Annotated in this window: 54 protein-coding genes and 1 riboswitch (2 of these 55 running past the window's edge); of the genes, 22 read left to right on the top strand and 32 right to left on the bottom strand. The window is 75.2% G+C overall.

The genetic code is table 11. The features are described from left to right. Positions 1-714: the 5' portion of an HAD family hydrolase gene (locus tag NBH00_RS09840; RefSeq protein WP_437126610.1), read on the bottom strand. The gene continues 159 nt to the left of window position 1, outside the view; only the first 714 of its 873 coding nucleotides appear in the window; it begins with the start codon at positions 712-714; the stop codon falls past the left edge of the window. Between the two features lie 44 nt (positions 715-758). After that, positions 759-1,934: an acetyl-CoA C-acetyltransferase gene (locus NBH00_RS09835; RefSeq protein WP_254573164.1), complete on the bottom strand. Its 1,176-nt coding sequence runs from the start codon at positions 1,932-1,934 to the stop codon at positions 759-761. Between the two features lie 134 nt (positions 1,935-2,068). On the opposite strand from NBH00_RS09835, the gene NBH00_RS09830 reads away from it, so the two are divergent. The 4 genes from NBH00_RS09830 to NBH00_RS09815 all read left to right on the top strand — a co-directional run bounded on the left by NBH00_RS09830 (position 2,069) and on the right by NBH00_RS09815 (position 5,871). Then, positions 2,069-3,523 (top strand): leucyl aminopeptidase family protein, encoded by a 1,455-nt coding sequence (locus NBH00_RS09830; protein WP_254573163.1) that lies wholly within the window; start codon positions 2,069-2,071, stop codon positions 3,521-3,523. A gap of 7 nt (positions 3,524-3,530) precedes the next feature. Further along, a complete protein-coding gene (gene crcB, locus NBH00_RS09825; protein WP_254573162.1) occupies positions 3,531-3,980 on the top strand; it encodes a fluoride efflux transporter CrcB in 450 nt (149 codons plus the stop codon). Then, on the top strand, positions 3,977-4,333 hold the full coding sequence (locus tag NBH00_RS09820; RefSeq protein ID WP_254573161.1) for a fluoride efflux transporter FluC: 357 nt from the start codon (positions 3,977-3,979) through the stop codon (positions 4,331-4,333). The genes crcB and NBH00_RS09820 overlap by 4 nt, the downstream gene beginning before the upstream one ends. A 260-nt stretch (positions 4,334-4,593) precedes the next feature. Then, positions 4,594-5,871, top strand: a complete 1,278-nt coding sequence (locus NBH00_RS09815) for a hypothetical protein (RefSeq protein ID WP_254573160.1) — start codon at positions 4,594-4,596, stop codon at positions 5,869-5,871. Positions 5,872-5,895: 24 nt separating this feature from the next. On the opposite strand, the gene NBH00_RS09810 is transcribed toward NBH00_RS09815, so the two are convergent. Then, the gene (locus NBH00_RS09810) at positions 5,896-7,818 is read right to left on the bottom strand and encodes an acyl-CoA dehydrogenase family protein (RefSeq protein ID WP_254573159.1); all 1,923 of its coding nucleotides are present in this window, start codon (positions 7,816-7,818) and stop codon (positions 5,896-5,898) included. Positions 7,819-7,866: 48 nt separating this feature from the next. After that, complete coding sequence (meaB, locus tag NBH00_RS09805) at positions 7,867-8,856, bottom strand: methylmalonyl Co-A mutase-associated GTPase MeaB (protein WP_254573158.1); 990 nt, start codon at positions 8,854-8,856, stop codon at positions 7,867-7,869. Between the two features lie 48 nt (positions 8,857-8,904). On the opposite strand from meaB, the gene NBH00_RS09800 reads away from it, so the two are divergent. Together NBH00_RS09800 and NBH00_RS09795 are read left to right on the top strand one after the other, a co-directional pair. Beyond that, positions 8,905-9,606: an acyltransferase gene (locus NBH00_RS09800; protein ID WP_254573157.1), complete on the top strand. Its 702-nt coding sequence runs from the start codon at positions 8,905-8,907 to the stop codon at positions 9,604-9,606. 6 nt (positions 9,607-9,612) lie between these two features. Next, complete coding sequence (locus NBH00_RS09795; protein ID WP_254573156.1) at positions 9,613-9,870, top strand: DUF3253 domain-containing protein; 258 nt, start codon at positions 9,613-9,615, stop codon at positions 9,868-9,870. Here NBH00_RS09795 and NBH00_RS09790 read toward each other — a convergent pair whose 3' ends face one another. The 4 genes from NBH00_RS09790 to NBH00_RS09775 form a co-directional block, all read right to left on the bottom strand. After that, the gene (locus tag NBH00_RS09790) at positions 9,871-10,158 is read right to left on the bottom strand and encodes a hypothetical protein (RefSeq protein ID WP_254573155.1); all 288 of its coding nucleotides are present in this window, start codon (positions 10,156-10,158) and stop codon (positions 9,871-9,873) included. It abuts the gene before it with no gap. After that, positions 10,152-11,360 (bottom strand): endo-1,4-beta-xylanase, encoded by a 1,209-nt coding sequence (locus NBH00_RS09785; protein WP_254573154.1) that lies wholly within the window; start codon positions 11,358-11,360, stop codon positions 10,152-10,154. Before NBH00_RS09785 ends, NBH00_RS09790 begins: the two co-directional genes overlap by 7 nt. A 66-nt stretch (positions 11,361-11,426) precedes the next feature. After that, positions 11,427-12,854 (bottom strand): 1,4-alpha-glucan branching protein domain-containing protein, encoded by a 1,428-nt coding sequence (locus NBH00_RS09780; protein WP_254573153.1) that lies wholly within the window; start codon positions 12,852-12,854, stop codon positions 11,427-11,429. Further along, positions 12,854-13,642, bottom strand: coding sequence for a class I SAM-dependent methyltransferase (locus NBH00_RS09775; protein ID WP_254573152.1), 789 nt, complete (start codon positions 13,640-13,642; stop codon positions 12,854-12,856). The genes NBH00_RS09780 and NBH00_RS09775 overlap by 1 nt, the downstream gene beginning before the upstream one ends. 94 nt (positions 13,643-13,736) lie before the next feature. Between NBH00_RS09775 and NBH00_RS09770 the strand changes: the two genes are divergently transcribed. Beyond that, positions 13,737-14,645: a class I SAM-dependent methyltransferase gene (locus NBH00_RS09770; RefSeq protein ID WP_254573151.1), complete on the top strand. Its 909-nt coding sequence runs from the start codon at positions 13,737-13,739 to the stop codon at positions 14,643-14,645. 57 nt (positions 14,646-14,702) lie between these two features. Here NBH00_RS09770 and NBH00_RS09765 read toward each other — a convergent pair whose 3' ends face one another. The 3 genes from NBH00_RS09765 to NBH00_RS09755 form a co-directional block, all read right to left on the bottom strand. Next, positions 14,703-15,611, bottom strand: a complete 909-nt coding sequence (locus NBH00_RS09765; RefSeq protein WP_254573150.1) for an alpha/beta fold hydrolase — start codon at positions 15,609-15,611, stop codon at positions 14,703-14,705. 9 nt (positions 15,612-15,620) lie between these two features. Beyond that, positions 15,621-17,147: a cryptochrome/photolyase family protein gene (locus tag NBH00_RS09760; RefSeq protein WP_254573149.1), complete on the bottom strand. Its 1,527-nt coding sequence runs from the start codon at positions 17,145-17,147 to the stop codon at positions 15,621-15,623. A 352-nt stretch (positions 17,148-17,499) separates the two neighbouring features. After that, entirely contained in the window at positions 17,500-18,921 is a 1,422-nt protein-coding gene (locus NBH00_RS09755) for a cryptochrome/photolyase family protein (protein ID WP_254573148.1), read from the bottom strand. Between the two features lie 98 nt (positions 18,922-19,019). On the opposite strand from NBH00_RS09755, the gene NBH00_RS09750 reads away from it, so the two are divergent. Further along, positions 19,020-19,646: an LON peptidase substrate-binding domain-containing protein gene (locus tag NBH00_RS09750; RefSeq protein ID WP_254573147.1), complete on the top strand. Its 627-nt coding sequence runs from the start codon at positions 19,020-19,022 to the stop codon at positions 19,644-19,646. Here the strand turns inward: NBH00_RS09750 and NBH00_RS09745 are convergent. Further along, a complete protein-coding gene (locus NBH00_RS09745) occupies positions 19,591-20,517 on the bottom strand; it encodes a DMT family transporter (RefSeq protein WP_254573146.1) in 927 nt (308 codons plus the stop codon). The two genes, NBH00_RS09750 and NBH00_RS09745, sit on opposite strands and share 56 nt — an antisense overlap. Positions 20,518-20,651: 134 nt before the next feature. Here NBH00_RS09745 and NBH00_RS09740 point away from each other — a divergent pair, with 134 nt between their 5' ends. Next, entirely contained in the window at positions 20,652-22,028 is a 1,377-nt protein-coding gene (locus NBH00_RS09740) for a hypothetical protein (RefSeq protein ID WP_254573145.1), read from the top strand. A 12-nt stretch (positions 22,029-22,040) separates the two neighbouring features. Here NBH00_RS09740 and NBH00_RS09735 read toward each other — a convergent pair whose 3' ends face one another. The 4 genes from NBH00_RS09735 to NBH00_RS09720 all read right to left on the bottom strand — a co-directional run bounded on the left by NBH00_RS09735 (position 22,041) and on the right by NBH00_RS09720 (position 26,329). Then, on the bottom strand, positions 22,041-22,511 hold the full coding sequence (locus NBH00_RS09735) for a hypothetical protein (RefSeq protein WP_254573144.1): 471 nt from the start codon (positions 22,509-22,511) through the stop codon (positions 22,041-22,043). Positions 22,512-22,553: 42 nt separating this feature from the next. Beyond that, positions 22,554-24,074, bottom strand: a complete 1,521-nt coding sequence (locus NBH00_RS09730; RefSeq protein ID WP_254573143.1) for a gamma-glutamyltransferase — start codon at positions 24,072-24,074, stop codon at positions 22,554-22,556. Between the two features lie 4 nt (positions 24,075-24,078). After that, the gene (gene ftsZ / locus NBH00_RS09725; protein WP_367401314.1) at positions 24,079-25,182 is read right to left on the bottom strand and encodes a cell division protein FtsZ; all 1,104 of its coding nucleotides are present in this window, start codon (positions 25,180-25,182) and stop codon (positions 24,079-24,081) included. A 373-nt stretch (positions 25,183-25,555) separates the two neighbouring features. After that, positions 25,556-26,329 (bottom strand): ParA family protein, encoded by a 774-nt coding sequence (locus tag NBH00_RS09720; RefSeq protein ID WP_254573141.1) that lies wholly within the window; start codon positions 26,327-26,329, stop codon positions 25,556-25,558. A gap of 108 nt (positions 26,330-26,437) precedes the next feature. Between NBH00_RS09720 and NBH00_RS09715 the strand changes: the two genes are divergently transcribed. From NBH00_RS09715 to NBH00_RS09705, 3 genes are read left to right on the top strand one after another with little or no spacing between them, the layout of a single operon-like run. Further along, a complete protein-coding gene (locus NBH00_RS09715) occupies positions 26,438-27,382 on the top strand; it encodes a cupin domain-containing protein (RefSeq protein WP_254573140.1) in 945 nt (314 codons plus the stop codon). Next, complete coding sequence (locus NBH00_RS09710; RefSeq protein WP_254573139.1) at positions 27,379-28,359, top strand: ArsA family ATPase; 981 nt, start codon at positions 27,379-27,381, stop codon at positions 28,357-28,359. The genes NBH00_RS09715 and NBH00_RS09710 overlap by 4 nt, the downstream gene beginning before the upstream one ends. After that, positions 28,356-29,528 carry an ArsA family ATPase gene (locus NBH00_RS09705; protein WP_254573138.1) on the top strand — a complete coding sequence of 391 codons (1,173 nt, stop codon included), beginning with the start codon at positions 28,356-28,358 and terminating at the stop codon, positions 29,526-29,528. The genes NBH00_RS09710 and NBH00_RS09705 overlap by 4 nt, the downstream gene beginning before the upstream one ends. 346 nt (positions 29,529-29,874) lie before the next feature. Here the strand turns inward: NBH00_RS09705 and NBH00_RS09700 are convergent, their stop codons facing one another. Continuing rightward, positions 29,875-31,143, bottom strand: a complete 1,269-nt coding sequence (locus NBH00_RS09700) for a hypothetical protein (protein WP_254573137.1) — start codon at positions 31,141-31,143, stop codon at positions 29,875-29,877. Between the two features lie 170 nt (positions 31,144-31,313). Between NBH00_RS09700 and NBH00_RS09695 the strand changes: the two genes are divergently transcribed. The 5 genes from NBH00_RS09695 (at position 31,314) to NBH00_RS09675 (ending at position 34,512) form a co-directional block, all read left to right on the top strand. Beyond that, positions 31,314-32,186, top strand: coding sequence for a peptidoglycan-binding domain-containing protein (locus NBH00_RS09695; protein ID WP_254573136.1), 873 nt, complete (start codon positions 31,314-31,316; stop codon positions 32,184-32,186). An 87-nt stretch (positions 32,187-32,273) separates the two neighbouring features. Further along, on the top strand, positions 32,274-32,660 hold the full coding sequence (locus NBH00_RS09690) for a VOC family protein (protein WP_254573135.1): 387 nt from the start codon (positions 32,274-32,276) through the stop codon (positions 32,658-32,660). Between the two features lie 251 nt (positions 32,661-32,911). Beyond that, positions 32,912-33,325, top strand: a complete 414-nt coding sequence (locus NBH00_RS09685) for a hypothetical protein (RefSeq protein WP_254573134.1) — start codon at positions 32,912-32,914, stop codon at positions 33,323-33,325. Positions 33,326-33,340: 15 nt separating this feature from the next. After that, positions 33,341-34,027 carry a hypothetical protein gene (locus NBH00_RS09680; protein WP_254573133.1) on the top strand — a complete coding sequence of 229 codons (687 nt, stop codon included), beginning with the start codon at positions 33,341-33,343 and terminating at the stop codon, positions 34,025-34,027. A gap of 11 nt (positions 34,028-34,038) precedes the next feature. Further along, on the top strand, positions 34,039-34,512 hold the full coding sequence (locus NBH00_RS09675; protein WP_254573132.1) for a Fur family transcriptional regulator: 474 nt from the start codon (positions 34,039-34,041) through the stop codon (positions 34,510-34,512). Here the strand turns inward: NBH00_RS09675 and NBH00_RS09670 are convergent. The 9 genes from NBH00_RS09670 to NBH00_RS09630 form a co-directional block, all read right to left on the bottom strand. Beyond that, the gene (locus tag NBH00_RS09670) at positions 34,509-35,558 is read right to left on the bottom strand and encodes an AbrB family transcriptional regulator (protein WP_254573131.1); all 1,050 of its coding nucleotides are present in this window, start codon (positions 35,556-35,558) and stop codon (positions 34,509-34,511) included. The two genes, NBH00_RS09675 and NBH00_RS09670, sit on opposite strands and share 4 nt — an antisense overlap. Before the next feature lies 1 nt (position 35,559). After that, positions 35,560-36,444, bottom strand: a complete 885-nt coding sequence (locus NBH00_RS09665) for a metal ABC transporter permease (RefSeq protein WP_254573130.1) — start codon at positions 36,442-36,444, stop codon at positions 35,560-35,562. Between the two features lie 12 nt (positions 36,445-36,456). Continuing rightward, positions 36,457-37,257 (bottom strand): metal ABC transporter ATP-binding protein, encoded by an 801-nt coding sequence (locus NBH00_RS09660; protein ID WP_254573129.1) that lies wholly within the window; start codon positions 37,255-37,257, stop codon positions 36,457-36,459. After that, positions 37,236-38,987, bottom strand: a complete 1,752-nt coding sequence (locus NBH00_RS09655) for a metal ABC transporter solute-binding protein, Zn/Mn family (RefSeq protein ID WP_254573128.1) — start codon at positions 38,985-38,987, stop codon at positions 37,236-37,238. Before NBH00_RS09655 ends, NBH00_RS09660 begins: the two co-directional genes overlap by 22 nt. A gap of 746 nt (positions 38,988-39,733) precedes the next feature. Then, positions 39,734-41,470 (bottom strand): peptidoglycan recognition protein family protein, encoded by a 1,737-nt coding sequence (locus tag NBH00_RS09650; RefSeq protein ID WP_254573127.1) that lies wholly within the window; start codon positions 41,468-41,470, stop codon positions 39,734-39,736. A 114-nt stretch (positions 41,471-41,584) separates the two neighbouring features. Continuing rightward, the gene (locus tag NBH00_RS09645) at positions 41,585-41,953 is read right to left on the bottom strand and encodes a winged helix-turn-helix transcriptional regulator (protein ID WP_254573126.1); all 369 of its coding nucleotides are present in this window, start codon (positions 41,951-41,953) and stop codon (positions 41,585-41,587) included. Positions 41,954-41,994: 41 nt separating this feature from the next. After that, the gene (locus tag NBH00_RS09640) at positions 41,995-42,645 is read right to left on the bottom strand and encodes a cation efflux transmembrane domain-containing protein (RefSeq protein WP_254573125.1); all 651 of its coding nucleotides are present in this window, start codon (positions 42,643-42,645) and stop codon (positions 41,995-41,997) included. 76 nt (positions 42,646-42,721) lie between these two features. Beyond that, positions 42,722-43,879, bottom strand: coding sequence for a type IV pilus twitching motility protein PilT (locus NBH00_RS09635; RefSeq protein ID WP_254573124.1), 1,158 nt, complete (start codon positions 43,877-43,879; stop codon positions 42,722-42,724). Positions 43,880-44,189: 310 nt separating this feature from the next. Next, positions 44,190-45,293, bottom strand: a complete 1,104-nt coding sequence (locus tag NBH00_RS09630; RefSeq protein WP_254573123.1) for a sigma-70 family RNA polymerase sigma factor — start codon at positions 45,291-45,293, stop codon at positions 44,190-44,192. Between the two features lie 286 nt (positions 45,294-45,579). On the opposite strand from NBH00_RS09630, the gene NBH00_RS09625 reads away from it, so the two are divergent. Continuing rightward, the gene (locus tag NBH00_RS09625; RefSeq protein ID WP_254573122.1) at positions 45,580-46,224 is read left to right on the top strand and encodes a hypothetical protein; all 645 of its coding nucleotides are present in this window, start codon (positions 45,580-45,582) and stop codon (positions 46,222-46,224) included. Positions 46,225-46,281: 57 nt separating this feature from the next. Next, positions 46,282-46,443: riboswitch (cyclic di-AMP (ydaO/yuaA leader) on the top strand. A gap of 13 nt (positions 46,444-46,456) precedes the next feature. Beyond that, positions 46,457-47,206, top strand: a complete 750-nt coding sequence (locus NBH00_RS09620) for a septal ring lytic transglycosylase RlpA family protein (RefSeq protein WP_254573121.1) — start codon at positions 46,457-46,459, stop codon at positions 47,204-47,206. Here the strand turns inward: NBH00_RS09620 and NBH00_RS09615 are convergent. Next, complete coding sequence (locus tag NBH00_RS09615) at positions 47,203-48,204, bottom strand: nucleotidyl cyclase domain-containing protein (protein WP_254573120.1); 1,002 nt, start codon at positions 48,202-48,204, stop codon at positions 47,203-47,205. The two genes, NBH00_RS09620 and NBH00_RS09615, sit on opposite strands and share 4 nt — an antisense overlap. A gap of 50 nt (positions 48,205-48,254) precedes the next feature. On the opposite strand from NBH00_RS09615, the gene NBH00_RS09610 reads away from it, so the two are divergent. Next, the gene (locus NBH00_RS09610; protein WP_254573119.1) at positions 48,255-49,448 is read left to right on the top strand and encodes a molybdopterin molybdotransferase MoeA; all 1,194 of its coding nucleotides are present in this window, start codon (positions 48,255-48,257) and stop codon (positions 49,446-49,448) included. Positions 49,449-49,460: 12 nt separating this feature from the next. On the opposite strand, the gene NBH00_RS09605 is transcribed toward NBH00_RS09610, so the two are convergent. Beyond that, a complete protein-coding gene (locus tag NBH00_RS09605) occupies positions 49,461-50,315 on the bottom strand; it encodes a DICT sensory domain-containing protein (protein ID WP_254573118.1) in 855 nt (284 codons plus the stop codon). A gap of 111 nt (positions 50,316-50,426) precedes the next feature. Here NBH00_RS09605 and NBH00_RS09600 point away from each other — a divergent pair, with 111 nt between their 5' ends. Together NBH00_RS09600 and NBH00_RS09595 are read left to right on the top strand one after the other, a co-directional pair. Beyond that, entirely contained in the window at positions 50,427-51,353 is a 927-nt protein-coding gene (locus NBH00_RS09600; protein ID WP_254573117.1) for an NmrA family NAD(P)-binding protein, read from the top strand. A 19-nt stretch (positions 51,354-51,372) separates the two neighbouring features. After that, on the top strand, positions 51,373-52,113 hold the full coding sequence (locus NBH00_RS09595; protein ID WP_254573116.1) for a hypothetical protein: 741 nt from the start codon (positions 51,373-51,375) through the stop codon (positions 52,111-52,113). Positions 52,114-52,209: 96 nt separating this feature from the next. On the opposite strand, the gene glpX is transcribed toward NBH00_RS09595, so the two are convergent. The 4 genes in view from glpX to NBH00_RS09575 are tightly spaced (at most 54 nt apart) and all read right to left on the bottom strand, a layout consistent with a single transcriptional unit that may run on beyond the window. Beyond that, positions 52,210-53,229 carry a class II fructose-bisphosphatase gene (gene glpX, locus NBH00_RS09590; RefSeq protein WP_254573115.1) on the bottom strand — a complete coding sequence of 340 codons (1,020 nt, stop codon included), beginning with the start codon at positions 53,227-53,229 and terminating at the stop codon, positions 52,210-52,212. A gap of 54 nt (positions 53,230-53,283) precedes the next feature. Continuing rightward, positions 53,284-53,742, bottom strand: coding sequence for a hypothetical protein (locus NBH00_RS09585; protein WP_254573114.1), 459 nt, complete (start codon positions 53,740-53,742; stop codon positions 53,284-53,286). Positions 53,743-53,765: 23 nt separating this feature from the next. Next, positions 53,766-55,406 carry a hypothetical protein gene (locus NBH00_RS09580; protein WP_254573113.1) on the bottom strand — a complete coding sequence of 547 codons (1,641 nt, stop codon included), beginning with the start codon at positions 55,404-55,406 and terminating at the stop codon, positions 53,766-53,768. 21 nt (positions 55,407-55,427) lie between these two features. Further along, positions 55,428-55,661 carry the 3' portion of a hypothetical protein gene (locus NBH00_RS09575; protein ID WP_254573112.1) on the bottom strand. The gene runs 168 nt beyond the window's last position, so 234 of the gene's 402 nt are visible here — the last part of the coding sequence; its start codon lies beyond the right edge, outside the window — the gene reads right to left on this strand; it ends in the stop codon at positions 55,428-55,430.

Genomic DNA, 55,661 nt, shown 5'->3' with positions numbered 1-55,661 from the left:
CAGGCGGCGGCCGAGCTGCTCGAAGCGCATGACCTCCCACCCCTCCTCGCGGGCGACGCGCGCGAGCTCCGGGTCGGGGTTGACGACGACCGGGTGGCCGACGGCGCGGAGCATCGGCAGGTCGCTCTCGCTGTCGGAGTACGCCCAACTCGACCCGAGGTCGATGCCCTCGGCCTCGGCGAGCTCGCGCATCGCGAGCGGCTTGCCGTCCCGGTAGGTGAAGATGCCGGCGTCCCGGCCCGTGTAGACGCCGTCGACGACCTCGTAGCGCGCGCCGAGCGCGCCGTCGAAGCCGACGATCCGGGCGATGATCGAGGCGAGGTCCTGCGAGGCGGCGGTGACGATGAAGACGCGGCGCCCCTCGTCCTGGTGGGCGTAGGCGACGTCGAGCATCTGCGGGTACAGCCGCGGGAGGACGCCGGCGAGGACCTTCGGCGCGAGGCGCTGCAGGTCCCGGACGCGGACGCCCTCGAGCATCCGCGCGACCTCGGCGCGGACGGCGTCCGTCTCCTCGTCCGTCGAGCCCCGCAGGCGGAACTTCACGTTCCGCCACGCGTAGTGGGCCATCTTGCGGCGCGAGACGAGCCCGCTGGACCGCGCCGCCCGCGCCCAGTGCAGGCCGGACGAGCCGGCCATGAGCGTGCGGTCGAGGTCGAAGAATGCGGCGGAACCTCGCGCTTCGCGCTCGGTTCCGCTTGGCGGTTCCTCGCCCAAGGGCTCGGAACGCGCCGGCTGCCTGTCGTCCGCGGTCGCTTCGGTCACACCTTCACGATAATCGCGTCGCCCTGGCCGCCACCCGAGCAGATCGCCGCGCAGCCGTAGCCGCCGCCGCGCCGCTTCAGCTCGTGGACCATCGAGGCGATGATGCGGGCGCCGGACGCGCCGATCGGGTGCCCGAGGGCGACGGCGCCGCCGTTGACGTTCACCTTCTCCTCGTCGATCCCGAGCATGCGGATCGAGTTGAGCGTCACCGACGCGAACGCCTCGTTGATCTCCCAGACGTCGATCTGGTCGGCGGTGAGGCCGGCCTTCTCGAGGGCCTTCTTCGCGGCCGAGCCGGGGGTCGTGTGGAGCGTCGCGAAGTCGTTCGCGGACTGGGCGTGCGCGACGATCTCGCCGAGCACCTCCTTGCCGTTCGCCGCCGCCCACTCGTCGGAGGCGAGGACGATCGCGCCGCCGCCGTCGTTGACGCCCGGCGAGTTGCCGGCGGTGTGGGAGCCGTCCTTGCCGACGAGGCCGGGGAGCTTCGCGAGCGCCTCGAGCGTGGAGCCGCGGCGCGGGCCCTCGTCGACCTCGACGGTCGTGTCGCCCTTGCGGCCCTTGACGGTCACGGGGACGATCTCCTCGGAGAGGCGGCCCTCGTCGATCGCGGCGAGCGCGAGCTCGTGCGAGCGCAGCGCCCAGCGGTCCAGGTCGGGGCGGGAGATCTCCAGGCGGTCGCCCGTCTCGGTCGCCTCGTCGAACATCTGGCGGCCGGAGAACGGGTTCGTGAGGCCGTCGTGGACCATCGCGTCGAGCGCCTTCGCGTCGCCCATGCGGTAGCCGAAGCGCGCCTGCGGGAGGACGTACGGCGCGTTGGACATCGACTCCATGCCGCCGCCGACGCCGACCTCGACGTCGCCCGCGCGGATCGCCTGGTCGAGGATGACCACGGCGCGCACGCCCGAGGCGCAGACCTTGTTGACCGTCTCGGAGGAGACCTCCTGCGGGATGCCGCCCGCGATCTGCGCCTGACGCGACGGGATCTGGCCCTGGCCGGCCTGGAGGACCGTGCCCATGACGACGTGGTCGACCTGCTCCGGCGCCACGCCTGAGCGCTCCAGGGCCGCCTTGATGGCGATGCCGCCGAGCTCGGTCGCCTTGAGGGAGGACAGGCCGCCGCCGAGCTTGCCGATCGGGGTGCGGGCGCTGCCGAGGATCACGGTCTTGGGCATGAGGGGGACGAGCTCCGGAAGTCGGGAAAGAGACGGGGTCCTGCGAGGCCGTGGATGGTAGTAGCTCGCTGCTACCGACCCGCATCCGCCCGCGCGGGGCGGGCGCGGCCCGTGCGGTCGATAGCCTGCAGCCCATGCTCGTACGCGCCACCGTGGAAGCCCCTGTCGACACGCGGGCGGACACCGTCGCGATCGGGATCTTCGACGGCAAGCGGGTCGCCCATGACGTCGACGGCGGGGTGCTCCAGGCGCTGCTCGACGCCGGCGAGGCGAAGAGCGCGTTCAAGCACCTCGCCCACACCCATGCGGCCGGCAAGCGCTGGATCCTCGTCGGGCTCGGCGACCGCGACACCTTCGACGCCGAGCGCGCCCGCGTCGCCGCGGCCACCGTCCTGGGGCGCTGCGGCGAGCTCGGCACGAAGGTCCTGTGCTGGGAGCTCCCCCACCGCCTCGACGACGACCAGGCCGGCGGGTTCGTCGAGGGGACGGTCCTCTCGAGCTACCGCTTCGACTGGTTCAAGAGCGCCGCGAAGGACGAGGAGGACGCGCCGGGCGTCACCGAGCTCATCGTCTCCGACCACGAGTCGCGCGTCGTCACCGTCGACCGGGCCGCGGTCGTCGCCCGCGCGCAGAACGCGACCCGCGAGCTGCAGGACCGGCCCGCGAACGACCTCACCCCCACCGCGCTCGGCGAGTTCGCGCTGACGCTCGCCGACGCGCACGCGCACATCACCGCGTCCGTCGAGGGCCGGGCCGAGATCACCGCCCGCGGCATGGGCGCCTTCGCGTCGGTCGCCCAGGGCACCGACGTCGAGCCCGCGCTCATCACCGTCCGCTACGACCCGCCGGAGGCGACCGGCCCCGTGCTCGGGTTCGTCGGCAAGGCGGTGACGCACGACACGGGCGGGCTCTCGATCAAGCCCGCCGGCGGCATGCACCGCATGAAGTACGACATGAGCGGCGGCGGCGCCGTCCTCGGGGCGATGCAGGCGATCGCGGCGCTCGCGCTGCCGATCCGGATCATCGCGGTCGTCGGCGCGACGGAGAACACCATCAACGGCTCGGCGACAAAGCCGGGCGACATCGTGAAGGCCATGACGGGCCTGACGATCGAGGTCGACAACACCGACGCCGAGGGCCGCCTCGTCCTCGCCGACTGCCTCGCCCACGCCGTCGCGCTCGGCGCCGAGCGGCTCGTCGACCTCGCGACGCTCACGGGGGGCGTCGTCACCGCCCTCGGCTCGACCTTCGCCGGCCTCTTCGCGAACGAGGAGGCGTGGTGCGCCGCGGTGACCGCGGCCGGCGCCCGCAGCGGCGAGCGGCTCTGGCAGCTCCCCCTGGACCCCGAGTACGCCGAGCGCGTGAAGGGCCGGTTCGCGGACCTGACGAACTCGCCCGAGGACCGGAAGGCGCACCCGATCTCCGGCGCGGAGTTCCTGCACCGCTTCGTCGGCGACGTGCCGTGGGCGCACCTGGACATCGCCGGGGTCGGCTGGGACCTCGGCAAGCCGTGGGCGGCCAAGGGCGGCAGCGGCTTCGGCGTCCGGCTGCTCGTCGCGCTCGCCCAGGCGCAGGCCGGCGGGGCCTGACCGGACCGTGGCCCCGCCGCCCGCCGCGGCGCCGCCGCGGACCCACCGGCAGGCGCCGCCGCCGGACGCGATCGAGGTCGGCGCGGTCTTCGCGGGCGGCGTCGCCGGCGCTCTCGCCCGCGCGGCGCTCGCGCACACCTGGACCCACGACACGGCGCAGTGGCCGTGGGCGACGCTGCTCGTGAACGTCGTGGGCGCCTTCCTCCTCGGCGCGGTCGCCGCGGCGTTCCGCCGCGGGCCCGGCCGGGCGGGCGTCCCGCGCGCCCTGCTCGGGACCGGCGTCTGCGGCGCGCTGACGACCTTCTCGACGCTCCAGGTCGAGCTCGTCCTCATGCTCCGGGACGGGCACGCGGGCCTCGCCGCCGGCTACGGCGGGGCGTCGCTCGTCCTCGGCCTCACCGCCGTGTGGGCGGGCGACCACGTCGTCCGGGCCCGCCTCGGGGAGCGCGCGGCGTGACGGCGGGGACCTGGGTCGCCGTCGGGGCGGTCGGCGGCGCCGGCTCGGTCGCCCGCATGCTCGGGACCCTGTGCCTCGGCCGGGGCGTCCCCTTCCGCGGGACGCTGCTCGTCAACCTCCTCGGCGCCTTCGCGCTGGGCGTGCTGAGCGGCGCGGACGTGAGCCCGGACGCGCTGCTCGTCGCCGGCACCGGCCTGCTCGGCGCCTTCACGACGTTCTCGACGTGGATGCACGAGTGCGTCGGGCTGTGGCAGGACGGGCGCCGGCGGACGGCGGCGGGCCTGCTCGGCGTCGCGCTCGCCGGCGGGCTCGCGGCGGCGGCGCTCGGGCGGGCCGCGGGCCTCGCCCTCTGACCGCCGGCGCACCCCGTCCATTTCCCCCCAGCAGAGTCGGGGGAAATGGACGGCCTCCGTCGCGCGCGGGGACCGCCGCGCGCACCCCGTCCATTCCCCCGAGCAGAGTCGGGGGAAACCGCAAGAGCACCGCGGCCCTGATGTCGGCCGCAGCCCTCGCCGCCGTCGCGGTGGCCGTCAACGGCTCGTTCCGCGTCGGCGACGCGGCGCGGGTGCTGCTCGCCCGCTAGCGCGGGGAGCGGACTGGCAGACTGGGCGCCGTGGGCCGTCCGCTGGCGCTCTTCCTGACGCTGCTCGCCGCCTACGCGGCGACGCTCGGCCTGCGCGCGGCGCCCGGCGAGCGCTACGCACCGGCCGAGGCGCACCGGCTGCTCACCGCCGCGTCGATCGCCCAGGACGGGGACATCGACCTGCGCAACCAGTACGCGGGCCGGGCCTGGCGGGCCTGGCACGGCGCGCCGCTGCGCCCGACCGCGCGCGTCACCGAGGGGCGGCTGGCCGAGCCGCAGGGCATCGGCTTCCCCCTGCTCGTCGCGCCCGCCTACGCGATCGGCGGGGCGACCGGCGTCGAGGCCGAGTGCGCGCTGCTCATGGCGCTCGCGTTCGTCCTCGCCGCGGCGCTGGCGCGGCGCGTCGTGCCCGAGCCGTGGGCGACCCGCAGCGCGCTCGCCGTCGGCCTCTCCCCACCCGTCCTCGCCGCGTCGACGACGGTCGCGCCGACCGCCGCGGGCGCGCTGCTCGTCGCCGGTGCCGTCCTGCAGGTGCTGCGCATCCGCGAGGAGCCGCGGACGGCGTGGGCCTTCGGCTGTGCCGCCCTCATCGCGCTCACCGCGTGGGTCGACGTGCACCTCGCGCTGCCGGGGGCCGTCGTCGCGCTCGCACTGTGGCGCTGGCTCCGGCGCCGTCAGCGGGCGCTCGCGGGCTTCGTCGCGCTCGAGGTCGTGCTCACGTCCGCGGTCCTCTTCGTGACGATCAACGACCGGCTCTTCGGCGGGCTGACGCCGGCCTCCGCACGCCTGGCGGGCGGCTCGGCGACCGGTGCGTCCGGGGTCGGCGGCCAGCTCGCGCGACTGCCCCGGGTCGCGGGCGCGCTCGTCGACCGGGACGCCGGCGCGCTGCGCTGGGCGCCGGTCCTCGCGCTGCCGCTCGCGGCGCTGTGGCTGCTGTGGCGCTCGTGGCGTGGTCGCCTGTCCGCCGTGATCCCGGGGCAGGTGGACGTCGAGGTCACCGGGCTGCTGCTCGCGCTCGTCGGGGCGGCGGGGCTGGCGGGCGCCGTCTTCGGGCGCCCGTCGCTCGTCGGGCCGTGGCTCGCGCCGCCCGACCTCGTCGTCGTGCTGCCGTGCGCGGCGGCGCTCGCCGCGCTCGCGCTGCGGCGCTGGCCGCGGGCGGGCGCGGCGCTCGTCGCGGTGACGCTGGCGGGCTCGGTCTGGTTCCTCGTCGCCGCGCGCGTCAGCGGCGACGCAGGGGTCGCCCCCGCGCACGGGCCGCTCCCGTGGGGCGGCGCCGAGCGCGTGCTGCCGCGGGCGGGCCGAGGCTGAGCCGGCCGCCCGCGGGGGGTGCCGTCACTGCACCGGCGCCGGCTCGCTCGGGGCATCGTCCGCCGCCCGCTCGTGGACGGCCGGCGGCATCATCGGGCCGTCGCCCGCCGGGTCCAGCACGTCATCGGTGAGCCAGTCGTAGCGCCCGTCGAGCAGCCGCTGCGCCGCCGCGTACGACGGCGCGTCGTCGTTGGAGAAGAGCTGCTTGAACAGGTGGTCGGCGCGGCGGCGGGCCTGCGAGCAGAAGAGGTCCGCGAGCTCGCGGGCCTGATCGGCGCGCGCGGGCTCCTCGCGGGCGATGGTCTCGGCGTACGTGCAGGCGGCGGCGATCGCGAACAGCTCGGCGCCGATGTCGACCACGCGCCCGAGGAGCGCGCCCTTCTGCTCGAGCGACGCCTGGTGGCGGCCCATGAGCCCGAAGGTCGAGCGCGCGAGCTTGCGCGAGTGGCGCTCGACGTAGCGCACGTGCTTCGCCAGCGGGCCGAACTCCTCGAAGGCGGTCGGCTTCTGCCCCTCGCCGGTGACGAGCGTCGGCAGCCAGCCCGCGTAGAACCTCCCGGCGGCCACGGCGGCCTTCGCCTTGTCCTTCAGCTCGGTCTTCGGGTCGAGGATGTCGCCGGCGACGGAGAGGTGCTGGTCGACCGCCTCGCGGGCGATGAGCAGGTGCATGATCTCCGAGGAGCCCTCGAAGATCCGGTTGATGCGCATGTCGCGCAGGAGCTGCTCGGCGGGCACGGCCTTCTCGCCGCGGGCCGCCAGCGAGTCCGCCGTCTCGTACGCCCGGCCACCGCGGATCTGGACCATCGTGTCGACGGCGGTCCAGCCGAGCTCGGAGGCGTAGAGCTTCGCGAGCGCCGCCTCGATGCGCACGTCGCTGGAGCCGTCGTCCGCGATGCGGCTCGAGACGTCGACGACCGCCTCGAGGCCGAACGTCGTCCCGGCGAGGAACGCGAGGTGCTGGGCGACCTCGTCGTGCTTGCCGACGGCCTGGCCCCACTGCTTGCGCTCGGCCGACCACTCGCGGGCGATCTTCAGCGCGTACTTCGTCGAGGCGGCGGCGATCGCGGGCAGCGAGAGCCGGCCGACGTTGAGCGTCGCGAGCGCGATCCGCAGGCCCTTGCCCTCGCCGGCGATGACCGCCTCGTTCGGGACGAAGACGTCCTTGAACTCCGTCAGCGAGTTCTCGATGCCGCGCAGGCCCATGAAGGCGTTGCGGTGCTTGATCGTGATGCCCTCCGCGTCGGTCGGGCAGATGAACGCGGTGATGCCGCCCTTGTGCCCGTCGGACTTCGGGACGACGGCCATGATCACGACGACGTCGGCGATCGTCCCGTTCGTCGCCCAGAGCTTCGTGCCGGTGATGCGGTAGCCGGTGCCATCGTCGGTGGGGACCGCCTCGCAGGCCATCCGCGCGGGGTCGGAGCCGACGTCGGGCTCGGTGAGGAGGAAGGCGGACACGTGGTCCTTGGCGACCTTGGGGAGCCACTCGCGCTTCTGCTCCTCGTTGCCGAACGACTTCAGCGGCTCGGGCAGGCCGATCGACTGGTGCGCGCTGAGGAGCGCGCCGATGGCCGCGCTCCACGTGCCGGCCAGCGCGAGCGCCTTGTTGTAGTAGACCTGCGAGAGGCCGAGCCCGCCGTACTCCTCGGGGATCTTCATGCCGAGCGCGCCGAGCTGCTTGAGCCCGTCGAGGACGTCGTCGGGGATCTTCGCGTCGCGCTCGATCTGCGCGGGGTCCACGCGCTCGGCCAGGAACGCGCGCAGGCGCTCGAGGAACCGCTCGCCCTTCTCGACCGACGCCGCCGGGAGGGCGGGCTGCGGGTGGATGAGGTCGAGACGGAGGTTCCCGAGGAACAGCTCGCGGCCGAAGCTCGGCGCGGTCCAGCCGGCCTCCCGGCTGTCCTCGGCGACCTGCTTGGACTGCTCGTACGACGGGCTTGAGCTCATGCCGGGCGTGGTACCCGGGAGACGCGCGCGGTATGCGCGCGCCGGTGCTCAGGCGACCGAGCCTGGCCCGCGGGCGGCGACGTCGGCGCCCTCGATCTCGGCGAGGATCGTCGTCGCGGCGCTCGCCGGGTCGAGCTCGCGCTTGACGACCCGCTCGAGGAGCGCCTGGTAGGACGCGTCCTCCTTCAAGCGCGCCTCGAGGTCGCGGCGCAGGCGCGCGGTGCAGATGGCGAGGACCTCGTTCTGGAGGTTGCGCTTGCGCCGCTCCGAGAGCGTCCCCTCCTCCTGGATGAACGCGCGGTGCTCGTCGAGCTTCTCGACGAGCTCCTCGATGCCCTTGCCGCGGACCGCCTCGGTCTTGACGATCGGCACCCGCCAGCCGCGCTGCGGGGCGAGGGAGAGGACGCCGCGGATCTCCCGGACCATCGTGTCGGTCAGCGGGTGGTCGGCCTTGTTGACCACGATGATGTCCGGGATCTCCATGATGCCGGCCTTCAGCGCCTGGATCGAGTCGCCGCTGCCGGGCATGAGCACGAGGACGACGGTGTCGGCGTGGTCGATGATGTCGATCTCGGCCTGGCCGACGCCGACGGTCTCGAGGAAGACGTCCTGCTTGCCGGCCGCGTCCATGAGCAGCGCGCCCTGGAGCGCCGCCTCGCTCAGGCCGCCGAGCGCGCCGCGGTTCGCCATCGAGCGGATGAACACGCCGGGGTCGAGGAAGTGCTCGGTGAGCCGGATGCGGTCGCCGAGGAGCGCGCCCTTGGTGAACGGCGAGGACGGGTCGATGGAGAGGACCGCGACCTCGCGGTCGAGCGCGCGCCGGTTCTTCACGAGCGCGCCGATGAGCGTCGACTTGCCCGCGCCGGGCGCGCCGGTGAAGCCGAGGATCGCGGCCTTGCCGGTGTGCGGGTAGACCTCGCGGACGAGATCCCAGCCGGCGGGGTCATCGGACTCCACGAGCGTGATCGCGCGGGCGAGCGCGCGCTTGTCCCCGGCGAGCAGGCGCTGCGCGAGGCTGTCTGAGGCGGCGGCGGTCATGCGGGGGCGGATGATGCCAGGACAGCCTCTGTGGCAGCATGTCGCGCCGTGGAGCCCGTCCTCTCCCCCCAGGCCGCAGGCGCCACCGAGGCGCCGCCCGTGGACGACGCCGGCAACGTCCGCCGCGGCCCCGCTCCGCTCGCCGGCGGCCCCCTCGCGTTCTGGCGGTTCGCCCGCGCGCACGGGATGGTCAACCGCTACTACGTCGTCCTCATCGCCCGCCTCTTCTGGCTGAAGCTGCGGTTCCGCGGCCGGCTGAAGACCGACGGCCTCGCGTTCATCTGCCCGGGCGTGCACTTCGAGATCGGGCCGGACGCGACCGTCCACCTCGGGCGCTGGTCGTGGCTCGGGCACGGGACGAAGGTCCGCTGCCACGAGGGCGAGGTCGCGATCGGCGCGAAGTCCGTGCTCGGACAGGAGTGCACGATCAGCTGCTACCAGCACGTGTCGATCGGGCGCGAGTGCATCATCGCCGACCGCGCGATGTTCATCGACTTCGACCACGGCGTCGTCGATGAGGAGCGGGCGATCCGCGAGCAGGGCATCTACATGCGCGACGTCCGTGTCGGGCACAACGTCTGGATCGGGTACGGCGCCTCATTCCTGCGCGGCGTGACCGTCGGGGACAACGCCGTCGTCGGGACGAACGCCGTCGTCACCCGCGACGTGCCGGCGAACGCGGTGAGCGCCGGCGCCCCCGCACGCGTCGTGCGCATGCGGGACGAGCCCGCGACGCTCCGCTGGGTGTAGCGGCCGGTGGCGACGGACGCGGACATCCGCGCGACGATCGACCGGCTGCTCGACGCGCGCGGCGAGGGGAAGACGATCTGCCCGTCCGACGCGGCGCGGGCGATCGCGCCGGACGACGAGGAGCGCTGGCGCGGCCTCATGGACGACGTGCGCCGGGTCGCCTTCGCGCTCGCGGATGACGGTGCGATCGAGGTGACCCAGCGCGGCGAGGTCGTCGACGGGCGCCGGGCCCGCGGGCCGATACGGCTCCGGCGCCCCGGCTGATCACCGGCAGCCGGCGCCGCTCCGGCCGTCGCCGACGATCCGCACCGGCCGCCGCACCGCCGCGCCGCCGCCGACGGACCCCCGCAGGACCGCGGCGCGGCTCCGCGGTGTCCGGCAGAGCGACGCGACCCCGCTCGGCAGGAGCTTCAGCCGCAGCGTGTGGCTCTCGGTGAGGATCGTCGCGCGCCGCTTGGCGATCGTCCGCGTCCCGATGCGCAGCGCGAGCGTCACCGTGCAGGGCGGCGTCCCCGGGCACCCGACGAGCGCGCGGATGCCGCTCCTCACCACCGTCGCGCGGAGCTGCCGGGCGCGGGTGTCGACGACGGGGACGAGCGCGACCTCGCGGCGGCCGCCCGGCCCGGTGATCTGCGGGGCGCGCGGCCCGGCTCCGGCGAGCAGCGCCTGCACCGCGGCGAGCGCGGGCTTCGCCGCGTAGTCCCGGTCGAGCAGCAGCGGCGCGGCAACGATCCCCCCCACGAGAGCGGGTCGGCGACCCCCCAGACCGTCAGGCCGGTGCACGCCGGGATCGCCGCGCAGTCCCCGGCGACCTCCTGGTAGACCGCCTGCTGGCGCTCGGCCGTCAGCGCGCCGAACGGCGGGACGAGGCCGACGTCCATCTCGGTCACCGCGACCCGCAGGCCGAGGTCCGCGTAGGAGCGCATCGTCCGGGCGATGTCCCCCGGCGCCGGCAGCGGCCGCGCCATCCCGAGGTGCATCTGCAGGCCGATGCCGTCGAGCGGGACGCCGCGCGCGACGAAGTCCTTCGCCATGCGCAGGATCGCGCTCGCCCGCGGGCCGGGCTGGTCGGCGTCGTAGTCGTTGTAGAAGAGCAGCGCGTCGGGGTCGGCCTCGTGGGCGAAGCGGAAGGCCTGCTCGACGTAGTCGGGGCCGATGACCCGGGAGAGGAGGTTGCCGTCGTAGCCCCCGTCGGAGTCGAACGCCTCGTTCACGACGTCCCACTCGCGGACGACGCCGGGATAGGCGCGGGCCGCGTGCTGCATGACGGTCTTGATGTGGTCCTTCAGGACGGCGAGCAGCGAGTCGCGCGTCCACTTCTCCTGGCGCAGCGGGCTCGTCATCCAGTCGGGCAGGCCCTTGCCGTAGACGAGGACGTGGCCGCGGACGCCGAAGCCGTGGTCGCGCGCGTAGGCGAGGATGCGGTCGACGACGGTGAAGTCGTAGTGCCCCTGGCTCGGCTGCGTCCAGGCCATCTTCAGCTCGTTCTCGGGGACGATGACGTCGAAGGGACGGTGCGCCGCGGCGAGCTGCTCGGGGTAGCGCGGGGTGTACGCCCGCGGGCAGCCGAGGCCGGCGGGGGTGGGTGGGGACTGGGTCCCGGCCTGCATGCAGGCCCACCAGACGGAGGTGCCGAGCGGGACCTCCGGCGGCGGCGAGGCGCCGGCGGGCGGCGCCCCGGCGGCGAGGACGACGGCGAGCGACAGGGACGCGAGCGTCGCGCGCAGCCGCGTCACCACCTCCGTGCGTGCCACACCTCCCCCAGCCATCGGAGCGCAGCCTGACAGGACCGCGCCGCCCGTGCGCCGTTTCCCGGTGCTTCAGGGTTCGAGGAGCGCGGCCGGGTGCGCCTGCGGCGCGAGCGAGCGGACCGCCGGATCGGTCGTCCCGGGGGCGGCGAGCGCCTCGCGCAGGGCGGCGTGATGGCCCGCGGCGCGCTCGACCGGGTACTCGCCGGCGAGGTCCCGCGTGACCATGAACGTCCAGTCGCTGCTCTGGAGCGCGAGCAGCTCGCGGACCGCGCGCGGGTCGGCGGCGGGGCCGGCGGCGACGACGTCGAGCTCGGCCGCGCGGGCCTGCCAGGCGAGGTCGGCCACCCGCGGCGCGTCCCAGGTCGAGAGGTCGCGCGGGGTCCCCCACGTCGTCGTCCCCGGGTCGATCGGCGCGGCCGGCGTCGCCGCGCGGACCGCCTCGTCGAGGTGGACGATGCGCAGCCCCTGGACCCGCGCCTCCTCGAGGACGGCGGCGAGCCAGTCGACGCCCTCGTACCACCAATGGCCGAGCAGCTCGGTGTCCAGCGCGCAGACCGAGAGGCCGCCGCCGGCGACGCGCGCCCGCACGTCGCGGACGAACGCGGCGGCGTGCTCGCGGGCGCGTCCCCGGGCCCGCTCGCGGTCGTACACCGAGCCGTCGACCGACCACGGGTGGTGGTCGTGGGTCGTGCGGTGGTGGTAGTCGCGGTAGGTGCCGTCGGCCGGGTACCCGCCGTCGGACCAGACGAGCTCCATGACCTGCCGGTCGATGGGCACGAGCAGCGGGCCCGCCTCGGTCCGGTACGGCGTGAGGTGCCCGGGCGCGCCGTGCCCGCCGAGGACGTCGGTGAGGTCGACGCAGACCGCGTGGACGCCGGCCTCCTCGAGCAGCGGGTCGAGCCACGGCGCGTGCGCGCACTCGGGCAGCCAGAAGCCGCCGCGCCAGGCGCGTGCGTCGTCGAAGCGGGCGCGGTGCCCGTCGATGCCGGTGCGCAGCTGCAGGCTGACGCCGGCCTCGGTGGCGACGAGCGGCAGCACCGCGTGCGTCGCGCTGCTCGTCCACGCCGCGTGCGGGGCGAACGCGTCGAGGAGCCCCTGCCGGCCACGGCCGGTGGTGCGGGCGGCGTAGCGCTCGAGCGCGTGCTCGTAGTCGCCGGCGGCGAGCTCGAGCGCGGCCGCGAGGTCGGCACGGCCGCTCGCGCGGCAGCCGTCGACGTCGAGCTCGTGCGAGGCCCGGCGCACGTCGGTGAGGAAGGCGACGAAGCGCTCCCCCACCCCGGGCGCGGCGAGCTGGTCGACGAGCACCGGCGTGAGGCTCAGCGTGACGGCGTCGCCGCCGGGGCCGTCGAGGACGTCGAGCAGCGGCAGGTAGGACGTCGCGAGCGCCTCGAAGAGCCACTCCTCGCCGAACGGCCAGGTCCCGAAGCCCTCGACGTAGGGCATGTGGGAGTGGAGGAGTATCGCCAGTGCGCCGTCCTCGGGCGCGTCACCGGCCATCAGGGCCGGCAGACCGCGAGGAAGTCGAGCGCGCCGTCGAGGTCGCACTCGGCCGCGGGCCTCAGCGCGAAGTCGCCCGTGGAGATCGCCGGGGTGAAGCGGTCGTAGAACGGCCCCGAGAAGCGCAGCGTCTTGTGGATGCGGTCCCAGCCGAGGCGCTCGATCGCGAACTGGTGCACGCCGAGCTTGCCCGCGTGGAAGAGGCCGTAGAGCTCGACGTCGGCGTAGTGCGCCTCGCAGAGCGCGCGGAACTCCTCGGCCCGGTACTCCTTGATGTGCCAGGGGTTCTCCGACTTCTCCGCGCCCTCGGGCGCCAGCGTCAGGAGGTTCGGCGTCGTGATGTAGGCGGCCGGCGCGCTGCTCCGCGCCGTCATCGCCTTGAAGTGCTCGAGGATCTCGTCCGGGTTGCGGACGTGCTCGATCGTCTGGAGGAAGACGACGACGTCGGCGGGCTCGGCGAACGTCTCGACGAGGTCGCGGGCGAAGCGGAGGTTCGGCGCGACGTAGCGCAGGCGGGCGTGCTCGTGGGCCTCGGGGTTCGCGTCCACCCCGACGACCGACCGCGCGGTGCGGGCGAGGACGTCGGAACCGTAGCCCTCGCCACAGGCCATGTCGACGACGTCCAGGCCGCCGACCCGCGCCCGGATCCACTCGTAGACGACGAGGTGGCGGCGGAACCAGTAGTTCTCCAACGGGACGTCCGGCAGCGTGCGCTCGCCCGTCAGGGCCAGCGGGGGCACGCCCTCGGGCTGGTCCTGCTGGAGGTGGAGCGTCTGCGTCTCGGGCACGGCGGGAAGGGTAGTGGCGCGCTGCCCCCGCCGCGGACCGGGCGGGGCCGTCGCTGAACGCGGGCGTTCCCCGCACGCTTTACCCTTCGCCGCCATGGCTGCGCCCGAGACCGCCGACGAGATCCGCGACGTCAACACCCGCTACCACGACGGGGCCGCGGCGGCCTACGACGCGAAGTGGGGCATCGATTTCGGCGAGATCGGCCGCCGGCAGGTCCTGCAGAAGGTCCGCAAGGCGCTGAAGGCCGACCTCGGCGTCTTCGACCGCTCGCTCGAGATCGGTGCCGGCACGGGCTACTTCACGCTGAACATGATGCAGGCGGGCGTCATCCGCTCGGCCGTGTGCACCGACATCTCCGCGGGGATGCTCGACACGCTCGCCGGCAACGCCGCGCGCCTGGAGCTCGACGTCGAGACGAAGGTCGCCGACGCCGAGGCGCTGCCCTTCCCGGACGCGTCCTTCGACCTCGTCATGGGCCACGCCGTCCTGCACCACCTGCCCGACCTGCACCAGGCCTTCCGCGAGTTCCACCGGGTCCTGCGCCCCGGCGGCAAGCTCATGTTCGCCGGCGAGCCGTCGCGCATCGGCGACCGCATCGCCGCCTACCCCAAGCGTGGCGCGACCCGCGTCGCGCCGCTGTGGCGGACGCTCCTGCGGGCCCGCCCGGCCGCCGAGGGCTGGTCGGACGGCGGTGCGGAGAACCACCAGCTCGAGGGCTCGGTCGACGTGCACGCCTTCGTCCCGAGCGACCTCTCCGCGTTCGCGCGCGGTGCCGGCTTCCGCGACGTCGACGTCATCGGCGAGGAGCTCCTCGCGAACTGGTTCGGCTGGACGAACCGGGCGCTGGAGGCCTCGGCCGATCAGGCGGACGTCCCGAACTGGTGGCGCCAGTACGCCTACCACGGCTACCTCGCGCTGCAGGCCGTCGATCGCCGCGTGCTCGAGTCGCGCCTGCCGCCGGCGATCTTCTACAACCTCATGATCGCGGCGACGAAGGCCTGAGCGACCGCGGCGCGCGCGCCGACTGACAGCTGACGCAGACCTGTCCTGCGCCGGCTGTCAGTCGGCGCCGACCCCGTCGAGGAACGCGAGCAGCTCCCGCGCCCCCGTCCGCGGGATCTCCGCCTGCCAGAAGTGGCCGGCATCCGGGAGCAGCACGGGCGCGCCCGCGGTGGGGAGCGTCGCCGCCAGCCGCGCGCCCCACCGCACCGGAAGGAAGCGATCGTCCGTCGCCCACAGCACCCGGGCGGGCTTCGACCACGCGGCGAGCGCGGGGACGGCCTCGATCGTCCAGCGCGGGTCCTGGGCGGTGACGTAGGCGCACCAGGCCTCCAGCCCGTCGCCCGTGTCGAGCGCATGGAACCAGTCGTCGACGAGCGCGCTCGCGATGCGCCCGCGGCGGACCGTCTGCGGCAGCGGCCACGCGAGCTGCATCGGGGCCTTCATGGCGCGGGCACGGCCGAGCGCCGCGGCGAGCCGCGGGCGCCGCGCGACCTGCATCATCAGCGCGACCGCGGGGACCGTCCAGTTGTCGAAGCAGACGACGTCGCAGAGCGCGACCCCCCGGATGCGCCCCGGGTGGCGGACCATGAACTGCTGGCCGTGGGCGCCGCCCTGGTCGTGGAGGACGAGCAGCACCTCGTCGAGCCCGAGGTGGTCCAGGAGCGCGGCGAACATGTCGGCCTGCCCCGGGCTCGAGAGGTCGGCGCCGGGCGCCGGGCGCGAGCGCCCCATGCCGTTCAGGTCGACGGCGATGCAGTCGTAGCGCTCGCCGAGGGCGCCGAGCAGCGGCTCCCACAGGCGGGCGCTCGTCGGGATCCCGTGGACGAGGAGGACCGGCGGCCCGGAGCCGTGCCGCAGGTAGGTGATGTCGCCCTGCGCGAGCGGAGCGGTCAGCCGCGGTAGCGTGCCGACCGCGAGGGTCGGAGGCTCGGCGGGCGGGGCGGGGACGCGGCGGGCCTCGAACATCCCGTCACGTTACCCGGCGCCCCGCGGCGGCTGCGGCACCTCGGCGCCGCCGTCGAGCTCGGCGCGCGCCCGGATCGCCCGCTCGCGCACGGCGTCGCGGGTCTCCTGGTCGAAGCGCCGCCACGTCGACACCGCCCGCGCCGTCCGGTTGTTCGCCGCCAGGCGCTCGGCGTGGGTGTCGACGAAGTCCCAGTAGAGCGCCGTCACCGGACACGCCCGCTCGCCGTGCTTCTCCGACGGCTTGTAGCGGCAGCCCTGGCAGTGCCCGGACATCTTCGAGAGGTAGTTGCCGCCGGCCGCGTACGGCTTCGTCACCATCTCGCCGCCGTCCGCGAAGAGCGCCATCCCCGCGGCGTTGGGCGCCATGACCCACTCGGCGCCGTCGACGAACGCGGTCTGGAACCAGCGCACGAGCGCCCACGGCTCGATGCCCGCCGTGAGGCCGATCGTCCCGAGGACCATGAGCCGCTCGATGTGGTGCGCGTACCCGTGGCGGGCGACGCCGCGCACGACGGTGTCCAGGCAATTCCAGCCCGTCGCGGCGCCGCGGTAGGCGGCCGGGAGCGGCAGGTGCGCGCCGAGGGCGTTCGCCTCCGGCCACTGCTCGGCCCGCAGCCAGTACATCCCCCACACGTACTCGCGCCACCCGAGCACCTGGCGGACGAAGCCCTCCACCGAGGCCAGCGGGGCGTCGCCCGCGTGGTGGGCCGCCTCGGCGGCGCGCACGCACGTCAGCGGGTCCAGGACGCCGAGGTTCAGCGGGACCGAGAGCAGCGAGTGGAAGAGGAACGGCTCGTCCTCCCCCGCCATCGCGTCCTGCCAGGGGCCGAACTGCGGCAGGCGGTGCGCGACGAAGTCCTCCAGGACGGCGGCGCCCTCCTCCGGGGTGACGGCGTAGCGGCGCGGCGCGTCGTCCCCGAAGAAGACGACCCCGCGCGCCGCGAGCGCGTCGAGGTCGGCGCGGACGCCGGCGTCGACGTCGTCCTCCTCCGGCGCCCAGGGCGCGGGCGCGTGCAGGCCCTCCCTGGGCGGGCGCTCGCGGTTCTCGGCGTCGAAGTTCCAGCGGCCGCCGAGCGGCTCGCCGCTGTCGTCGACGAGGACGCCGAAGGCGCGGCGCTGCTCGCGGTAGAAGTCCTCCATCCGCAGCCGCCGGCGGCCGTCCGCCCAGCGCGCGAACTCGTCCGGCGCGGTGAGGAACTGGCCCGAGTCGACGAGGCGGACGCCGAGCCGCTGGAGGGCCCGGCGCGCGCCGAGGTCGTTCGGGGCGGCCGCGACGAGCTCCTCCCCGTCGTGGCCGGCCAGCGCCGCGGCGAGCGACGACGTGCCCCGGTGCTCGACGACGTCCACGTCCCCCTGCGCACGGAGGGCGGCGGCGTGCCGGCGCATCCCGCTGAGGACGAGGTGCGCGCGCTGGCGGTGCAGCGGCCGGCGGCGGAGCATGGCCTCGGACTCGACGAGGACGACCCGCTCCGCCCCGTCGAGCGCCGGGTGGTCGGGCAGGAGCTGGTCGCCGAGGACGAGGACGGTGTGGGCCACGTGCGGAGTACGGGCCTAGCGGCCGCGGCGGGTCAGCGGGGCCGGCGAGTCGGGCGAGTTGGCGAGTCCGGCGAGCGCCGCTCTCCGCGTCCGCCACCGCCCCGCCCCGCCCCGCCCCGAGAGTGAATGAAGATTCACGGTGCTGTGGACCCCCGGAACCTTCGTTCACCCTCGCGCCGGGAAGTGAATGAAGATTCACGGTGCGGTGGACCCCCCGGAACCTTCGTTCAGCTTCGCGGGGCGCGAGGCGCGGGACCGGGGGGCACACGCTCGGGCCGCGAGGCCTGCCCGCGCCCGGGTGCTCGGGCGCCGGCGGGCGCCGCCGGGCGCCGCCGGGCCGCCGAGCGCCGCGCTACGCGTCCGCCACCGCCCGGTAGCGCTCCATCGCGTGCAGGCGCTCGGCCTTGTGGTCGACGATCGGCGCCGGGTAGTCCTCCCCGATCACGCAGCCGGCGGCGGCCTGCTCGTCGTCGGACATGCGCCACGGCTCGTGGATGCGGCGGTCGGACACGTTCGCGAGCTCGGGCACCCAGCGACGGATGTACGTGCCGTCCGGGTCGAACTTCTGCGCCTGGGTCGTCGGATTGAACATGCGGCGGAAGTACGGCGCCGGGTCCACCCCGGTGGAGGCGACCCACTGCCAGTTGCCGTTGTTCTGCAGCGGCTCGCCGTCGAGGAGCTTGTGGGCGAACCAGCGCTCGCCGTCGCGCCAGTCGAGGTGGAGGTCCTTCGTCAGGAACGAGCCGACGACCATCCGCGCCCGGTTGTGCATCCACCCGGTGCGGTCGAGCTGTCGCATCGCGGCGTCGACGAGCGGGAACCCGGTCCGGCCCGCCTTCCACGCCTCGAAGCCGTCGGCGTCGTCCGCCCAGCGGAGCTCGCGGTAGCGCGCCTGGAACGCCTGCTGCGTGTTGCCGGGATGCAGGAGCAGGACGTGGGCGTAGAAGTCGCGCCAGGCGAGCTGCCGGCAGTAGGCGTCCGCGCCGGCACCGCCCCGGGCGGCGGCGCGCTCCTCCATCTCACGGACGGACAGCGTCCCCCAGCGCACGTGCGGGGAGAGGACGGAGGTCCCGCCGGTGAGGTCGTCGTGGCGCTCGTCGTAGCGCTCGATGGGGCCCGCGAGCCACGCCGTCAGCGCCCTGCGGGCGGCGGCCTCCCCCGCCTCCGTCACGGGCTCGGGGACGTCGTCCTCGAGGCCGAGGTTCTCGAGCGACGGGATCGTGCCGGTCGCGAGCGACGACGGGAGCGCCGGCATCTTCCGCGGCGCGCCGTGCACCGCGCGCCGCTCGAGCCGCTGGTGCGCCTTCCAGAAGGGGGTGAAGACGACATAGGGCCTGCCCTGCCCGGTGCGGGGCTTGGAGACGTCCGCGCAGAAGTTGCCCGGCTGCGGGCGGGCGTCGACCCCGGCGTCGGCGAGTGCCTCGCGCACGCGCTGGTCACGCGCCATCGCGTACGGCCCGACGTCGCTCGCCCACAGGACGGCGGAGGCACCGGTCTCCTCCGCGAGCGCGACGAGCTCGTCCGCGGCGTCCCCCTCCCGCAGCACGAGGCCGCTGCCGCGCTCCTTCAGCGCACCGCGCAGCTCGCGCAGGCAGGCGAGCATGAACGCCGTCCGCGCGGGCGAGGCGTAGCGCCCGGCGACGAGCGCACGGTCGAGGACGAAGACGGGGACGACGCGCTCGTACTCCGCGAGCGCCGTGTGCAGCGCCGGATGGTCGTGGACGCGGAGGTCACGGCGGAACCAGACGAGGGCGGTGGCGGACGGCGAGGGCATCGGACGGATACGAGCGCCGGCGTGCCCGGGATCGCGAACCGCAACCGTACGGGCCCGGCCCGGGCTCGGTCGCGCGCCGTGCTTCGTACACTCGGCCCATGCCCGACCGCGTGGTGCAGGACTTCCCGATCTTCCCGCTCGGACTCGTCGCCCTCCCCCACGAGTTCGTGCCGCTCCACATCTTCGAGGAGCGCTACCGGACGATGATCGGCGAGTGCCTCGAGCGGGACTCGGAGTTCGGGATCGTCTGGGCCGGCGACGAGGACGACGAGCGCACCGGCTGCGCGATGGAGGTCGCCCGCGTGCTCGAGCGCATGGAGGACGGGCGCCTGAACATCCTCAGCCGGGGGACGCGCCCGTTCCGCATCGTCGAGCGCGTTGACCACCTGCCCTACCCCGCCGCGACCGTCGAGTTCCTGCAGGACGCCGACGAGCTGCCCGACACCGCCGCCGCCGAGACCGCGCACGCCGCCTACCGCGCGCTCGTCGAGCAGGCGACCGACGCCGAGCCCGACGACGAGGACGTCGAGGTCCTCGACGCCTACGGGATGGCGGCGACCGTCGAGTTCGGCCTCGAGGCGAAGCAGGGCCTGCTCGACCTGCGCTCGGAGAACGCCCGCCTGCGCCTCGTCACCCGCCTCTTCCGCGCGGCGACGAAGCGGCTCGAGTTCATCGAGAAGGCACAGGTTCGGGCGCGCTCGAACGGGAAGGTGCGGTTCGGCTGACGCGCCGCTGCCAGGGCGCGCGGCCCTCGGCGCCCATCCACGATCCGAGCAGGATGAGGACGAGCCCGCCGACCGTGCCGACCGTGATGTCCTCGCCGAGGAGCACGGCGCCGTAGACGACGGCGAAGCCCGGCGCGATGTAGGCGACGAGGGACGCCCGGGCCGGCCCGAGCTCCGCGATGAGCGTGTAGAAGAGGAGGAACGCGACGCCGGTGCCGAGCGCGCCGAGCGCGAGCATCGAGGCCGCGGCGTCGAGGCCGAGCGACGTCGGCGGGTGGATGAGCGCGAGCGGCAGGGTCACGAGCGCCGAGACCGTCATCGTCGAGGCGGCGACCCCGGCCGGCGGGACGCCCGCCATCCGGCGCTTGATGAGCATCCCGCCGGCCGCGTAGCCGAGCCCGGCGACGAGGATGCCGGCCCCCGCGAGCAGCGCGGTCGCATCGCCGCTGAGGTCGACGCCGAAGAGCAACGCGACGCCGAGGATGCCGACGAGCACGCCGACGGTCCCCCAGCCGTGCGAGCGCTCGGCGTCGTCGAAGCGCGTCGCGAGCAGCGCGGTCCAGATCGGGGCGCTCGCGACGAGGATGCCGGCGAGCGCCGTGTCGATGTGGCTCTCGCCGACGGAGATGAGGAGGAACGGCGCGATGACCTGCACCGCGGCGATGAGGACCACCGACCCCTTGCGCTCGCGGAGCGCCGGGAGGGCACCGCTGCGCAGGGCGACCGGCGCGAGGACGAGAGCGGCGAGCGCGGTCCGGACGCAGACGACCTGCGCCGCGTCGAGGTCCCGCAGGCCGACCTTGATGAACAGGTAGGACGCGCCCCACGTCGCCGCGAGCATCCCCATGAAGACCCACGCGCGGCGTTCCATACCGCACCCAGGATGGCACCGGGTGGAGGCAAGTGCCAATGACGGTTCGGCGCGGCGGCCATCAGCGCTGCTGATGGTGCGGGCGCGGGCGCCGCGGCGACACTTCTGGGCGCGTCGCTCGTTGTCACACCACCATGCGCTCGCTCGCCGTCGTCCCGGCCGTCCTCCTCGCCCTCGCGGCCCCCGCCGCCGCCGGGGCCGCCACCGGACCGTGGTCGGCCCCGCAGGACCTCTCGGGGCCGCACTCGTTCGTCGACGCCCCGCAGCTGCTCGCCGCCCCCGACGGCAGGACGCTCGCGACCTGGCGGCCAACCGACGGCGGCGGCGCGGCCGGGCTGACCGGCACGGCCGGCGCCTTCCGGCGCCCCACGGCGCCGGGCTTCGGTGTCGAGCGGATCATCTCGCGCCCCCGCGACCTCGCGGGGCGCCCGTCGACCCTCACCGCGCCCGTCGCCTACGCGCGGTCGCGGACCCTCGTCGCCGTGACCCGTCCGGAGACGGCGCGCGGCGACCGGCTGCGGCTGTCCGTCGCCGCCGGTGACACCGCCGGGCGGTTCGGCGCGACCCGGACGGTCGCCGTGCAGACGCACCTCCGCGGCCCCCAGCTCGCCGCCGGCGCCGCCGGTGACGCGGCGCTCGCCTGGTGGCAGGACGGCCTCGGCGCGACCGACCGGGTGTGGGTGTCGCTCCGGCGGCCGGGCGGGCGCTTCGGCGCGCCGCGGCTGCTCGAGACCGGCCGGGTGCGCTCGGTGTCGGTCGCCGTCTCGCCGCGCGGCGACGTCCTCGTCGCGTGGGACGCCCAGGGGTCGATCCGCACCCGGCTGCGTCCCGCCGGGGCGCGGACCCACTTCCACCGGACCGACACGCTCCGGTCACGGCCGCCGCTCGACGCGATCATCCGCACCGCGATGACGCCGCGCGGCCGTGCCTACGTCGCCTGGACGGCCCAGCTCGTCACCGAGGGCGGCGGGATCGGCGCGTTCACCGCGGAGGTCGCGGTACGGCCGGTGGGGGCCGCGCGCTTCCGCCCCGCGCAGCTGCTCGAGGAGGAGCACGCCGACGTGCTCCTCCGCGCGGCGCCCGACCTCGTCACCACCGGCGAGGGCGCGACGTTCGCCTGGTCCGGGCGGTACGCCGGGCACCAGCGGGTGCGCGTCGCGTCGACGGACGCCGCCGCCGTCTTCCGCGGGGTGACCGACGTCTCGCCGGCCGACGGGACCGACGCCGTCGACCCGACCCTCGCCGCCGGGGCGGACGGCCGCCGCGTCCTCGCCTGGACGCAGCAGAGCGGCGACAGCGGCGGCCTGAACCTCGCCGCCTACGCGCCGGGCCCGGGGGCGGCGTTCGGGCCCCCGGAGGTCGTGAGCGCCGGCCCGGAGTCGCGCGTGCCCGACGCGGCCGTCACCCGCGACGGCGTCCCGATCGTCGTGTGGTCCGCCCGCCCGGCCGGCAGCGCGGTGCCGTTCGCGCAGCTGCGGACCTTCGCGCAGGCCGCGTCGCGGATGCCGTAGGAGACGGCCCGCTCAGCGCGGCAGCCCGCAGACGCCCTTGGCGATCCCGCGGACGAGGACCGCGAGTTTGAAGAAGGCCGCCGGCTGCTTCGCCGAGTCGTCGCTGAAGGCAACGGTGCCCTCCTCGGCGCGGACGCGGTAGCGGAGGATGGAGCGCGGGCCGGGCGGGAGCGTCAGGTGGCGGTCGAGCGGCCCGCTGCTCGAGGTGACGTCGTTCTGCCGGTCGACGGCCCCGCCCTCGAGCTCGCGGAGGACCTCACGCGCGTCGATGAGCTGGTGGGACGGCATCATCTTCCCGCCCTTGCCGTTGCAGGTGACCTCGCCGCCGTCCTGCAGCCGCAGGGTGAGCTTCGCGCCGGGGATGGTCCCCGTCCGCTCGACGACCATGAGATCGGCCGACGGCGTGCCGCACGCGCTGAGCACGAGGGCGGCGGTGGCGACGGCGGTGCCGGCGAGGGCGGCGGCGGAGCGGACGGGCGGCACGCGGGCAGCGTGCCACACGCGGCGCCGCGACGGCCCCGCCACTCAGGCGCTCGCCCCGGCCCCGCCGCGTCGCGGGTCCCCGCCGACGCTGACGGCGTGGCCGGACCCGTCCGCGGTGCGCCGCCGGACGACCGCCTGCACGCCCCCGAAGAAGAGGTTGCGCTCGCGGAAGGGGACGACGCGGCGCCCCGCCTCGCGGAGGCCGTCGACGGGCGCGCCGGGCTCCGCGTAGACCAGGCCGTCCTCGAAGTGCAGGCGCGGCGCGTCGACCGCGGCCTGGGCGTCGTGGCCGTCGTCGAGGACCGACGCGACGACCTGCAGGAGCGCCGACCGGATGCGGCTCGACCCCGCCGAGCCCGCGACGAGCTCGACGCCGTCCGCCCCGAGGACGACGGTCGGCGCCATCATCGACGGCATCCGCCGGCCCGCCGGGAAGACGTGGAAGCCGAGGGGGTTGAGGTCCTCCTCCCCCATCATGTTGTTCGGGTGCATGCCCGTGCCGGGGACGACGACCCCCGAGCCCTCCCCGTTCGTCACCGTCACCGAGCACGCGCGGCCGTCGCCGTCGAGGACGGAGACGTGCGTCGTGGAGCCGATGCGGCCGGCGAGGAATCGCTCGGCGAAGCCCTCCTCGGCGAGGCCGGTGACGAAGGCGTCCGTGCGCGCCGCCTGGGCGCCCTCCATCGCGGCGACGAGGCGCGTCGGCGTGACGGGGCCGCGGCCGAGATCCGCGAGCGCCGCGGCGAGCAGCACGCCGCCCGCGTTCGGCGGCGGGTTCGTCAGGACGGTCCGGCCGCGGTAGCCGACGCGCGACGGGACGCGGTCCACCGCGAGGTACGTGCGCAGGTCGAGCGCGGTGAGCGCCCCGCCGCGCGTCGCGAGGAAGGCGACGACCGCGTCGGCGACGGCGCCGCGGTAGAACGGCGCGGCGCCCTCGGCGGCGAGCAGCTCCATGCCGTCGGCGAGGTCGGGCCAGGCGAACGACTCGCCCTCCCGCAGCGCGCGGCCCCCCGGGGCGAAGACCGCCGCGCCCTCGGGCGAGGAGAGCAGGATGCCCTCGAGGATCGCGAAGATGTAGGCCTGTGGGCCGTTGAGCGGGACGCCCGCGCGGGCGTGGGCCGCGGCGGGCGCGACGAGGTCGCGCAGCGGGACGCTCCCCCAGCGGGCGGCGGCCTCGGCGATCCCGGCGGGCATGCCCCAGGTGCCGACCGACCCGGCGCCGACGTGGAAGACCTGCGTCGCGTCGCCGAAGTCGACGGTGACCGGCAGGAGATCCGCCGCGGCCGCGGGCGACGGCGCGTCCGGGGTCCCCGGGACGACCTCGACCGCCCCGGGCGCGGCAACGAAGAAGTCGAGCAGCGCCGGCGCGGCGTCGAAGCCGGCGGTCAGCATGTAGCCGCCGGCGCCGAGCCCCGTCAGGAGCGGCTCGGCGACCATCGAGGTGAGCATCGCGGCGAGCGCGGCGTCCACCGCATTGCCGCCGTCCCGGAGGACGGCGACGCCCGCCTGCGCCGACAGCGGGTGTCCGGCGGCGACGACGCCGCCGGTCCCCTGCGGGCTCACGTCCTCACCCGCGCGGCATGAACTCCGGGACGTCGAGCTCGCTCACGCCGAGCCCGGTGCGGCGCGTGGCGGTGCCCCGCGGCTCCGAGCGGCGCTGGGCGGGCTCGGTGCGGCGCTGCACGCGGACCTCGCCCGCGGGCTCCTCGAGCGGGCGACGCTGGCTGCGCGCGGACGACGGGCCGTAGCCGGTCGCCACGACGGTGATCCAGACCTCGTCGTCGAGCTTCTCGTCGACCATCGCGCCGAAGATGATGTTCGCCTCCGGGTGGGCGGCCGCGGCGACGGTCTTCGCCGCCTCGTTGACCTCCCACAGCGACAGGTCCGTCCCCGAGGTGATCGAGAGCAGGATCTTGCGGGCGCCCTCCATCGAGGTCTCGAGCAGCGGAGAGGCGACGGCCGCCGCGGCGGCCTCGAGCGCGCGGTTCTCGCCGCGGCCCATGCCGATGCCGAGCAGCGCGTTGCCCGCCTCGGACATGATCGTCCGGACGTCCGCGAAGTCGAGGTTGATGAGGCCCGGGAGCGTGACGAGGTCGCTGATGCCCTGGACGCCCTGGCGGAGCACGTCGTCGGCGACGGTGAACGCCTCCACCATCGACGTGTGCTTGTCGAGCACGGAGAGCAGGCGGTTGTTCGGCACGACGATGAGCGTGTCGACCTCCTCGCTCAGCGACTGGATGCCGACCTCGGCCGCGCCGGCGCGGCGCGAGCCCTCGAAGCCGAACGGCTTCGTGACGATGCCGACGGTCAGCGCGCCGAGCTCCCGCGAGATGCGGGCGACGACGGGCGCGGCGCCCGTGCCGGTGCCGCCGCCGGCGCCGGCCGCGATGAAGATCATGTCGCTGCCCTTGAGCAGGGACTTGATGCGGTCGTACTCCTCCATCGCCGCGGCCCGCCCGAGATCCGGGTTGGAGCCCGCGCCGAGGCCGCGGGTGATCTGCGGCCCGATGTGGAGCGTGATGTCGGCGGTCGACTGCTGCAGCGACTGCACGTCGGTGTTCACCGCGATGAACTCGATGCCCTCGATGCCGGCCTCGACCATGCGGTTGACGGCGTTCACGCCGGCGCCGCCGACGCCCACGACGCGGATGACGGGCTTGCCGACCTCCATCGCCTGGCCCCAGGCGGGCGGCTGCGGCGAGGACGAGCGGGCGTACGGGTCCTCGTACGACGAGTAGTTCGGGCGCTGCGGGGCGGCCGGACGCGCGGGCGCGGGCGCCGGGGCGGCGGGCGGCAGGTACGGGTTGCGGGCCTCCGCCTCGGGCGCGGCGGCGGGCGCATCGGCGCGCGGGTCGGCCATCGCGGGGTGCGGGAAGCCGGGCGTCTCGCGGGAGTCGACGGGCAGCGGCGGGGCCGCCTGGCGCGCAGCGGCGGTGGACGGCGCGCTCGCGCCGCCCTGGGCCTCGCGGCGGGCCTGCTCCTCCTGGACCTCGTCCGTCTTGCGGAAGAGGGCGGCGAGCGGGCCTTCGCGCATCGATGCGCGCTTACCGGATTCCATGAGAGAGAACCTCCTTCGCGAGGTCACGGTAGGACCGGGCGGCCATGCCGTCCGGCTCGTACTTGAGGACGGACATGCCCTTCACCGGCGCCTCGGCGAAGCGGACGGTCTTCTTGATGCGGGACGCGAACACGCGGTCACCGAAGTTCTCCTCGAGGATCTCGATGGCCTCCTTCGCGTGAAGGGTCCGGGAGTCCATGAGCGTGGGCAGGATGCCCTCGATCTCGACGTCCGGGTTGAGGTTCTCGCGGATCATGTGGAGCGTGTTCTGGAGCTGGATGAGTCCCCGCATCGACAGATACTCGCACTGCACGGGGACGATCACCTTGGATGCGGCCGTCAGGGCGTTGATCGTGAGCAGCCCGAGGGACGGCGGCGTGTCGATGCAGATGAAGTCGTAGTCGTGGATGATCGGCCTGAAGGCCTTCTCCAGGGACCGCTCGCGGCCGATCTTCATCGACATCGCGATCTCGGCGCCCGCGAGGTCGATCGAGGCGCAGGCGATGTCGATCTCGCGCTTGCGGATGACGTTCACGATCGGCAGGTCGTGGACGAGGACGTCGAACATCGACTCGCTCAGACCGTCCGGGTCGATGCCCTGCGACATCGTCAGGTTCCCCTGCGGGTCCATGTCGACGCAGAGGACGCGGTAGCCCTTCTCCGCGAAGGCGACCGCGAGGTTCAGGGTTGTGGTGGTCTTCGCCACGCCGCCCTTCTGGTTGGCGAAGACGATGACCTTGGCTTTTGCGGTGTTCTGCACGCTGTCCACGTGAATGCTCGTTCGTCCGGGGATGGACCGATCCGCCGTGGTGTTCGCGCGGCCGGAGCGTTCTCCTGCAAGCAGGGCCTGCGTTCATAGACTCCGCGCATGACGGAGACGCACCCGAACCTCGTGCACCTGGACGACCTGGAGGAGCTGCGCCGCGAGGCCGGCGACATCGAGGTCGCCTACCGGCGTGTCGCGTCGGCCGCCGGCGCCCGCGGGATCGGGGCGACGTGGTACCGGATCCCGCCGTCCGCGCGGATGATGCCGGTGCACGTCCACAGCGACGAGGAGGAGATCTTCTACGTGCTGGAGGGGTCCGGGCTGTCCTGGCAGGACGGCCGCACGTACGCCGTCCGCGCCGGTGACTGCCTCGTGCACCGCATCCAGGGCGCCGCCCACACGATGATCGCCGGCCCGGAGGGGATGACGGTCATCGCCTTCGCGGAGGGGTCGACCTCGAACATCACCTACCTGCCGCGGACGAAGGCGTTCTGGCTCGGGACGCGCTGGCTGCCCGCCGACGGCCCGAACCCGTTCAAGCTCGAGGCGGCGCTCGGCCCGCTCGAGCTCCCGGGAGCACCGGAGGCCGAGCGCCTGCCGTCGATCCGCAACCTCGACGAGGTGGACGCCGAGACGGAGGTCCGTCCCGGCTACGACATCACCGAGCGCGACCTCGCCCGGGCGTGCGGGTCGGTGCGCAGCGGCCTGCGGCACGACCGCATCGCGCCGGGGACGCTGTCGTGCCCGCCGCACTGGCACTCGGCCGAGGAGGAGTGCTTCCTGGTGCTCGAGGGCGGCGGCGTCGCCTGGCTCGGGGACGACCGCCTGCCCGTCCGCCCCGGGAGCGTGCTCGTGCGGCCGCCGTGCACGCGCGTGGCCCACGCCTTCGAGGCGGGCCCCGACGGCCTGACCTACCTCGCCTACGGCACCCGGGTCCCGGCCGACACCTGCTTCTATCCGCGCTCGGGGAAGGCGAACATCGGCGGGGTGACCTTCCGCCTCGACGTCGTCGACTACTGGGAGGGCGAGGAGGGCCTGCGGGCGTGATCCCGGCGGAGGTCTTCTCCAAGCGCCTCGTCTTCGTCACCGGCAAGGGCGGCGTCGGGAAGACGACCGTCGCCGCCGCGCTCGCGACCGCCGCCGCGGGGCGGGGCCTGCGCACGATCGTCGCGGAGGTCGCCGCGCGGGAGGACGCGGCGCGTCGGCTGGCGGGCGATCACGGCGAGGGGCGCGTCGTCCGCGTCTTCGAGGAGCGCGAGGTCGCGCCCGGCCTGCACCACATCACGGTCGACCCCGAGCACGCGATGCAGGAGTATCTCATCGACCAGCTGCCGGTGAAGGCGCTCGCGGACGCGCTCGTCTCCTCCCGCGTGTTCAGCTACCTCGCGGCCGCGACGCCCGGCATGCGGGAGCTCCTCACCGTCGGCAAGCTCTGGGAGCTCGCGCAGGACGAGCGCCGGACGCCGGGCGCCCACCCCTACGACCTCGTCGTCGTCGATGCGCCCGCGACCGGGCACGGCTTGGCGCTGCTCGCGGCGCCGAGCACGTTCGCCGACGCGGCCCGCGTCGGTCCGATCGCCCGCCAGGGCCGTACGATCGACGAGATGCTGTCCGACCCCTCCCGCACGGGCGTGATCGCCGTGACCACCGCCGAGGAGACGCCCGTGAGCGAGACGCTCCTGCTCCGCGACGGCCTCCGTGCCCAGGCGGGCCTCGACCTCGACGCGATCCTCGTCAACCAGCTGCTCCCCGGTCCCCTGCGGACGGCCGACGCCGAGGCGCTGGCCGGCGCGCTCGCTGGGGACGGCCGGGACGCCGCGGGCGACGGGGCGGCGGTCGCCGTCGCCTCCCGCCGCCGCGCCGCCCTGCACGCGACCCGTGCCCAGCACGAGCGGGCCCGCCGCCAGCGCGCGCAGCTGCAGCGGCTGCGCCGCGGGATCGACGGCGAGCTCCCGGTCCTCACGCTGCCCGCGACCCCGGACGGGACCGTCGCCGCCCTCGCCGAGCGGCTGGCCGGGCGATGACCTCCCTCGCCGAGACCCTCGAGGGCCGTCGCGCCGTCATCGTCGCCGGGTCCGGCGGCGTCGGGAAGACGACGACCTCCGCCGCGATCGGCCTCGGGCTCGCCGCCGCGGGCAAGCGCGTCTGCGTCATCACGATCGACCCCGCGAAGCGCCTCGCCGACGCGCTCGGCCTCGAGGAGCTCGGCAACGAGCCGCGCCAGGTCGATCCGTCGCGCTTCCGGGAGCACGGCATCGAGGTGACCGGCGAGCTGTGGGCGATGATGCTCGACGCGAAGCGGACGTTCGACGACCTCATCGAGCGGCTCGCGCCGGACGAGAAGAGCCGCGACGAGATCCTCGAGAACCGGATCTACCAGGAGCTGTCGTCCGCGGTGGCGGGGTCGCAGGAGTTCACGGCGATCGCGAAGCTCTACGACCTCGACCGCGACGGCGGCTTCGACGTCCTCATCCTCGACACCCCGCCGTCCCGCAACGCGCTCGACTTCCTCGACGCGCCCGACCGGCTGACGAACTTCTTCGAGGGCCGCGCGCTGAAGGTCTTCCTCGCGCCGACGGGGATCGCCGCGAAGGTCGTCGGCCGCGGGACGAGCGTCGTCTTCGCCGTCCTGCGGAAGGTCACCGGCGTCGACCTCCTCGACGACGTCAGCGTCTTCTTCCGCGCCCTCAGCGGGATCATGGACGGCTTCCGCGAGCGCGCCGCCGGGGTGAAGAAGCTCCTCGCCGACCCGTCGACGACCTTCCTCATCGTGTCCTCGCCGCAGCCGGAGCCGATCGAGGAGGCGATCCACTTCGCCGGCAAGCTGCGGGAGGCCCGCCACCGCATCGGAGCCCTCATCGTCAACCGCGTGGACCCGGGCGTCGCCGACCCCGACCCGCCCGACGCGGCCGCGCTCGCGTCCCTCGAGGCCGAGCTCACCGAGGAGCTCGGCGCCCCGCTCGCCCGCAAGGTCGCCCGGACGATGGCCGACGCCCGCGTCCTCGCCGACCGCGACGCCGCCTCCATCGCGCACCTCATGGACGCCCTCGGCGAGTCCGGCGCCCTCCTCGTCCCCCAGCTCGACGACGACGTCCACGACCTCGAGGGCCTCGTCCACGTCGGCCGCCACCTCTTCGCGGACGACGCCGAGCGCCGGCGGCTCATGCTGGCGGCGGCGGGGCTGGCGGCGTAGCTGCGGCGCCCGGGGCGGGCCGGGCGGCGGGGCCCGCGCGGTCGCGGGGCGCGCGGGCGGGTCCGGGCGGCGGGACCCGCGCGGTCGCGGGGCGCGCGGGTCTTCGCGTTCCGCGGCGCTGACGGCGGCTGGGTTACGGCGGAGGGGAGTCGCTCGGAAGGTGAATGAAGATTCACGGTGTCGAGAGCACCCTGAATCTTCATTCACCGCGGCGCCGGCGGTCCTCCCCTCCGTAACCAGCCGCCGTAGACGCCCGCGCAACGAAAACGCCCCGCGCGCCGCCACCGCGACGGTCCCGAGGACCCGCCACGGCGCCGAGTCCGCCGCCGCGAGCCCACGCCCAGCCCTAAGCCTGCGTCGGCGCCTCCACCAGCTCCTCGGCGAGCAGCCGGTCGGCGAGCCCGCGCAGGTCCGGGTCCAGGTGGCCGCACAACACGTCGCGGAGGATCGCGCGCAGGTGGCTCGCGAGCTCGCGGGAGAGGGCGCCGACCGTCGCGTCCTCGGGGGCGCCCGCGCCGGTGATGAGGGAGCGCTCCATGCGGGCGACGTGGGCGACGCGGGCGGTGAAGGCGGCGCGCTGGTCCGGCTGGGCGCAGAGCGCGGCGAGGCGGCCGGGCAGGCGGCCGGACGCGGGGCCCTCGGGCTCGAGCAGCGCGCGCAGGGCCATGAGGTGGTCCGAGAGCGCGTCGTCGTCGCGCTCGCGGGTGCAGCCGAGCTCGAAGCGCCGCAGCGCCCAGGCGAGCTCGCCGCTGCGCGGCATGCGCCGGGACACGAGGTTGCAGAAGGCGCGCAGCTCGTCCTCCTGGGCGGCGGGGACGAACGCGCGGCCACGGACGAGGCCGCCGGCGGCGGGCCCGAGCGCGATGACCTGCCAGGGACCGCCTGCGGTCCGCAGCCAGCCGACCGGGGTCAGCGCGGCGCCGGCCTCGTCGAAGAGGCGCAGCGCGGCGACGAGCCGCGCGAGGCGGGCGCGGCCGGGGTCGTGCGGCAGGCCGTCGCCGCCGGACCCGAGGCTCGCGTCCCAGCGCAGGACGGCGAGGGTCCGGGCGCCGTCGCCGCGGACGGCGTCGGCCGGGCCGTCGTCCAGGACCTCCGCGCGCATGAGCGTCAGCCCGTCACCCATCGCGACCTCGCCGGACTCGAGCTCGATGCCGAGGACCGCGCACACGAGGACCGTCTCGGCGACGCCCTCGTGGACGATCGCCTCGAGCTCCTCGTACGCGCGCTCGAGCCGCTCGGCGTGGAGCACGAAGTCGCTCGAGTCCTCGAAGACCCGGCCGAGGAACGCGCGCAGCGCCAGTTCGGCGCGCTCGCGGCCGTCGCGCGGGATGCCCTGGGCGACCCGCGCCTGCAGGTAGCCGTCCAGGCCGCCGACCGCCTGCAGCGCGTGGACCGCCGGCAGGTAGGTCTCCAGGCGCGCGAGGATCGACCGCCGCTCGTCGATGAAGGCCGCGGTGAGGGGGCGGTAGCAGTAGAGCGTCGGCTGGCTGCGCCCGCTCGCGGACTCGGTGAGCTCGAAGGGCAGCTCGTGGCCGTCGGCCATGTCGGACGCGAGCTGCCAGGCGGCCTCCTCGGCGAAGGCGGAGAGCGTGGCGCGGAGCTGACGGTTGCGCATGCGGGCCGGATTCGCGGTCGCTGCGGGCGCTTCCTCGTCGGCGCAACGGACGTTGCAGTCCGTCCGAGCTGCAGCTTCCGGGCTCCAGGCTGCAGCTTCGGGGCCGCCAAAGGTGTGCACTCGTGTGGAGCTTCGGTGAGAGATGGGGAGGTTCGCCGAAATGCGGGCACATGACCCGTCTGCGTCGCTGCGCGATCCTCCTGATCTGCCTCTCCCTCGGAGCGGGCGCGTCGGTGGCGCCCGCGCAGGCGGCCTCGCGCCGGCTCGGGGACCGCGTCCTGCGCCTCGGCAGCCACGGCAGCGACGTCAAGCGCCTGCAGCGGCTCCTGACGAAGGCGGGCTTCGCCGCCGCCCCGGACGGCGACTTCGGCCGCGGCACCCGCACCGCGGTGCGCCGCTTCCAGAAGGTCGCGACCCTCCGCGTCACCGGGGTCGCGGACCGGCCGACGGTCGTGACCCTCAAGGCCTCGGTCGCCACGACCACGGCGGCGCCTGCCGCCGGCGCGGGCGGCCCGGACGGCGGCGCCGGCTTCGGCAGCGCGACGATGACGGGCGACACCGGGACCGCCGCCGCGGCGACACCGGCCACCACGCCGCCCGCGACGACGACCCCGCCCGCGTCCGGCCCGACCGGTCAGGCGACCCTCGCGGCCGACGGCGTGACCGCGGTCGCCCCCGCCGGCGCCCCGGCCGTCATCGTCTCGATGATCGCCGCCGCGAACCGGATCGCGACCACGCCCTACCGCTACGGCGGCGGCCACGCGTCCTTCGACGACACCGCCTACGACTGCTCGGGCTCAGTCTCCTACGCGCTGCACGGCGGCGGGCTGCTCGACACGACGATGGTCTCGGGCGACCTCGCGACGTGGGGCGACGCCGGCCTGGGCCGCTGGGTCACGATCTACGCGAACGACGAGCACGTCTACATGTACATCGCGGGTCTGCGCTTCGACACGAGCGGCCAGCGGACGACCGGTTCGCGCTGGCAGACGGCGCCGCGGTCGAACGCGGGCTTCGCCGTCCGCCACCCCACCGGCTGGTAGCTCAGCCCGCGACGGGCACCGCGCGGCTCGCAGCGCCGCGCCGCTCGAGCGCACCACACCGGCCGCGGCGTGCGCCATGCTGCTGCCATGTTCCTCGGACTGCGCACCGTCATCTACCCCGCCCCGGACCTCGAGCGGTCCAAGGCGTGGTACACCGCCCTCCTCGGCCACGGCCCGTACTTCGACGAGCCGTTCTACGTCGGCTTCGAGGCCGGCGGGTACGAGCTCGGCCTCAACCCGCGCGCCGATCCCGCGGACGGCGCCCGCACCTACTGGGGCGTGCCGGACGCCGCCGTCGCCCACGCCGCCCTCCTCGCCGCGGGCGCCGAGGCGGTGACCGACGTCACCGAGGTCGGCGAGGGGATCAAGGTCGGCGAGGTCCGCGAGCCCGGCGGCGCGATCCTCGGCGTCATCGAGAACCCGGTGTTCGCGGTCAGGCCGGTCGCCGAGCCCGGCCCGGGCCCGGGGCGCTGACCCGGAGGCTCGTCACCCTCGCCGCGCTCGCGGGCCTCACGGGCCTCGCGGGCCTCGCGGGCCTCGCGGGCCTCGCGGGCTGCGGGGACGGGTCGCCCGGGCGGCCGGCCGCCGCGACGCCCGCCGCGGGTGCGCTCGCGGACGGCACCGTGCCGGCCGTCCCCACCCCCGTCCCGATCGGCGCCGGGCCGCGCTTCCGGCCGTCGCCAGGCGCTCACCCGCAGCCGGGGCTTCCCTGCCGCCGGCCCGTCGTGCGGCCGGGGGCCGAGGCGCACCTCGAGCTCTTCGCGGCGGGCCGCGTCGTCATCGTCCCCGCCGGCATCGGCGTCCTCGGGGCCCGGCGGCGGGGCGGCGTCGACACCGGCGCCCGCTGCACGACGGACGTGCGGACGACCGAGCCGACGGGGGTCGTCGAACTGCGACCGGGCGCCCGCACCACGGTGGGCGACCTCTTCGCCGTCTGGGGACGTGCCCTCGGCCGCGACCGCCTGCTCGGCTTCCGGGGCCCGGTGCGCGCCTGGGTCGGCGGACGCCGGTGGCGGGGCGACCCGCGCGCGATCCCGCTGCGCGCCCGCAGCCAGGTCGTCGTCGTCACCGGCCCGGCCGTCCCCGTCCACGCGACGTACGCCTTCCCGCCTGGCGGCGTCACCCATCTGCGTCCGTGACTACGCTCCGGCGCGATGCGCGTCCGCCTTGCCGCCCTGCTGCTCTGTGCCGTGACCGCGCTGCCCGCGCTCGCGCCGCCGCTCGCCCGCGCCGACGGCGACCCGGCGAGCGACGTCCTCATCGGCGGCGACTCGTTCTACCCCTACCCGCCGAACGGCCCGGCGAAGGACCTGCGCACCGCCCTCGACGGGATGCTGAAGCAGGCCAAGGCGAAGGGGTTCCACCTGAAGGTCGCGATGATCGCGGCGACGACGGACATGGGCGCCGTCCCCCAGCTGTTCACCGATCCGCAGAAGTACGCCGATCTGCTGACGCAGGAGCTGAGCTTCAACACGAAGCCGCGCGTCCTCGTCGTCCTCCCCGCCGGCCTCGGGGGCAACAACCTCGGCGACCGGGCCGGCCCGGCGCTCAGCGGCATCACGCCGGAGGCCGGCGCCGGCGGGGACGGGCTCGCCCGCGCCGCGATGCTCGCCGTCGGGCGCCTGACCGCCGCGAACGGGACGCCCGTGCCCGTGCCCGCCGTCGCCCGCGGCACCGGCCGCGCCGGCGGCAAGCGCGACAGCTCGACCTCGCCGCTCATCATCTTCGGCGTCCCGGTCCTCCTCGTCGCGCTCGCCGCCGGTGTCGCCGCCGCCCGCGGCCGCGGAGCCGAGGACGGCGAGGACGCCGAGGACCGCGAGCACGGCGAGGACGGGGAGTAGCATCGAGGGCGATGCCCGACGAGCTCCAGCAGCTGGACTGGGCCGACCACGCGTCCGAGCGCCTGGCCGGCGCCGGGTACCGCCGCGGCGGCGCGCGGCAGGCCGTCATCGACCTGCTCGCGCAGCAGCCGTGCGCGCTCTCGGCCCTCGAGATCGAGGAGGCGCTGCGGGGCGCCGGGGGCCGCCCCGTCGCCCGCGCCTCGGTCTACCGCGTCATCGACGAGCTCGAGCAGCTGAAGCTCGTCTCGCGGATCGAGGTCGGGCACGGGATCTCGCGCTACGAGGCCGTGCACCCGGACGGGCACCACCACCATCACCACCTCGTCTGCGACGACTGTGAGAAGGTCATTCCCTTCGCCGACGACGAGCTCGAGCGGACGATCCACCGGGTCGCCGACCGCGTCGCGTTCGACGTCGCCGAGCACGACATCGTGCTCCACGGCTCCTGCGGCGACTGCGGCCGCCGCCGCACCGCCCGCCGCTAACGGCGCCCGAGCGACCAGCGCACCGCGAGCGGCGCGAGCAGGACCATGACGACGACGCGGAGCGACTGCACCGCGACGACGAACGTCGTGTCGGCCCCCGAGCCCGACGCGACGGCGAGCACCGCGTAGAGGCCCCCGGGGGTCGTCGCGAGGTACGCGTCGAGGAGCGAGGCCGAGGTCGTCGCCGCCAGCGCGAGCGCGAGCCCGAAGCAGGCGACGAGCAGCCCGAGGATGACGAGCGCGACGGGGAGCAGCAGCCGTCCGAGCAGCCGGATCGTGTCGACGGTGAAGCGCAGCCCGACCTGCAGGCCGATCGTCGCGAACGCCGTCTCCCGCAGGAGCGGCGGGACCGTGAACGCACCTCCGGGGACCGCGAGGACGACGACGCCGGTGACGAGCATCGGGCCGAGCAGGACGCCGGCCGTGAGCCGGGCCCGCGCGGCGAGGACCGCGCCGAGGAGCCCGAGCACGGCCGTCAGCACCCAGCCGCGCGCGTCGCCGAGGATCGGGCCCCCGTCCGCGCCGACCGCGCCTGATGCCGCATGCGCGCCCGGGAAGACGATCGCGATGAACAGCGGCGTGGACGCGACGACGACGAGCACGCGGAGGTACTGCATGAACGCGACGAGCCGGTCGTCGGCGCCGAGCTCGCCGGACATGCCCACGATGCCGGAGGCGCCGCCGGCGATGAGGCCGAGCGCCGCCGTCGGCTCGTCGAGGGTCGTCGTCCGCGCGAGCAGCGCCCCGGCGCCGAGGCTCAGCGCGAGCGTCGCGCCGCTCACGAGCGTCACCGGCAGCCAGTCGTGGCCGAGCTCCTTCAGCGCCGACGTCTGCAGGTAGGCGCCGAGCGTCACCCCCGCGACGGCCTGCGCGCGCCGGAACCACACGGGCTGCACGTCGAGCGTGCCCGGCCGCCGCAGCGCGAGCGCCAGCCCGAGCAGGAGCGCGGCGAACAGGTAGGACGACGGCAGGCCGGCCTGGCCGAGCAGCACCCCGCCCGCGACGATCGCCGCGGCCGTCGCGGGCCAGAGCGCGAGGCGCGGCACGTCAGGCCGGCGCGCCCGCGGGCTCGGGGGTCGGCCGCGTCCGCGCCCGCGTGAGCGCCGCGGCCGCCGCCGTCCCCGCCGCGAGGACGAGGTACGTCCCCACGAGCACCGCGGCGATCGAGGCGCCGGCGGCCGTCCCCGCGTAGTAGCTGAGGTACAGCCCCGCGACCGCGCCGACGACGGCGATCGCCGACGAGACGACGAGCATCGGCGCCATCCGCCGGGTGAGCAGCCGGGCGGCGGACGGCGGCGCGATGAGCACCGCGACGACGAGGAGGTTGCCGAGCCCCTGCACCGCCACGAGCAGCGTGACGGCGAGCAGGACGAGGACGGTGACGTCCATCGTGAGCGTCCGCACGCCGAGCGCGGGCGCGCTGAGCCGGTCCAGGCCGATGACGAGCAGCCGCGGGTGCAGGACCGTGAGCGCGCCGACGAGGACGACGACGAGGCCGCCGGCGAGCGCGAGGTCGGTGTCGCTGACCCCGAGCACGTCGCCGAAGAGCAGGCCCTGCAGGCCGGCGGGCGTGTCGGGTGAGAGCGCGAGCAGCGCGCCGAGACCGAAGAGCGCGGTGACGACGACGGCGACGGCCGTGTCGCGGTCGAGCCCCGGGATCCGGCCGGCGACGGCGACCGCGACGGCCGCGACGAGCAGCCCGGCCGCACCGCCGAGCAGCAGCGGCGCGCCGAGCAGCGACGCGCCGACGAGCCCGGGCAGCAGGGCGTGCGCGAGCGACTCCGCGCTGTAGCCGAGGTTGAACGAGACGACCCAGCCGCCGAGCGCCCCGCCCGCGATCCCGAGCAGCACGACCTCGAGCAGCGCGCGGCGCGTGAGCGCCTCCGTCCACGGGTCGGTGAGCCAGGTGAGCAGCGCGAGCGACGGGTGCATGGCCGGGCGCCTTCAGTGCTCGTGGTGGTGGGCGGGCAGCACGACGTCGTGATGCCCGTGGACGGCGCAGTCGATGTCGACGATCTCGCCGCCGTACGTCGCCTCCAGGACGCTGCGGGTGAGGACGTCCGCGTGCCCGTAGGCGATCTGGCGCTTGTTCAGGCAGAGGACCGTCCCCCACCGCCGCGCCTGCTCGACGTCGTGCGTCGCGATGAGCAGGCCGCGGCCTTCGTCGGCGAGCTGGAGCAGCAACTGCTCGAGGCGGTCCGCGCTGACGGCGTCCAGCCCCGTGAAGGGCTCGTCGAGGAGGACGATCGGCGCGTCCTGGACGAGCGCCCGCGCGACGAGCACGCGCTGGCGCTGGCCGCCGGAGAGGTCGCCGAAGGTGCGGTCCGCGTGCTCGGCGAGGCCGACCTGGCCGAGCGCGGCCCGGGCGAGCCGGCGGTCGGCCTTGCCCGGCCGTCGCCACCAGGGCAGCCGCGACACCGCGCCCATGAGCGCGACGTCGAGCGCGCTGACCGGGAAGTCCAGCCGCGAGCGCTCGGTCTGGGGGACGACGGCGCAGCGTGCCTGCCGCTCGAGCGTCCCGCTCACGGGCTCGAGCTCGCCGAGCAACGTGCGGAAGAGCGTCGTCTTGCCGCCGCCGTTCGGGCCGAGGACGGCGACGCGGTCCCCCGCACGGAGCGTCAGCTCGACCCCGGTGAGGACGGCGCCCGCCCCGTAGCCGCAGGCGAGGCCCGCCGCGCGCAGGAGCACGGGTGCGGCCGTCGCCGGCGGCGGCGTGGGTGTCGTCAGGTCAGCGGGATCGTGCACCGGTCGGCTCCTTGCGTGAACCCGCGCACCATGGCGTCGGCGTTCGCGCGTTCCATCCCAAGGTAGGTGCTCCCGGCCGAGTCCGCCGGGCCGAGCGTGTCCCCGTACAGCTCGTGGTCCGCGGTGGCGCCCGTCTGCCGGGCGATCGCGTGGGCGAGCTTCGCGTTCAGCGACGTCTCCGGGAAGACGGCGCGGACGTGCTCGCGCCGGATGACGCGGGCGAGGTCGCTGATCGCCTGCGCCGACGGTTGCGCCTGGGTCGTCTGCGACGGGATGACGGCGCCGACGACCCGGATCCCGTAGCGCGCGGCGAAGTAGCCGAAGGCGTCGTGGTCGGTGACGAGCCTCCGCTGCGCGGGCGGGACGGCGGCGAAGCAGCGCGCGATCCCGCGGTCCAGGTGCTCGACGCGGAGGCGGTAGGCGCCGGCGCGGCGCTCCAGGCGGGCGCGGGCCGCCGGGGCGACGCGGGCGAGCCGGGCGGTGATGACGCCGACGGCGGCCTCGACGTTGCGCGGGTCGTGCCACCAGTGCGGGTCGTGGCGTGAGGCCTCCGGCCCGCTCGTCTTTCCCGGCCGCTGAACCGGGAGCGTCGTGGACAGGTCGACGACCAGCGGGGACCCGCCGCTCTGGTGGACGACGTCCCCCATCCAGTGGTCGAGCCGGTCGCCGCTGACGAAGACGAGCTTCGCGCGGGCGGTCTCCCGCACGTCCTTCGGGCGGGGCTCGTAGTCGTGCGGGTCCGTGTTCGGGTGGAGGATCTGCGTCACGCGGACGTCGGGGCCGCCGACCTCGCGGACGATGTCGCCGAGCTGCGTCGTCGTGACGACGACGCGGACGCCGTGCCCGCTGCCGTCCTCGAGGGCCCCGCAGCCGGAGCCGCCGACCGCGAGCAGCACGAGCGCCGCCGCGGCCGTCAGGGGCCTGAGCCCGGCGGCGCGCCCGGCGGCCACGACCGCGAAGACCCCCCCGGAGAGCACGGCGATCGCCGGGCCGGGCGGCGCGTTCCACTCGACCGAGAGCCACAGCCCGGCGACCCCCTCTGCGGCGACGAGGGCGACCGTCGCGAGCTGCCACGGGCCGAGGCGCCGGCAGACCAGGCGCGTCGTCGCGGCGGGGACGACGAGGACCGCCGTCGCCAGCAGCGCGCCGAGCGTCGCGAGCGCCGCGACCGCGAGCAGCGCGACGAGCCCCAGGAGGATCGCGTCCGGGAGCGGCGAGCGCGCGCCGAGCGACGGCGCGGTCCGCGCGTCGAAGCCGACGACGAGCCAGCGCGTGTGGAGGAAGAACGCGCCGAGCAGCGACAGCGCGCTCGCGACCGCCGCGAACGCGAGGTCGTGCCCGTCGACGAGCAGCAGGCTGCCGAAGAGCAGCGTCTCGACGTTCGCCCCGGAGTGGAAGACGTCGCTCGCGAGGATGACGCCCGCCGCCAGGGCGCCGACGAGCACGAGCGCGGTCTGCGAGTCGTAGCGGTCGGCACCGCCCTCGCGCCGCGCGAGCGCGCCCACCCCGAGCGCGACGACGAGCCCCGTCCCCGCCGCCCCGAGCGTCGCCGGGAACGCGAGCCCGTCGGCGAGGACGAGCCCCGGGAAGGCCGCGGTCCCCACCGCGTGGGCGTAGAACGAGAGCCCCCGCAGGACGATCCACGTCCCGATGACCCCGGCGCCGACGGCGAGCAGCAGGACCTCGACGAGGCCGCGCTGGACGAAGGGCAGGGACAAGACGTCGAACACGCGGGCAGAAGCGTAGCAAGAATGAGATTCGTTCTCGTCTTTGGGGGTTGGTGGTGCGGCGGGTGGTGGGATCGGCGCTTGCGCCGGGACGCGGGGGTGGGTGCGATGCCGGCGCTTACGGCGGCGAAGACGGCGGACGGGCATCGCCGCGGGGATCGGCCCGACGAACGGGTCGCTCAGGCGACCGTTCGCCGGGCGAAGGCCGCGCCGCCTCTTCGCGGACGACGCCGAGCGCGGGGGCCTCATGCTGGCGGCGGCGGGGCTGGCGGCGTAGGGCTTCCGGCGCCTCCGCGGGCAGGGCCGGCGCCTGCGTGGGACGCGGGGGCTGTCGGCGGGTCGCGGCGCAACCGTGAACCCTCACTCAGCAGCTGAATGCAGGTTCAGGGTGCTGAGGGCCCCCTGAACCTTCGTTCACCCGCGGCGCCGGGGGCTCTCCCGACGGCATCGCCGCGGGGATCGGCCCGACGAACGGGTCGCTGAGGCGACCGTTCGTCGGGCGAGGGCCGCGGCGCGACCGTCGTGGCCTGGCTCGTCGCCGCACGGCCTCTTGCGCATCGGCGCGAGGAGCGAGGTGTGACCTCCCAGACCGGCAGTGCCGGGCTCAGCGGACACACCTCGCGCCACCGCCCACGCCCAGGCGGCGGCAGCTCCGGCTCCGCCGTCTCCGCCGCCGTAGACGCCCCGCACCACACCCGCCCCCGCGACCGGCCACCACGCCGAGCCCGCCGAGCCCGCCGAACGCATCCCTACCCCACCGAAGCCCCCGCCCCTCCCGCGCCCCCGCCCAGCGCCGTCGCCGACCGCACGGCGCGGACGAACACCGGCGCCACCGAGGCGTCGCCCGCCGTCACGGTCAGGCGGTAGAGCGCGGGCTTCACGAGCGGCACCACCGCGCTGTAGGCGGTCTTCGCCACGGTCGCGCGGACCGTCGTCACCGGTGTCCAGACGCCGCCCTTGCCCTGCCGTTCGACGAGGATCCGGACCGGCGCCGACGGGCCGATCGCGCCGCGCACGGTGACGGCGCTCCCGGCCAGCACCCGCGAGCGGATCGCCGGCGTGAGGAGCGTCAGGAGGGTGTCGAGCCGGACGGTGAGCAGCGGCGACCGGACCTTCGTGCCGTCCACCGTCGCGGCGGCGCGCAGCGGCCCCTCGCGCTTGTACACCACCGTCGCGGCGAACCGCCCGGCGTCGTCCGTCCGGGCCCGCGCGACGCGCACCCAGCCCCCGGTCGAGGTGCGCTTCTGGATGCTCACGACCACGCCCGCGGCCGCCGTCCCGCCACCGGCGAGCACCTGCCCGCTGAGGGCCGCGTCGTCCCCGTACCGCACGTGCGGTGCGGCGCTCGCCAGCCCGATCCGCGCGGCGACCGGGGCCCCGACGCCATAGGAGGCGACGCGGGCGCGGAGCGCGCCGAGCTCGCCGTAGAGGGTGTTGCCGGGGCAGTCGGTCGTGCAGCCGTCGCGGTGCCCGCTGATGCGCTGGAGGGTGACGCTCGTCCCGTACGGGTAGCGGTTCTCCTTGCCGCCGCCCGACACGAGCGTGACCGCGCCGGTCGGCGGGACCCCGTGCAGCGAGAGCTTCCAGGAGATGAGCTGTGCGAGGGCGCCGAACGTCGCGTCGGACACCGGCACGTCGGTGAACGTCCCGATCGTCGCGATGCCGGTCGACTGGCTGTTCCAGCCCCCGGCCTGGGCGCCGATGACGGCCTCGGTGATCCCGCCCGCCCGGCCCTCGAAGACCGTCCCGAAGCGGTCGACGAGGAAGTTGTAGCCGATGTCGTTCCAGCCGTTCGTGTCGCGGTGGTACTTCGCGATCGCCAGGACGATCCGCGGTGAGTCCTCCGGCGCGTAGTCGTTCGCGTTGACGGTGTGGTGGACGAAGGCGAGGTTCACGACGCCGTAGCTCGGGGCGGCGCGCGGCGGCACCGCGTCGGCGCCCCACGCGGCGCGCGGCACGATCGTCGGCGCGGCCGCCTGCCGCGGGGCGGCGCCGCCGTCGGACCCGGCCGCCGCGCGCAGGCCCGCGTGCGCGGCCGGAGCCGGGATCGCCCCCTCCCCCACCGTGACGAGCGCGAGACGCCCGCCGGTGAGCCGGCGGCGCGCGCGGAGCTGCAGCGCGTCCGCGCCGCCCGCCCACACGGGGTCCGAGGCCGGGACCGCGCGGGGCCGGTCCGGGGCGTGGCTCGTGCCGGCGCCGAGCGGGACCCAGGGGCTCCACCCGCCGCGCCGGCGGACGCGGAGCTCCGCATGGGCGCCGTCGAGGGCGACACCGCGCAGGCCCACGAGGTCGAAGGGGGCCGGCGTCACGACGACGGCGCCGGCCCGTCCGCCCCCGGGCACGGCGCCCGCGGGCAGCGCGAGGCCCCGTGAGCGCGTCGCCGCGGCGGCGGCCGGGGCCCCGAGCGCGTCCGGCCCCTCGGCTCCGAGGAGCAGCGCGCCCACGCCACCGGCGACGCCGAGCCTCAGCACGCGCCTACGGGTCATCCCTTCGCGGGCCGGTCCTGGTCCGAGCGCATCCATTCGTCTCTAGGACCCGTTTCGGCGCCCAGGGTTGCGGACCCTGCGTCCTGCAAGCCGGCTGTCAGGCCGCGGCCGGCGTCAGGCGACGGCGGGGACGGACACGTCCCCCAGCGCGACGGCGGCGGCGCCGGCGCATTCCAGCGCGAGCCAGCGCTCGCCGTACTCGCGCATGCTGTCGATGATCGGCAGCAGGGCGAGGCCCTTCGGGGTCAGCGCGTACTCGACGCGCGGCGGGACCTCGGCGTACGTCTGGCGCTCGACGATCCCCTCCTCCTCCAGCGCTCGCAGGCGCAGCGAGAGGGTGCGGGGGCTGATGCCGGAGAGCGAGCGCTCGAGCTCGCAAAAGCGCGTGTTGCCCGCAGCGAGGTCCCGGATGAGGAGCAGCGTCCACTTGCCGCAGACGATGTCTGCGGTGCGACAGACGGGACAGCTCTCATCAACGGCCATGCCTTCACTTTACCAAGTGAAGTGATGGCCGGGGGGGGTCCTCAGGGGCACCCGCCGGTGCAGCACGCCTCGCCGCGCCAGGCGCCGCGGGCCTCGTGCACGCAGGCCGCGGCGATGACGAGCGCACAGGCCGGGTCCGCCCACCACCAGCCGGCCGCCGCGTTCGCGACGAGTCCGACGAGCAGGGCCCCCGAGAGGTAGCCGCAGATCGTCGTCTGGCGCGCCTCCGACGCGGTCGCCGAGGAGTGCAGGCGGCGGGCGTTCGCGTGCTTCGCGCGGGCGAGCAGCGGCATCGTGACGACGGTGAAGGCCGACAGGACGATGCCGACGACGCTCACGTCCGGCCGGTGGCCGTCCACGAGGCCGTGCACCGCCTCGGCGCCGACGTAGGCGGCGATGACCAGGAACGACGCGGCGATGAGCTGCTGCGCGCGGCGCTCGGCCGCGGGGTGCGCCGTGCCGAACCGCCAGAGCAGCACGACCCCGGCGACGACCTCGACGAGCGAGTCGGCGCCGAAGCCGATGAGCGCGACCGACGAGGCCACGATGCCCGCGACGAGCGCGATCGCCGCCTCGGCCACGTGCCAGGCGAGCCCCACCCGGGCGAGCAGGACGGCGCGGGCCTGGAGCGCGCGGCGGTCCGGGCCCGAGGCCGGGTGGTGATGGTGGATCGGGAGTGGTGAGGTCGCCAAGGCCGTCGACGGTACCGGCCCGGCGGACGGACCCCGCCGAGCTGAGAACGGGTCTGATTCCCTCCGCGGGCGGCCTTCAGCGCAGTGCGGAGGCGGCGGCGCCCGTCGTCTCGGCGCGCTGCGTCTCGGCCTGCGCGAGGTCGTCCATCGTCGTGCCCCGGCGCCCGTCGGCCCCGACGAGGAGCTTGAAGTCGTGCGGGCTCGTCGCCGCGCCGAGCGCCTCCTCCATCGTGATCCGGCCCGCCTTCAGGTGGCTGAAGAGCGCCTGGTCGAAGGTCTGCATCCCGTAGTACTCGCCCTCGGCGATGACCTCGGTGATCTTCCCCGTCTGCTGCGGGTCCATGATCATGTCCCGCACCCGGCCGGTCATCCGCAGGACCTCGCAGACCGCGACGCGACCGTGGCCGGACGCGCTCTTCACGAGCCGCTGGGACACCGCGCCCTTGAGCGTGCCGGCGAGCATCGCGCGGACCTGCTGGTGCATGTGCGGCGGGAAGAAGTCGATGAGGCGGTTGATCGTCTCGGCCGCGTCGACGGTGTGGACCGTCGAGAAGACGAGGTGCCCGGTCTCGGCGGCGCTGAGGGCGGTGTGGACCGTCTCCTCGTCGCGCATCTCGCCGATGAGGATGACGTCCGGGTCCTGACGCAGGACGCGGCGCAGCGCCTGCTTGAACGACGCGGTGTCCTGCCCGATCTCGCGCTGGTTGATCGCCGAGCGCTTGTCGGTGTGGAGGAACTCGATCGGGTCCTCGATCGTGACGACGTGCTTGGACATCGTCGAGTTGATGTGGTCGATCATCGCGGCGAGCGTCGTCGACTTGCCCGAGCCGGTCGTGCCGGTGAGCAGGACGATGCCGCGCTCCTCCTCGGCGAGCGCCTGGATGACCGGCGGCAGCGCGAGCTCCTCGATCGTCCGGATCGAGACGGGGATGGCACGGGCGACGATCGAGGCCGCGCCGCGCTGGCGGAAGGCGTTGACGCGGAAGCGGGCGACGCCGGGGATCGCGTAGGAGAAGTCGATCTCGCCGTGCTCGTGCCACTCCTGCAGGCGGTTCGGGTCGCGGAGCAGGTGGGTCACGACGTCCTCGGTGTCCTGCGCCTCGAGGACGGGCAGGCCCTCGATGCGCCGCAGCCCGCCGTCGACGCGGATGAGCGGCGGCGACGGGATCTTCAGGTGCAGGTCCGAGCCGCCTTCGGCGACGAGGTGGCGGAGGGCGGCGTCGACGTCGAGCATGGTCCGGTCAGCATCGGCCGATGCGCTCAGGTTCTTGAGGACGCCGGAGCCGCCGTGGCCGCGCGCAGCGCCACGTCCGCCCCGTAGAGCGCGAGGTAGCCGGGCCGCAGCTCCGCGTAGCGCTCGGCTCCGGAGAAACCTTCCCCAGACCATTGGCCACTTTGTCCTGACTCCGCACGAACCTCGGACGACTTGTCCGAAATCCGACCGACTATGTGTCGCGTGGACGCTCGCCGGCGGGACACATCGTCCACGGAACGACGGAGGGCCCCTTTCGGGGCCCTCCGGGACAACCTCGTGCGCGGTCGCGCTAGGCGACGTCGCGAAGCTTCTGCGCCTCGGCCAGCGACTGGAGCTTCTTCAGCGACTGGTTCTCGATCTGGCGGATGCGCTCACGGGTGACGTTGAACGTCCGGCCGACCTCGTCGAGCGTGCGCGGGTGCTCGCCGCCGAGCCCGTAGCGGAGCTCGAGGACGCGGCGCTCGCGGTAGGAGAGGTTCTCCAGCGCCTCGCGCAGCGCCTCCTTCGTGAGGATCTCCGCCGCCCGCTCGTACGGGGACTCGGCGCGCTCGTCGGCGATGAACTGGCCGAACTCCGACTCCTCCTCGTCGCCGACCGGCTTCTCCAGCGAGACCGGGGCCTGCGCGGAGCGCTTGATCGAGTCGACCTCCTCAGGGTCGATGCCGGTGACCTCGGCGATCTCCTCGGCGGTGGGCTCGCGCCCGAGCTCCGTGACGAGCTTGCGCTCGGCGCGACCGATCTTGTTGAGCTTCTCGACCACGTGGACGGGGATGCGGATCGTCCGGGCCTTGTCGGCGAGGGCGCGCGCGATCGCCTGGCGGATCCACCAGGTCGCGTACGTGGAGAACTTGAAGCCCTTGCGGTAGTCGAACTTCTCCGCGGCGCGGACGAGGCCGAGCGTCCCCTCCTGGATGAGGTCGAGGAACGGCAGGCCCTGGTTGCGGTAGTTCTTCGCGATCGAGACGACGAGACGCAGGTTCGACTCGACCATCTTCTGCTTCGCGTCGAGGTCGCCGCGCTCGATGCGCTTGGCGAGGTCGACCTCCTCCTGGGCGGTGAGCAGCCGGACCTTGCCGATGTCCTTCAGGAAGAGCTGAAGCGAGTCGGTCGTCATGTCCGGCTTCAGGTCGAGCGTCGTCTTCGCCTTGCGGCGGCCGCGCTTGTCGGGGGCGCGCTCGACGGACTTCGTCACCTGGGTCGCCGGGTCGATCTCCTCGACGAGCTCGATCTCCGCCTTCTCGAGGAAGCCGTGCAGCTCCTCGACGTCGGACTCGTCGAGATCCAGCTCGGACACCGCCTTGGCGATCTCGGCGAACGTGAGCACGCCGACCTGGGTCCCCCGGTTGAGGAGACCCTTGATCTCTTCCAGTTCCTGCAGTTCCACTACTGACATTGGCGTCCGTTTCGTTTGCCGGGGCGAAGGCTCCCGGACCTACATGGTGCAATACGGCGAGGACGGTCGGGCGGTCTGGCGTACGGCGCCGGACCCGTCCCGAGCGGACCGTCCATGGTAGTCGCTCCGCTGCGGCAAGGCAAAGCGGGCGCGTCCCTCGGTACGGACCTCCTCTGGAGGTACTACGGGATTGTCTCCCGCGGGTTTCAGCCCCCGCGAGGTTTCTTCTCCTCAGACCATCGGTCCCGATCTCGCCTGCCTTGAGGGCTGGTGCGATGATTGACCCGTGAGCGAGACCGAGAAGCCTGGAAACAGCGGGCCGGACGTCATGTCCGGCCTGCCACGGACCCGGCCGCAGCGGCGCAGCACGCGCCGCGCCGGCGCGGCGACCGAGGCAGCCCCGAAGCCCGTCCCCGAGTCGGAGGCGGCGAAGGGCGGGCCCGTCGCCGCCGGGACGAAGCCGAAGCCGGCGGCGCCGGTGAAGGACGCCGCGGGCCCCACCCCCGCCGCGAAGCCCGCGCCGAAGGCCAGGTCGAAGCCCGCCGCGAAGGCGGCGCCGGCCGCCGCCAAGCCGAAGCCCGCCGCCGCCAAGGCGAAGCCGGCGGCCGAGGCGAAGCCCGCCGCCAAGCCGAAGGCCGCCGCCAAGCCCAAGCCCAAGCCGAAGGCCGCCGCCAGGCCGAAGGCACCGGCGAAGGCGAAGGTCGCCCCGATCCCGGCGCCGCCCGAGCGGCCGCTCGACCACCCGGAGCCCGCCACGATGCCGGGCGCGCCGTTCGCCCCGCCGCCGGCGGGCGCGCCGTCCCGCGAGCGGCCCGCGGCGAAGGACGAGGGCGTCGACGTCGTCGGCATGGCCCGCAAGGCGGCGGAGGACGTCGCGCAGGCCGGCGCGGGGGTCGCGAAGGCGATCCTGCGCCGCATCCCGAAGCCCTGAGCCGGGCGTCGCGGGCACCCGCGAGTGACATGACGCCGCTCGCGGGGTAAGCTGCCCCACAAGAAGTCGCCGAACCCCTGTTCGCCAAGCGGACAGGGGACGGGGGAACCACTGCGGTCAGACCCACTGGCCGCCGGGGCGAATCGGCTCATCCGAGCCGTAGCGCTGATCGTTCTGCGCGAGCCCGTCAGCTCACCTCGTAGGCATCCGAGCGAACGACCTGAAGGCCATTGTGATCCGTCCCACCCCTGCGCGACTGCGCGCGGCCTGCGCCGTGACGCTGACGTGCGTCGCCATCCCCACGACCACCGCGGTCGCCGCCGACGGCGGTGCCGGCTTCGGCACGCCGACCGGCGTCCAGCCCGCCCCCGCCACCCAGGCGACGCCGGCGACCGCCGACGGCGGCACGCTGCTCGTCCAGACCGCGTCGATCCTCGGCCGCAGCCTCCACGTCCAGGGGACCATGGCCCACGGGCAGTCCGGCCGCAGGGTCGCCGTGCAGACGCAGCGCAAGGACGGCCGCTGGGTGACCGCGGCCACCGCGACGACGACCTCCGGCGGCAGCTTCGACGCCGTCTGGCGCACCCGCCACATCGGCCGCTTCCCCGTCCGCGCGATCAGCGCGCCGAGCGGGGCCAGCGCCGCCTCGGCCACCGTCACGTCGACCGGCGTCACCGCGGTCACGGTCTACCGCCAGGCGAAGGCCTCCTTCTACGGCCCGGGGTTCTTCGGGAAGAAGACCGCCTGCGGCCAGGTCCTCCAGGAGGACACGCTCGGCGTCGCCAACCGCGGCCTGCCCTGCGGGACGCTCGTGTCCGTCTACTACAACGGGCGCAGCATCACCGTGCCCGTCATCGACCGCGGCCCGTTCGCGAACGGCGCGAGCTGGGACCTCACCTCCGCCACCGCGCAGGCGCTCGGCTTCGACGGCGTCGACACGATCGGGGCCGTGCGGCTGCCGAAGGCCGCCGCGACGAGCTAGGCGATCGGCACGCCGAGCGCCCGGGCGGTGAAGACGCCCTGGTCGGCGTGCTCCAGCAGCGCGTCGGCGTCGGCGCCGTCGTCCGGGAAGACGGCGACGCCGATCGACGCCGTCAGCGGGACGCCGTGCCGCACCGGCGCGTGCGCGCCGACGATCCCGCTCAGGCGCCCGGCGAGCACGCGGGCGGCGTCCGTCCCGGTCCGCGGGGCGATGAGCCACCAGCGGCCGGGCTGCTCGCGCACGAGCACGTCGTCGGGCTCACCGCCCGCGACGAGCGCGTCCTCGAGCGGTGCCAGGACCGGCAGCAGGTCGCCGCCGTCCTCCAGGGCCGCGAGCCGCTCGCGGTCATCGATCTCGATCGCCAGCGCCGTGACCGGGTGGTGGCCCGCCTCGGCGAGGGCCCGGTCGAGCGCCTCACGGTGGGGCGCGTCGGCGCGCAGGTCCTGGGCGACGACGACGCGGCCCGCCGGCTCGGGCGGCACGAGCCGCGGCGCGGTGTGCCGCGGCGGCGCGGGATCGGGAGCGCGCTCCGGCTCCGGCTCCGGCTCGGTCGCGGCGCTCGCCCCGGCGCCGAGCGCGAGGCCGGTCACGAGCGCGCAGACGTGGGCGAGGCGGTCCCCGGTGTCCGCGGCGAGCGCCGCGTCCTCCTCGGTCCGCAGCGCGCGATGGAGCACCGAGCGCAGCGCGTCGATCCCCGCGACGACGTCGGCCGAGGCGGTCGCCCCGGTCAGCGCGCCGGCCCGGGCGGCGAGCACGGCCCCGTCCCCCGTCGCGAGCCGCTCGAGCGCCGCGTCGGAGGCGACGGCCGCGGCCACTGCAACGCACAGGTCCGGAGCCTCGCGGGCGAGGAGCGCCGCGGGGATCCGGGCCACGGCGTGCAGCGGGGTGCGGGCGAGCAGCTCGAGGAGCCAGCCCTTGGCCACGGCGACGCCGTCGACCGCGGGCAGACCGGCGACCGGTCGCGGGCGGCGGCCGTGAGGGGTGGACCGGTCGGGCATCGAGGGATGGATACCAGCCGCCCCCGACGCCTTCCCGTCACAATGGCCCCATGACCGCGACAGCGCTCCTCGACGTCGAGACCGCCCGCGCCCGGGTGCTCGCCGCCGTGGCGCTGCTCCCGGCGCAGACGGTCCCCCTCTCGGCGGCGCTCGGCCGGGTCCTCGTCGCCGACGTGCGCGCGGGCGGCGACGTGCCCCCGTTCACGAACAGCGCGATGGACGGCTTCGCGATCCAGGCGGCTCCGGCCGGGCGGCGGCTGCGGGTCGCGGGCGAGTCGCGGGCGGGCACCCCCTCCCCCGTCGCCGTGACGGGCGACACGGCGGTGCGGATCTCGACCGGCGCGATGCTCCCCGAGGGCGCCGACGCGGTGATCATGGTCGAGCGCACCGACGAGCACGAGGACGGCACCGTCACGCTCGAGGCCGACGTCGCGCCCGGGCAGAACGTCCGCGGCGCCGGCGAGGACATGCGGGCCGGGACGGTCGTCCTGCGCGCCGGGACGACGATCGACGCCGCCGCCGTCGGGATCGCCGCCGGCGCCCACGCCGGCGCGCTCGCCTGCGCGCGGCGGCCCCGCGTCGCGGTGCTCTCGACGGGCGACGAGCTCGTGCCCCCGGGCTCCGCGCTCGGGCCGGGCCAGATCCACAACTCCAACGCGCTGACGCTCGTCGCGCTCGCGACCGAGGCGGGGGGCGAGGCCCTCCTCCCCGTCCACGTGCCGGACAGCGCCGCGGCGACGCGGGCCGCGATCGCGGCCGCGCTGGAGCACGCCGACGTCCTCGTCCTCTCCGGCGGCGTCTCCGTCGGCCCCCACGACCACGTCAAGGGCGCGCTCGAGGCGTGCGGCGTCGACGAGGACTTCTGGCGGGTCGCGCTGCGGCCGGGCAAGCCGACGTGGTTCGGCACCCGGGGTGAGCAGCTCGTCTTCGGCCTCCCCGGCAACCCGGTGAGCGCGATGGTGACCTTCCTCCTCTTCGTACGGCCGGCCCTGCGGGCGCTGCAGGGCGCGGACCCGGCCGCGCGGCGGGTCCAGGCCCCCCTGGCGGAGGCGGTGCCGCGGAACGAGGGCCGCGACGAGCTCGTGCGCATCCACTTCGACGACGCGGGACACGCCGCGCTCACGGGGCCGCAGGGCTCGCACGTCCTCACCTCGATGCGCGGGGCGGACGGCCTCGCGCGCATCCCGGCCGGCCCGGGCGAGCTCGCGGCCGGGACGCCCGTGGAGATCGAGCTGCTGCGCTGACGCCGGGCGGCGTCAGTCGGCCGCGTCGAGGTACGCGACCATCCGGTTCGTCAGCGCCGTGAGGCCGGGCGCGGGGGTGTCGAGCGCGAGCGGCCGGTCCTCGAGGGCGGCCTCGAGCTCGCGGCCGAGCTCCGGGCACGTCTTCGTCGCCAGCCGGGCGGCGGCGACCGCGGCCCGCCGGGTGGCGACCGGGTCGAGCGTCCAGATCGCCTCGAACCGCCGGCTGAGGTCGTCCGGGTCACCGGGCTCGGTGATCCCCGGCACCTCCCAGGCGAGCAGGCAGGCGCAGTACCCGGGCGCGTCGACGATGACCGCCCACTCGTTGCCGAGCTTGTCGTCGGGGCCGATCGGCAGCTCGGCCGGTGCCCCCTCCTCGCGGCGGACGTCGGCGAAGTCGGCGAAGACCGCGGCCGCGTCGGCGTAGCGCGCGATCGAGCGGTAGCGGGCCTCGACGGCCCGGTAGAACGGCTCGTGCTGGAAGGCGCCGAAGAGGACCGGGGTGGCCGCCTGGGCCAGCGCCTCGTGCTCGATGGCGCGGCTGATCGCGACGAGCGTGCCCTTCTTGAGGATCTGCGGGCGGGCGCCGTGCTCGCTCGAGGCGACCGCCGCGTAGATCGACGGCTGCTCGGGCTTGTCGCCGGACTCGGCCGCCCGCTCGATCGCCGCCGGGACCGACAGCCCGCGGTGGCGGTAGGCGACGACGCGGCGCAGCGCCTCGACGTCCCCCTCGCTGTAGACGCGGTAGCCGCCGGCGGTGCGACCGGGCTCGGGGAAGCCGTAGCGCTGCTCCCACATCCTGATCGTGCCGGCGGCGACGCCGGTCTGCGCGGCGACGTCCTTGATCGTGAGAGCGGCGGGTCGGGTCATGAGGGGTGTCCTTCAACAGCGCGTGGAACGATTCCTCGCAGCTTTGTCGGACGTTACGGCCCTGGGAGGTTCATGGCTCATCCTCGTCATCTCCGGGTACGTACCTCCGTCGTGCACCAGAATGCGGACGACCGTCGGACGATCCTGCTCACCGGCGGGACCGGCTACGTCGGGGGCATGCTCGCCCCCGTCCTGCTCGAGCGGGGCCACGCGGTCCGCGCGCTCGTCCGCGACCGCAGCCGCGCGCGTGGCAAGCTGCCCGACGGCGTCGAGCTCGTCGAGGGGGACGTCCTCAGCGGCGACGGCCTCGACGCGGCGCTCGCGGGCGCCGACGTCGCCTACTACCTCGTGCACTCCATGGGGCGCGGCGGGAAGGGCGACTTCGCCGAGAACGACCGCCGTGGGGCGCGGACGTTCGGGGACGCCGTCGCGCGCGCCGGCGTCCCCCGCACGATCTACCTCGGCGGCCTGGAGGGCGCGGGCGAGGGCGAGGAGGAGACCTCCGAGCACCTGCGCAGCCGGCACGAGGTCGCCGAGCTGCTCCGCGAACGCGTCCCGGAGCTCGTCTACGCGCGGGCCGCGATGGTCCTCGGCGCCGGCAGCGCCTCGTTCGAGATCGTCCGCCACCTCGTCACCCGCCTGCCGCTGATGCTCACCCCGAAGTGGGTCGACACCCGCTCGCAGCCGATCGCCATCGGCGACGTCGTCGCGGCCCTCGCCGCGCTGTCGGACCGGCCCTCCGCCCCGCCCGAGGTGCAGCTCGGCGGTGCCGACGTCCTGACCTACCGGGAGATGATGGGGCGCTTCGCCGCCGTCGCGGACCGCAGGCCGCCGCTCATCCTCAAGGTGCCCGTGCTGACCCCGCGGCTGTCGTCGCACTGGGTCGCGCTCTTCACCCCGATCGAGGTCGGGCTCGTCCGGCCCCTCGTCGACGGGCTGAGCGCCGAGACCGTCGTCCGGGAGCCCCCGCCGCCCGGCATCAACGACACCCCGCTCGGGTTCGAGGACGCCGTCCGGGCCGCCCTCGCGAAGGCATAGGCGTCATGATGGACGGGTCATGAAGCCCGCCGCCCTGTTCGCCGCGCTGGCCGCCGTCGTGGCCGGCGTGGTCGCCCTCGTCGTCCGCCTGAAGCCGCATACGGCGGTCATCAAGGGGGCTGTCGTCCACGATCCCACCGACGACACGGGGGTCGGCGCCGACGGTGCCGTCCACTCGATCCAGTCGGCCGACATCGACCTGCCGATCGACGCGTTCGGCGGCCTGTGGACCCCGTCGACGCTCGAGCGGCTCGCCCGGACGTACTGGTCGTTCCTCAGCCGCTGCACGCTCGGCCTCATCCGCGTGGAGTACCGCGACGACGGGCGCGACGTCGTCCTCCTCCGCAGCCCGCTCGTCCTGCTGAGCTTCGGCTGCCCCGAGTACGAGATGAACGCCGAGCGCGGGATCGTCCGCTGGCCGATCGAGAAGGGGCTGCTCGTCGCGCGCCCCGGCCGCGGAGCCGACGGGTACCTCGAGATCGACGTCCGCCGTCGCGGCGAGGTCGGTGACGGCATCGAGCGCGTGAACGTCGAGGTCGAGGTCGCGAACTTCTATCCCCAGATCGCCCACTGGCTCAGCCGGACGGTCTACACGAACACGCAGTCCCGCATCCACGTCCTCGTGACGTACGGCTTCCTCCGCCGGCTCGTCAGCCGCGAGCTCGAGGAGTCGATCACCGGCCGCTACGCCGCGCCGGACACGCTCGAGGAGACCCCGGAGCCCGAGAAGCAGCGGGACCGGGACGCGCGGGCGGCGTAGCCACCCGCGCCGCCCGAACCCGGCGAGGCCTGGAGGGTCCGAGCCCCTGGGCGAGGAACCTCCGACCGAACCTCGGCGCAGCCGAGCGTTCGGCGCTCAGCCGTAGCGCTCGCCGTTGTACTCGCGGAGCTTCTCGCGGTTGTGGGTCGCGACGATGCGGCGCGTCGTGCCCGAGCGCGAGCGCATGACGAGCGACTCCGTCGTCGCCGAGCGGCGGCCCTGGTAGCGGACGCCCTGCAGGACGTCGCCGTCGGTGACGCCGGTCGCGCTGAAGAAGCAGTCGTCGCCGGCGACGAGGTCGTCCTGGGTCATCTGACGGTCGAGGTCGTAGTCGGCGTGCGTCCGGCCGTACTCGACCGCCGCCTGGCGCTCGGCCTCGTCGCGGGGGTACAGGCGGGTGACGATGGCGCCGCCCATGCTCTTCAGCGCGGCCGCCGAGATGACGCCCTCCGGCGTGCCGCCGACGCCCCACAGCAGGTCGACCGGCGAGCGCGGGCTCGCGGCGAGCAGCGCGGCGGAGACGTCGCCGTCGGCGATGAGGCGGATGCGGGCGCCCGCCTCGCGGATCGCGGCGATGCCCTCGTCGTGGCGCGGGCGGTCGAGGACGACGACCGTGAGGTCGCGGATGTCGACGTCGCGGCGGTCGGCGACGAGTCCGAGCGTCTCGCCGATCGGGCGGTCGAGGTCGAGGAGGTCGGCGATGTCGCCGGCGCCCGCGAGCTTCGTCATGTAGACGCACGGGCCGGGGTCGAACATCGCCCCGCGGGGCGCGAGCGCGATGACCGAGAGCGCGGACGGCATGCCCTTCGCGGTGAGCGTCGTGCCCTCGAGCGGGTCGACGGCGATGTCGACGGCCAGGCCGGTGCCGTCGCCGATCTGCTCGCCGTTGTAGAGCATCGGCGCCTCGTCCTTCTCCCCCTCTCCGATGACGACGACGCCGTCCATCGCGACGGTGTCCAGGACGATGCGCATCGCGTCCACGGCGGCCTGGTCGGCGGCGATCTTGTCGCCCATGCCGATCAGTCGGGCGGCGGCCAGGGCGGCGGCCTCGGTCGTGCGGACGAGCTCGAGCGCGATGTTGCGGTCGGGCCGGCCGAGCGAGGGGTTCTCGGTCATCGGTATGGAGATCCTTCGTTGGGGACGGTCCGGGGATTGTCCCCGAACCGCCGCCTACATGACGCCCGGGGGCTTGCGGACGACTTCGCTCTCCTGCTGGCGCATGACGCTGCCGGTGAGCATCATCAAGGCCCCGAGGAAGGAGAGATACCAGCCGATGCGCAGGTTGATCTCGCCCGACGGGTCGCCCGGGCGGTCGATGATGCCGTTGTAGAAGACGAGGCCGATCGTGACGATCGCGATGACCGCCGTCATCTCGCCGCGCGGCCAGCTGAGCTGGTGGTCGCGGAGGATGATGTAGGCGAGGATCAGGGGCGCGATCGCCGCGAGCACGAGCAGGTAGCGGATCGTGTGATGGACCTGCCACCCGCTGTAGCTGCCGATGCCGTCGTGCCCCGCGATGGTCGCGTTGACGCTGACCGACGCGTACCACTTGAGGAAGATGCCGATGAGCAGGGCGAGGCCGCCCGCCACCGCGATGAGCTCCCCCCGGCTGAGCTTGCTGGTGTCCACGCTGGCGACCCTATCCGAACCGCTCAGGCCGGTGCGACCGTGGCGACCGCGCTCGTGAAGGTGGGCGCGGCGGAGGTGCCCGCACCGGGGTGGAGCAGGCCGGCGAGCCCGCCGGCCGGCGCCGCCCCGGCCTCCGGCGGGCTCCAGCGGAAGCGGTAGCGGCCCGGCTCCACGGGGCCCATCGTGGTCGTCACCGTCCCGTCGGCGGCCACGGGCACCGGCTCCCCCACGTCCGTGAACGCGTCGCTGCCGGCCGGCGCGTGCTCGAGCTGGACGGTCGCCCCGGCCCCCGTCGCGGTGGCCGCGCCGCCGGCGACGGGCCGGACGAGGCCCCACGCCCGCGTCCCCGTCAGGACGAACGGCAGCCGGTAGGCGTCGTAGCCCGGCTTGTGGGTGCGGTCGGCGAGCTCGAGGCCGCTCTGGTAGGTGCCCCAGCGCCGCTCGAGCGTCGCCCCGGGCTCGTCGCGCGGCAGGTCGTCGACGAGGAGGAACTGCCCGAGCGCGGCGGTCCGCGGGTCCGCCCGGGTCTGGGCCTCGGCCTCGGCGAGCCACTGCGCCTGCGCCGCCGGGTCCACGCCGCGGACGGGGTCGGGCGGGCGCGTCTGCCAGCCGTACTCCGTCCACCAGTAGGGCAGGCGCGGCGGCAGGAGACCCCGCGCGGCGCCGGCGTCGAGCAGGCGGCCGAGCCGCGCCTCGTCGGCGAGCGTGATGTCCCGGGCGTCCGGGTCGGGCGTCGCCGGCGAGGAGACGATCGAGTACGGATGGTGGCCGTAGCCGGTGACCGCGAGCCGCCGCGACGCGCTGCGCAGGTCGCACGCCTGGTCGCGGGCGGCCTGCCCGGTGAGCGGCGTCAGCGTCGCGGCGTCCAGGCACAGGAGCCCGGCGAGGAACGGGACCGGGCGCAGGCTGCCCGTCGTCGTGCGGCGGTCCACCCCGCGGGGCGCGGTCTCGCCGAGGAGGATCGTGTCGCCGCCGTGCCCGGTCGCCCGCAGCGCGCTGAGCATCGCCTGCGCGAGGCCGCGGTAGATCCGCGGCGCGACGGGGACGAGGCGGCCGTGGCGGTCGCGCTCCCACTGGGGCTGCAGCCCCGCGCCCTGGTTCGGCTCGTTCCAGATCGACCACGCCGACACCCGCGGGATCTCGGCGCCGCCCTGGTTCTCGTCGCGGTGGCGCCCGTCGTAGCGCGTGCCGAGCATCTGCACGAACTGGCGGAAGGCCCTCGCGTCCGGCTTGTACTGGAGGCTCACGAAGCGGCCGTCGCGGCGGCCGGTCGCCCAGGCGGGCGCGCCGCCGGTGACGTTGAAGAGGACCTTCATACCGAGCCGCGCCGCGACGCGGAGAAGGTGGTCGTGGAGGTCGAAGACGATCGGGTCGTACTGCGCCGGGTCCGTGGCGTCGGTGAAGGCGGCGGGCCGGGTGCGGGCGCGGTGGGCGGGGGCGAACGCGCGCCAGGGGACGGTGACGCGGACCATCGTCACCCCGAGCCCGCGGAGCTCGCGGAGCGTCGCGTCGGCCGTCGCGTCGCCGCGGTAGAGGAGGAGGTTGTCGTCCTGGAAGAGCGACTCCTGGGTCGTGGACGCGTCGGCGGCCGGCACGCCGGCGGCCCCGCCGACGGCGGAGAGGAGCCCGGCGAGGAGGGCGATGAGGACGGCGGCGACCGGCATCGGGCGGCCGAGGCTACGGCGTCAGCGGACCGAGCGCGCCACCCGCAGGAGCGCCGCGAGCTCCCACGGGCCCTGGCCGGTGAGCCGGAGATGCAGGCCCTCCGCGGCCCACGTCACCTGGACGACCGGGCGCAGCGACGGCTGCGCCTCGGCGAGCGGCGCGCGGGCGATCGTCCACCCCGCCTCCGTCGTCGTCCGCTCGGCCCCGGGCCCGAGCTGGTCCGGCGGCGGCAACGGCCCGGCGAAGAGCGCGAG

The sequence above is a fragment of the Paraconexibacter antarcticus genome (assembly GCF_024220175.1).
Taxonomy (GTDB): Bacteria; Actinomycetota; Thermoleophilia; order Solirubrobacterales; family Solirubrobacteraceae; genus Paraconexibacter; species Paraconexibacter antarcticus.
This window is presented reverse-complemented; position numbering and strand designations above follow the sequence as displayed.

What these genes read in the sequence shown, in the direction of transcription:
- NBH00_RS09605 (WP_254573118.1), bottom strand. Translation starts at nt 50,315, where the DNA reads ATGACCCGACCCGCCGCTCTCACGATCAAGGACGTCGCCGCGCAGACC.
- NBH00_RS09680 (WP_254573133.1), top strand. Translation starts at nt 33,341, where the DNA reads ATGCGCGTCCGCCTTGCCGCCCTGCTGCTCTGTGCCGTGACCGCGCTG.
- NBH00_RS09705 (WP_254573138.1), top strand. Translation starts at nt 28,356, where the DNA reads ATGACCTCCCTCGCCGAGACCCTCGAGGGCCGTCGCGCCGTCATCGTC.
- NBH00_RS09755 (WP_254573148.1), bottom strand. Translation starts at nt 18,921, where the DNA reads ATGCCCTCGCCGTCCGCCACCGCCCTCGTCTGGTTCCGCCGTGACCTC.
- NBH00_RS09715 (WP_254573140.1), top strand. Translation starts at nt 26,438, where the DNA reads ATGACGGAGACGCACCCGAACCTCGTGCACCTGGACGACCTGGAGGAG.
- NBH00_RS09750 (WP_254573147.1), top strand. Translation starts at nt 19,020, where the DNA reads ATGCCCGACCGCGTGGTGCAGGACTTCCCGATCTTCCCGCTCGGACTC.
- NBH00_RS09695 (WP_254573136.1), top strand. Translation starts at nt 31,314, where the DNA reads ATGACCCGTCTGCGTCGCTGCGCGATCCTCCTGATCTGCCTCTCCCTC.
- NBH00_RS09610 (WP_254573119.1), top strand. Translation starts at nt 48,255, where the DNA reads ATGACCGCGACAGCGCTCCTCGACGTCGAGACCGCCCGCGCCCGGGTG.
- NBH00_RS09580 (WP_254573113.1), bottom strand. Translation starts at nt 55,406, where the DNA reads ATGCCGGTCGCCGCCGTCCTCATCGCCCTCCTCGCCGGGCTCCTCTCC.
- NBH00_RS09700 (WP_254573137.1), bottom strand. Translation starts at nt 31,143, where the DNA reads ATGCGCAACCGTCAGCTCCGCGCCACGCTCTCCGCCTTCGCCGAGGAG.
- NBH00_RS09765 (WP_254573150.1), bottom strand. Translation starts at nt 15,611, where the DNA reads ATGTTCGAGGCCCGCCGCGTCCCCGCCCCGCCCGCCGAGCCTCCGACC.
- NBH00_RS09675 (WP_254573132.1), top strand. Translation starts at nt 34,039, where the DNA reads ATGCCCGACGAGCTCCAGCAGCTGGACTGGGCCGACCACGCGTCCGAG.
- glpX (WP_254573115.1), bottom strand. Translation starts at nt 53,229, where the DNA reads ATGACCGAGAACCCCTCGCTCGGCCGGCCCGACCGCAACATCGCGCTC.
- NBH00_RS09665 (WP_254573130.1), bottom strand. Translation starts at nt 36,444, where the DNA reads ATGCACCCGTCGCTCGCGCTGCTCACCTGGCTCACCGACCCGTGGACG.
- ftsZ (WP_367401314.1), bottom strand. Translation starts at nt 25,182, where the DNA reads ATGGAGGTCGGCAAGCCCGTCATCCGCGTCGTGGGCGTCGGCGGCGCC.
- NBH00_RS09740 (WP_254573145.1), top strand. Translation starts at nt 20,652, where the DNA reads ATGCGCTCGCTCGCCGTCGTCCCGGCCGTCCTCCTCGCCCTCGCGGCC.
- NBH00_RS09770 (WP_254573151.1), top strand. Translation starts at nt 13,737, where the DNA reads ATGGCTGCGCCCGAGACCGCCGACGAGATCCGCGACGTCAACACCCGC.
- NBH00_RS09650 (WP_254573127.1), bottom strand. Translation starts at nt 41,470, where the DNA reads ATGACCCGTAGGCGCGTGCTGAGGCTCGGCGTCGCCGGTGGCGTGGGC.
- NBH00_RS09780 (WP_254573153.1), bottom strand. Translation starts at nt 12,854, where the DNA reads ATGGCCGGTGACGCGCCCGAGGACGGCGCACTGGCGATACTCCTCCAC.
- NBH00_RS09645 (WP_254573126.1), bottom strand. Translation starts at nt 41,953, where the DNA reads ATGGCCGTTGATGAGAGCTGTCCCGTCTGTCGCACCGCAGACATCGTC.
- meaB (WP_254573158.1), bottom strand. Translation starts at nt 8,856, where the DNA reads ATGACCGCCGCCGCCTCAGACAGCCTCGCGCAGCGCCTGCTCGCCGGG.
- NBH00_RS09615 (WP_254573120.1), bottom strand. Translation starts at nt 48,204, where the DNA reads ATGCCCGACCGGTCCACCCCTCACGGCCGCCGCCCGCGACCGGTCGCC.
- NBH00_RS09635 (WP_254573124.1), bottom strand. Translation starts at nt 43,879, where the DNA reads ATGCTCGACGTCGACGCCGCCCTCCGCCACCTCGTCGCCGAAGGCGGC.
- NBH00_RS09595 (WP_254573116.1), top strand. Translation starts at nt 51,373, where the DNA reads ATGAAGCCCGCCGCCCTGTTCGCCGCGCTGGCCGCCGTCGTGGCCGGC.
- NBH00_RS09830 (WP_254573163.1), top strand. Translation starts at nt 2,069, where the DNA reads ATGCTCGTACGCGCCACCGTGGAAGCCCCTGTCGACACGCGGGCGGAC.
- NBH00_RS09630 (WP_254573123.1), bottom strand. Translation starts at nt 45,293, where the DNA reads ATGTCAGTAGTGGAACTGCAGGAACTGGAAGAGATCAAGGGTCTCCTC.
- NBH00_RS09745 (WP_254573146.1), bottom strand. Translation starts at nt 20,517, where the DNA reads ATGGAACGCCGCGCGTGGGTCTTCATGGGGATGCTCGCGGCGACGTGG.
- NBH00_RS09835 (WP_254573164.1), bottom strand. Translation starts at nt 1,934, where the DNA reads ATGCCCAAGACCGTGATCCTCGGCAGCGCCCGCACCCCGATCGGCAAG.
- NBH00_RS09810 (WP_254573159.1), bottom strand. Translation starts at nt 7,818, where the DNA reads ATGAGCTCAAGCCCGTCGTACGAGCAGTCCAAGCAGGTCGCCGAGGAC.
- NBH00_RS09690 (WP_254573135.1), top strand. Translation starts at nt 32,274, where the DNA reads ATGTTCCTCGGACTGCGCACCGTCATCTACCCCGCCCCGGACCTCGAG.